A 56745-nucleotide genomic window follows, 5' to 3' on the forward strand; every position below is an offset into this window, starting at 1 on the left:
GCCTATCTCGGTGCCGGCTTTACCATCAAGACCATCAACGACGACTACATCGGCGCCTTGCGCGCGATGGATCCGAAGACCGGCAAGATCGTCTGGGAGGTGAAGAACGGCGCGCCGCTCTGGGGTGGTGTGCTCACCACCGGCGGCAACCTGGTCTTCTGGGGGACGCCGGAGGGCTACCTGAAGGCCGCCGATGCGAAGACCGGCAAGGTGGTGTGGGAGTTCCAGACCGGCTCCGGGGTGGTGGCCCCGCCGGTCACCTGGGAACAGAACGGCACGCAGTACGTGGCGGTGGCCTCGGGCTGGGGCGGTGCCGTGCCGCTGTGGGGCGGCGATGTCGCCAAGCGGGTGAACTACCTGGAGCAGGGCGGTTCGCTGTGGGTCTTCAAGCTGGCGGGCAAGTGATGAAGCCGCGCGCGTCATCGCATTCTTCGCGCCGCCGTGTCTTCCTGCTGCGGGCCGCGGCCTGCAGCGCAGGCCTGGCTGCGGCCGTGCCGGCTCGCGCCGCGCGGGTCGACGAATCGGACGAGGCGGCCACGGCGTTGGGCTACCGGCACGACGCGTCGCAGGTCGACACGAAGAAGTACCCTCAGTACGCAGTGGGCCAGCGCTGTGCGAGCTGTGCCTTCTGGCAAGGTGCCTCGGGCGATGAGTGGAGCGGCTGCTCGATGTTCGGCCGCAAGCACATTGCCGCCGGCGGATGGTGCATCGCCTGGCGCAAGCCTTGACTTTGGGGCTGGCCATCGCTGGATGGTGATCGCGGCCCGTGCCATCGCACGGGCCCGCCGAGCCGCTCAGGCGGTGGCTCGGGTCGCGTCCAGCAGGTGCCAGCCTGGCGTGCAGCCGCGGCGCCCCTGCTTGTCGACCCACAACACCTCCACGCCCCAACGGCGCGCCAGGGAGGTGATGCCGTCGGGGCCGGCCATGAACATGGGTTTGGTCAGCGCATCGGCCAGCGCTGCGCGGCGGGCCGCCACCGTCACCGCGGCCAGTTGCGGAGGTGACCAGCCGGTATTCGGGTCGACGATGTGGTGATGCCGATGGTCGGGCGTGAAATCGCTCGGTGAATCCGCGGAGGTGGCCACACATTGGCCGTTTGGCGCGATCAGGGCGATGGGATGTGGCGCACCCCGCGGATCCGCAACGCCCAGGTGCCAAGGTTGGCCGTTGGCGTTGCCGCCCATCGTGGCCCACTCGCCGGTGTCGATCAAGGCGTGGGCGATGCCATGGCGGTGCAGCACCTCGCGCACCCGGTCGCAGGCGTGGCCCTGCGCGATGCCGTTGAGCGTCACCGACATGCCACGCCGGCTGAACGCCACACGGCCGGGCTCGATGCGCAGGCCCTGCCAGCCGACGCTCGATCGCGTCTGCGCCACCTCGGTGGCGCTCGGTACACGGCCCTCCTGCCGGGCGTGTTCGAACAGTTGCCACAGCGGTTGCACCGTGGCGTCGAACGCGCCGCTGGTGTGTCGCGACACCCACTGAGCCAGCCGCAACACCGTCATCAGCTCGGCCGGCACTCGCTCGAGCCGACCTTCGCGATTCAGGCGCGAGAGGGCGCTGTCCGGGTCGAACAGGCTCATCTGTGCCTCGATCTGGCGAGCCACGCGAACGGCCTCGTCCAGCGCCTGCTCCAGCCGATCCGCCTGGGCGGCGCCTGCGCGCAGGCTCAAGGTGGTGCCGAACCCGATCCAGTCGCGCCGGCGCCAGACCAGGCCCTGCGGCGCGGCGGGGGAGGCCGGCGACAAGCCGGCGCTCAAGGTGGCCAGCAGAAGGGGGCGGCGTTTCATCGGGGTGGCTCCAGGCGCACGGGCGGCGCCGGGCGGATGGGGAAAACCTTGTGGGCTCCGCGTGACTGGGCGATCAGCGGCGCGCAGCGTGAAGCGTCGCGGTGGATGGCCACGCACTCCAGGCATTGGAAGCACTCTTCGTAGTCGATGCGGCCGTCGGTGCCGATGGCCTGGTATTCGCAGCGGTGTCGGCAGGTCTGGCAAGGTGTGCCGCATTCGGCCCGCCGGGCGATCCACGCCCAGCGGCGCAGCCTGCCGCCCAAGGCCAGGGCGGCGCCCAAGGGACAGAGGTAGCGGCAATAGCCTTTGTAGACAACCGCGCTCAAGGCCAGCAGCGCACCCGCCCACAACAGATGGGGCCAGGCCCGCTGAAAGCCGAGTGTGATGGCCGTCTTGAACGGCTCGATCTCCACCAGGGAGTCAGCCCACGGGCTTCCCAACGCGGCGCTGCCGAGCAGCAGGGCCAGCACCCCGTACTTCAGGCGCTTCCAGCGGGCATCCACGCGGCGGTGCGGCCGCCACTGCGGCACGCGAAGCCGGGCCGCGAAGTGGGCCACCAACTCCTGCAGCGCGCCGAAGGGGCACAGCCAGCCGCAGAAAGTGCCGCGGCCCCATACCCACAGGGTGATGGCCACATAGGCCCACAGCACCACGCTGATGGGGTCGAAGAGAAAGAAGGTGAGGCCGTGGCCCGCCCTCAGCGCCTGGATGAGCGCGGTGAGGTTGACGATCGACAGCTGCCCCTGTGCCCACCAGCCCAGGCCCGCGAGCGTGAAGACGAGCCAGGCTGTTCGCCAGCGCGCCAGACGCTGTGCGGAGGCCAACCACCAACCTGGCCGCCCCAGCCATCCCCACAGCCACCATGTGAGCAGGCCCAGCGCCACCAGCAGCATCGCCAGGTCCGCTGCACGGGCTCGCCACATGGCCTGCCACGAGGTGAGGTCCGCCGCCGCGGCCGTGACGTGCGCCGCCGGCAACCGGTACGGCAGCATGAAATCGCGGCTCAGGCGCTCGGGGTAGACGATGCCCTTGTGCCGCGTGACGCGAAAGGCCAGTGTCCAGGGTTGCGCCGGGTCCAGCCCGGCCGCGCCGCTGACCCGAAACACCTTCCACTCGGCCCCGCCCATGCCCGCCGGCAGTCGTGGCGGCGTGTCCAGATCGAGGTCGCGCAGCTCGATCGGCAGCTCGCCCTGGCGCAGGCTCAAACGGTCTGGCACGGCACCTCGAACGAAGTGTTCGCCCACGAAGGTGTCGCTCCCGCGTGCCACGACGATCAAGGCATGGTCGCCCGCATCCAACCGGCTTTTCAGCTGCTGCCAGCCCGCTTCGCCCAACAGGTTTCGACCCAGCGCCGGCAGGCTGACCCACCCCAGCCAGAACTGCATGTGGTCGGCGGTGGCGGGTGTGTCGCTTGGCGGGGTGGCTGGTGCGTCGAAGCCGCTGCCGGCAAAGGCGGCGTCCACGTCGCCGCGACGTATCACCGCGGGCTGCAACAGGCCGCCGTCGATCATGCCGGCCCAATCCATCGGCGTGTAGGTATCGGCGCGCACCTGCCCCACCTGCGCCGGATCTCGGCCCGCGGCATAGCCCAGCTTCGCACGCGCCACCTTCAGCGCCGCGGCCAGCAGGCTCTGGTTGAGGATACGCACCGACGCGGTCGCTTTGGCCACGCCATCGATGTAGACCGCTGCGCTCTCCGCCTGGCCGCCGCGCGCATGGGCGTCGCCGATCTTGATGCCTTGCTGCAGCGACAGCCCGCGGTACTGCTCCACGAAGCGCAGCAGCGGCCCCTCGCCGAGGCCATCGAGGAACACCGGCTCATGCTGAGACAGCACCCGCACTTCCATGAACCGGCCTTGCGCGTCCAGTGCGACCAGCAGGTTCATCGGGGTGCCCGAGAAGCCGGGCACCGGTGCCAAGTCGATCGACTCGAACACGTAGGCCACCAGCACCGTGGCGGTGGCCTCTTGCTTGAAGACCGGCCAGACGGGCAGCGCGGTGTCGCGCTCGCCGAGCATCAACGGGGCTGGAAACAGCGCTTGCAGCGTGTCACGCGTCATCACCCCGGCCTGGGCGGCGCCGAGCGCTCCCCAGGCCAGGCAGGCGATCCAGGCCCATCGCCACAGCGGCAGCACCAGGGATCGGGGGCGGGGTATCGGCATGGCCAGCGTGATGCAACGCACGTGCCGCCCTCAGGCGAGGGGTTCTGTTCCCGACTGCGACGCCTGCCGTGCTGGCGCTGTCGCATCGAACAGCCTGGGTTGTCACTCTGTCTTGATTTGGAACAAGCACCCGCAGGTTTTCCCTGGCGCCGCCGCGGCCAGCCGCCGGCCTGGCCGTGTGGCATGTGGCTTGCACCTCGGCTCACCAAACCTCACCCATTTCAGGAGACACACATGTTGAGGAGACAACGCATCCGGGCCGCGGCCTGGGTCGGGATGGTGATCATCGGTGCGACGGCGGCGGCGGTGGCGCTGGCCCACGGCGATGTGACGCCCCAGGCCGTCGATACCCACGAGTTGCCCTCGCTGGGCGAGCCCTGGAAGGCCGAGAACCCGTTCCGCGCCAACGAGATCGCCGTGCGCATCGGCTCATCGGCGTTCAACCAGAACTGCGCCCGCTGCCACGGCCTGGAGGCCATCTCGGGCGGTATCGCGCCCGACCTTCGACGGCTGGACAACGATTGCGCGGTGATGAAGGACGCGAAGCGGGCCGCTTGTGTGGCCGAGAACGACCAGTACTTCCTCACCACCGTGCGGGGCGGCCGGTCGCGCAACGGCGCCGTCTACATGCCGCCGTTCGAGGGCACCTTGAATCAGGAAGCGATGTGGGCCATCAAGGCGTATCTGGAGACGCGCCGTGAGAAGCCGCTCTGATCCATGCTCGCCCCCGGCGGGGTGGACGCGCCGACGCTGGTGCGGGGCGGCGCTCGGGCTGCCGCTGTGGGCCGCTGCGACTGGCGCACGCGCCCAGCCGGACAGCCACCGGCTGGCCCGCATTCGTGAGCGCGGCAGCCTGATCGTCGGCCTGTACCAGGACATGCCGCCCTTCCATGCCGACGGTCGCGGCATCGACATGGCACTGGGCCAAGCGCTGGCGCAGCAGATGGGCCTGGGGTTTCGGCCCCTGCCTTTCCAGGCCGGCGAAAACATGGGCGATGACCTGCGCAACATGGTGTGGAAGGGGCACTACCTGGGGTGGGGGCCGGCCGACGTGCTGCTGCATGTGCCGCTCGAACGGGCGCTGATGGCGGCCAATCCCCAGGTGCAGGTGGTGGCGCCGTACTACCGCGAGCGGGTGCTCATCGCCTGGGCGGCCGATGCCGCAGCGTCGGTCGAGAGCCTGGCGGATCTGCGCGGGCTGCGCGTGGCCGTTTGCGGCCAATCGCTGGCCGGCTGGCTGCTCGCCGGTGCGGAAGGCGGGGCGCTGCAGGGCAATTTGGTCACGGCGTTTGCCGATGGCGTGGCGGCCGCGCAAAGCCTGCGCGAGGGCCGGGCCGACGCGGTCGCGGGTTTGGCCTCTGAGCTGGAAAGCGTGTTGGCCCACGACGCGCGATTCCGGCTGCAGCCGTTGCCCTCGATCCGCTTCCCGCGCGAGGGCTGGGCGGTGGGTTGCGCGGTTCGTGCCGATGCCGACGACCTGGCCCAAGCGCTGCAGGCCGCTATGCTGGCCTTGCAGTCCGATGGCCGCCTGGCGACTCTCTTCCGTCAATCGAATGTCGACTGGCGGCTTTGACGGCGACTCCAATGCGCACCCGTGCGCTGGACCCTGATGGAACAACATGAACGACAGAGACAAGGCCCGCGCGCAGCCGATGCGCGCACGGGTGGTTGGCCGAGATGCCAGCCGATGGATGGCACCTCGGGCCCTGTCGGGCCCTTCGTCGTTGGTGATCTCCGCGGCCGTCGCGGCGGCGTTCGCGCCCGCGGTCTGCCGGGGTCAGGCGGAGGCGGCGGGGGGGGCGTCGCAGACGGTGGTGGTCACCGGCACGCGCCAGGCCGAATCGGCCTTTGATGTGCCTGCGTCGGTCGACCGCATCGGGGCTGAGCAGATCCGTGACCAGCGGCTGCAGGTCAACATTTCCGAAGTGCTGGCGGCCGTGCCCGGCATGACGGCGCGTGATCGGCAGAACTATGCGCAGGACGTGCAGCTGTCGGTCCGCGGCTTTGGCGCGCGGGCCAGCTTCGGCATCCGAGGCGTGCGCCTGATCGTCGACGGCATTTCCGCCACGCTGCCCGACGGGCAGGGCCAGATCTCCCATGTCGACCTTGCTTCGGCCGAGCGGATCGAGGTGCTGCGGGGCCCGTTTTCGGCGCTGTATGGCAATTCGTCGGGCGGGGTGGTGGACATCGTCACCGAAGACGGCAGCGGCCCGCCCGTGGCATCGGCCAGCGTGGCCGCCGGCAGCGACAGCCTGTGGCGCGCCGGCCTGCAGGTCGCAGGGGGCGCCGGGGCCTGGGGCTACACCGCGAGTGCCAGCCATTTCGAGACGGATGGTTACCGCGACCACAGTTCGGCCGAGCGGGATCTGGGCAACCTCAAGCTCACCTGGCGGCCGGGCGAAGGGCGCAAGCTGACCATCGTGGCCAACAGCATGAGCCTGCCCGAGGCGCAAGACCCCCTCGGCCTGACCCGCGAGCAGTTCGATGCAGACGCGCGTGGGGTGGACGCGGTGGCGCTGAGTTTCAACACCCGCAAGTCGGTGAGCCAGACTCAGCTGGGGGCCAGCTATGAACACAGCTTGGCGCCAGATCAGCGCCTTCAAGCCACGCTCTACGGCGGTCACCGCGACACCGAGCAGTTCCAGGCCATTCCGGTGGCGCCCCAGGGCAGCCCACGCCATCCAGGCGGTGTGATCGATCTCGCGCGGGACTACCACGGCGCTGATCTGCGCTGGTCGCTCGCATCGCCTTCGGCTCCGTTCAGCATGACGGTGGGCCTCAGCTTCGATGCGCTCGACGAGTACCGCCGAGGCTACGAGAACTTCATCGGCGATGTCACCGGTGTGAAGGGTGCGCTTCGGCGTGACGAAGACAACCGCAGCACCGCGTTCGACGGGTATGCGCAGGCCACCTGGCGCCTCGCGCCCGCCTGGCGGATGGATGCCGGGCTTCGGCACAGCACGGTGCGGGTGGAAAGCCGCGACCACTACATCACGGCGGCCAATGGTGACGACAGCGGCCAAACCGACTTCCAGGCCACCACGCCCGTGGCGTCGCTGATGTGGTTGGCCAGCGAGACGCTGCACCTGTACGCCTCGGCAGGGCGGGGCTTCGAGACGCCCACGCTCAACGAGCTGGCCTACCGCAGCGATGGTTCGGCGGGCCTGAACCTCTCGCTGCAGCCCGCGCGCAGCGACAACCTTGAAGTCGGGGCGAAATGGCGATTCGATGGCGGTGCGCAGACGCTCAACCTGGCCATCTTCGGTGTGCGCACCCGCGACGAGATCGTCACCCAGACGAACCAGGGTGGCCGTGCGAGCTTTCAGAATGCTGGCAAGACGCGGCGCGATGGCGTGGAGCTGGGCTGGAGTGGCCGCTGGGGCGGCGACTGGCGCAGCCAGGCTTCGATGACCTACCTGGATGCGCGCTACGACGAGGCGTTTCTGATCTGCGGCGCACCGCCATGCCAGGCCCCGACGATCGAGGTGCCGGCGGGCAACCGCCTGCCTGGCGTTGCCCGCTCGTCCGCTTATGCCAGCCTCCAATGGGCCCCGGCCGAAGGCTGGCGCGGGGGCGCCGAAGTTCGCTACCTGTCTGACGTGCCGGTGAACGACCTCAACACCGATCGCGCAGCGTCGTACACCGTGGCCTCGGCCAGCCTGGGCTACCGCCTGCGCCGTGGCGCCTGGGCCTTCGATGGCTTCGTGCGCGCCGACAACCTTTTCGGCGACCGCTATGCCGGCTCGGTGATCGTCAACGAGGGCAATGGCCGCTTCTTCGAGCCGGCACCCGGGCGCACCTGGCTGGCGGGGCTGAACGTCAGCTACGGCTTTTAGGCCCGTTCCCGCTGCGGGAGGGCGTCGCGATGCCGCGCGTTGATGTCGCGCGGCACCACCCGTCTCGTTGAGGGGTGGCAAGCGCAACCCGTGGCCGTCGCCGTCGTTTCATCGGTGAGCTGCGATTGACCCTCATCGAATAGACGGCTTTCTTGTACGTTTCAATAATTCGTTAGATGATGTGTTTATTCTGTTGAAGCGGCGGTCGCTGGCGTGCGCTTGCGGCGCGCGAACACTTGAAACACCACGGAGACATGACCCATGCCACCTATGAAGACCCTTCAACGGACATTCGCCGCCACGGCCATCGGGCTGCTCGCCGCCGGCGCGGCATTCGCCGCACCCAGCTACCGCATCGAGGTGATCAACAAGGCCAATGGCGTGGCGCCGAAAACGGCCGCCTCGATCAGCGACAACGGCAGTCTGGCGGGCATCGGCACCGAGAGCCAAACAGGAGAAAACGTGTCGTTCCGCTCGCGACGGGGCAAGAAAGTCGAGGCGCTGGCTGAAACGCAGGACATGAACTACCCAGGCAAGCCGCAGGTGAACAACGCCGGTGTGGTGGTCGGGCGCTATCAGGGCGATGGGGGCAACCGCGGCGGCGTGTGGGCGGCCGACGGCACGCTGACCGACGTGGGTTCGATCGTCGGTTGCGACGATTCGCGGGGCGCCTATCCGCAGTCGATCAACGACGCCGGGGCGTACGTGGTCGAAATCGATTGCCCGGTCGGCGGGGTGCCCACCCGGGGCGGGTTCCTGGTTCGCGACGGCGTCGCTGTCAAGGTGCCACCCTCGAACGGCCATGTGACCTTTCCGAGCTTGATCAACAAGCGCGGGCAGGTGGCCGGCGTCACCGACTACCTCACCGTGACGCCGTATGTGTTCACCTGGGAAGAGGGCAAGCCGGTGCGTCAGCTGACGCCGACCGGGCAGGAGATCTATCTCCAGGCGATGAATGACCGGGGCGACGTGGTCGGCATGTCGGTGACGAACCTGGCTTGGCACCCGTTCCTGCACGACGGCAAGGCCATGCGAGAACTGCCGACCTGCGGGCAGCAAGAGGTGTGGCCCGTGGCCATCAGCAACGATGGCTGGATCGCCGGCAACTTCTACGGCCTCGGCGTTTCCAAGGACGCTGCTCTGATTCGCGACGGCCAGTGCGCGGAACTGCAGGCATTGCTCGACGGCAGCGGTGCGGGTTGGTCCGAGCTTTCAGCGGACGACATGAACAACGCCGGCGTGATTGTCGGCCACGGTCGCTTCGAGGGCTATCGGCGCGTCTTCATGGCGACGCCACTGGGCCGGTGACTGTATGAGCCGCTGGTCTATGCAGGCAGGGTGACTCGCTCAACCCTGCTTGCTGTCGAGCAGGCGCAGCTTGCGGTAGATGGTGTTGCGGCTGATGCCGAGCCTGCGTGAGGCGATGGAGATGTTGCCGCCGGCTTCTTCCACCGCGCGCTGGATCGTGCGCAGCTCCATCTCCTGCAGCGTGGCCGGCTCGGTGGCTGCAGGCGTGGCCGGCGCGGCCGAGGCCGCGGGTTCGGCTGCGGCACCCGGCGCTGCGTGGGCGGGCTGGCCGGGGGCTGCGCTCGCCACGCTGGCGCCCGAGGGCAACTCGCGCTGCGCGTCTTCGAGGAAATCGTCCGACAGGTGCGTTCGGTTGATCACCATGTCACTGCCCGCCATCACGGCGGCCGTGCGCAGCACATTGGCGAGCTGCCGGATGTTGCCCGGCCAGCGATAGGCCTTCAGCAGCTCGACCACCTCGTCGTCGAGATCCAGCGGGCGGCTGGGTGATTCGGCGCGCAGGATCTTTCGCACGATGGTCATCAGGTCGCTGCGCTCCCGCAGCGGGGGCAGGCGCACCACCAGGCCGTTCAGGCGGTAGTACAGGTCTTCGCGGAAGGTCTGCGCACTGATCATGTCGCGCAGGTTCCGGTGCGTGGCGCTGACGATGGCCAGATCCACCGGAATCGATTTGGTCGAACCCAGCGGCATCACCTGCCGCTCTTGCAGCACCCGCAGCAGCCGGGCCTGCAGTGCCAGCGGCATATCGCCCACTTCATCGAGGAACAGCGTGCCGCCATTGGCCTGCGCGATCTTGCCGACAGCGCCCTTGCGCCTGGCGCCGGTGAAGGCCCCATCTTCGTAGCCGAACAGTTCAGCCTCGATGAGGCTTTCAGGGATCGAGGCGCAGTTGACCGCGACGAAGGGGTAGCGGGCGCGGTCGGAATCCTGGTGCAAGGCGCGGGCCATCAGCTCTTTGCCGGTGCCGGTTTCCCCCAGCACCATCACCGGAATGTCTCGGTTGAGCACGCGGCGCACCTTGGTGATGGCGGCCTCCATTTGGGCGTCGCCGGTCTGCAGGTAGCGCAGGCCGGAAGGCCCCGGCGAGGCCCCCGGCGTGGCGGGCCGGCTGCCGGCGGCGGCAGCGAAAAAGCCGCCGGTGGCCGCCATGGGCGAGGGGGCGTCGATCACGTCGAGCGCATCGTCGATCGTGGTGCTGCCCAGCGAGTGCCAGGTGGGCCAGTTGAAGGCCGCCCGCATGTGCAGGCGCTGGCCGCCCGGTAACTCCATGGACATCGGCGGCGCCATCGGCGAGCGGAAGTGGTCGACCACCGCGCCGACGGTGAGGCTGAACAAGGTGGCGATGCTGTTCATGCGCAAGGCAGCGCCGCTCATCTGAAGCTGGTCGAGCGCGCTGCGGTTGGCACCCAGCAGCCGACCGTCGCGGCCCACGGCGACGATCCCCTCCATCAGCGTGCCGATGAATTCCGGCCGCGAATGGAAGTGCAGGCGCAGCGCGTGACGGAAGTCGTCCGACAGCCAGTGGTTCTCGATCATCCGGGCCGACATCTTCACAAGGCCCAGCGTGTGCAGGTGGTAGGAGTGCAGGTCACCGGAGACGTCCAGCACGCCCAGCATGTTGCCGCGCGGATCGAAGATGGGCGCGGCCGAGCAGGTAAGGAAGCCGTTGGCGTGCATGTAGTGCTCGCCGGCGTGGACGACCGTGGGCGCCTCGTCGATCAGCGTGGTGCCGATGGCGTTGGTGCCCTTGTTCTGTTCCGACCAATTCGCGCCGGGCGCCAGTGCCACCTTGGAGGCGCGCTGCAAGAAGGCATCGTGGCCCACCGAATGCAGCACCGTGCCCTGGGCGTCGGTGAGCACCACCATGCTCTGGGAGGCCATGGTCTGCTCCAGCAGCAGCTCCATCACCGGCGCGGCATGCAGGTGCAGACGCAGATTGCGCTCGCGGGCCAGGGCGAGGTCCGAGCGGATCAGCGACGCGTGGTCTGGCCGATCGACGCGGGACAGCCCCAGCGCGGCACAACGCTCGTGCGATTGCAGGATGCTCTCGGCGTGCATCGGGTGGCTCAGCGCCGGGGCGGGCGCGACCAGATCTCGGGCCAGGGAGGAGGTGGGCATCGCATGCATCCTTTCGGCCGGTGAAGGCACCCGCGCATCGTAGGCAGAGGTGGGGGGGCTGTCTGTACCGGAATGCCCGTGGCCATTGACGCAGCGCAAGTCGGGCGGTGTGCCAAGTTGACACAAACCGCCGCCGACCTTGCGCGGAGCTGACGCCGGATCGCGCCGGTACACGACTTGTTGCAAGCTGACGCACCGGCACGATGGCCTGGCGCAACGGCCGTCTCGGGCCGGAACAACCGCGCGTGTCAGGCCGGCCGATGGCCCTGTCTAACCCTTGGCTTTCGGCGGCCTGACCGGCCCTTGGGCGCTTGGCACGGATGTTGTGAAGCACAGAGCAGCCGACCGGCTGAGACCCTTCACCCATCCATCCACCGCGAGAGAGACAAGCCATGATCTACGCTGCACCCGGCGCCGCTGGCGCCAAGATCACCTACAAGACCCGCTACGACAACTTCATCGGTGGCCAATGGACGCCGCCGGTCAAGGGCGAGTACTTCAACGTGACCACGCCGACCACCGGCAAGCCCTACACCCAGGCCGCCCGCTCCACGGCGGAAGACATCGAATTGGCGCTGGATGCGGCCCATGCCGCGGCCGACAAGTGGGGCAAGACGGACGCTGCCACCCGCTCGAACATCCTGCTGAAGATCGCCGACCGCATCGAGCAGAACCTGGAGCTGCTGGCCTACGCCGAGACGGTGGACAACGGCAAACCCATCCGCGAGACGCTGAACGCCGACATCCCGCTGACGGTGGACCATTTCCGCTACTTCGCCGGCGCGCTGCGCGCCCAAGAGGGCGGCATCAGCGAGATCGACGAGAACACGATGGCGTACCACATCCACGAGCCGCTGGGCGTGGTGGGCCAGATCATTCCGTGGAACTTCCCGATCCTGATGGCCGCGTGGAAGCTGGCGCCGGCGCTGGCCGCTGGCAACGCGGTGGTGTTGAAGCCGGCCGAGAACACGCCGATCTCGATCCTGGTGCTCACCGAGCTGATCGCCGATCTGCTGCCCGCGGGCGTGCTGAACATCGTCAACGGCTATGGCCGTGAAGCCGGCATGCCGTTGGCCACCAGCAAGCGCATCGCCAAGATCGCGTTCACCGGCTCGACCACCACGGGCCGGGTGATTGCCCAGGCGGCGGCCAACAACCTGATCCCGGCCACGCTGGAGCTGGGCGGCAAGTCGCCCAACATCTTCTTCGCCGACGTGATGGACAAGGACGACGCCTTCCTCGACAAGGCGATCGAAGGCTTGGTGCTGTTCGCGTTCAACCAGGGCGAGGTCTGCACCTGCCCGAGCCGCGCGGTGATCCACGAGAGCATCTACGACAAGTTCATGTCGCGGGTGCTGAAGCGGGTTGCCGCCATCAAGCAGGGCAACCCCCTGGACACCGAGACGATGCTGGGCGCCCAGGCGTCCAAAGAGCAACTTACCAAGATCCTCTCGTACCTCGACCTGGGCAAGCAGGAGGGCGCCGAGCTGCTGTGTGGCGGCAGCCAGGCCAAGCTGGGCGGTGATCTCGATGGCGGCTTCTACGTGCAGCCCACGCTGTTCAAGGGCCACAACAAGATGCGCATCTTCCAGGAGGAGATCTTCGGCCCGGTGCTGGCCGTTACCACCTTCAAGGACGAGGCCGAGGCGCTGGCCATCGCCAACGACACGCTCTATGGCCTGGGCGCCGGCGTGTGGAGCCGCAACGGCAACGTGGCTTACCGCATGGGCCGCGCCATCAAGGCGGGCCGGGTGTGGACCAACTGCTACCACGCCTACCCGGCCCACGCCGCCTTCGGCGGCTACAAGGAATCGGGCATCGGCCGCGAGACCCACAAGATGATGCTCGACCACTACCAGCAGACCAAGAACCTGTTGGTCAGCTACAGCGAGAACAAGCTGGGCTTCTTCTGACGGCTTGGGGTCTTGGGTAGAGGGGAGGCGGGCCACCGCTTCCCCTTTTTGGCGTTTTTGCGCAAGGAGATCGACATGGTCGACAAGGTCATCGCCACGCCGGCGGCGGTGGAGCTGATCGAACACCTCAAGGCCAGGCATGGGCCGGGCCTGATGTTTCACCAGAGCGGCGGCTGCTGTGACAACAGCGCCGCCAACTGCTATTTGCTCGGCGAGATCACCACCGGCGCGGGTGACGTGTACCTGGGCGACATCGGCGGCTGCCCGTTCTACATCGGCAAGGCGCAGTATCAGTACTGGCGCCACACCCAGCTGATCATCGACGTGATCGAGGGCCACGGCGGCACCTTTTCGCTGGAGGGGCCGGAGGGCAAGGCGTTTCACACCCGATCGCGCGTGTTCACGGCCGAAGAGCTCGCGGAGCTGGATGCCTAGGGGGGCTGAGGAGGCGGAAGGGGGGGCCGAAAGGGGCTGAGGACGCCCTGGGAAGACGGCTTCGAGCGGGGGCGCCGGGGCTCGGACGGTCCGGGCCGGCCCTGACAGTGCAATCCCCTGGGAAGGGTAGGGTGGGCGGCGCCTAGAATCATTGTGCAGATGCACAACACCCACTGTGCTGCGGCGCACAAGGAGCTTGAACCCGATGTCTTCCCACCGCCGGCCCTCGCCTGACGCGGCCTCCAACGAGGCCGTCACGCCGCGGGTCCTCAAGAAGTACCCGAACCGCCGGCTTTACGACACCAGCGCCAGCACCTACATCACGCTCGCTGATGTCAAGCAGATGGTGCTCGATGGCATCGAATTCGAGGTTCGCGACGCCAAGACGGGCGAAGAGCTCACCCGCAGCATCCTGCTGCAGATCATTCTGGAAGAGGAAACCGGCGGCGTGCCGATGTTCACCTCGCGCATGCTGGCCCAGATCATCCGCTTTTACGGCCACGCCATGCAGGGCATGATGGGCTCGTACCTGGAGAAGAACCTGCAGACCTTCGTCGAGATGCAGGGTCGCCTGGCCGATCAGGCCCGTGGCCTGTACGACCCGAAGGCCTTCACCCCCGAGATGTGGGCGCAGTTCATGAGCGGCCAAGCCCCGATGATGCAGGGCTTGATGGGCAACTACCTCGAACAGTCGAAGAACCTGTTCGTGCAGATGCAAGAGCAGATGCAGAAGCAGGCTGGCGGCCTGTTCCCCACCTTCCCGGGCATGCCCGCGGGCGACAAAAAGCCTTGATCGACCGCCGCGCGCTCACTCGGCGTGCTGCTTGACCCGGAACACGCCCACCGCCGCCTCCAACGAGCGGGCCTGTTCGGCCATGTCCTTGGCCACGGCGGCGGTTTCTTCCACCAGCGCGGTGTTCTGCTGGGTGGCCACGTCAAGATCGGCGACCGTGCGGTTCACCAGGCCGATGCCGGCGCTCTGCTCGGCGGCCGCGTTGGTGATCTCCTGGATCATCAGGCTCACACGGTTCACGCTGGTGACGATCTCGTCCATCGTGGCGCCCGCGTCTCGTACCAGCCGGCTGCCCGCCTCGACCTTGTCGACGCTGGTGCCGATCAGCGTCTTGATCTCGCGGGCAGCTTCGGCACTGCGTTGCGCCAGCATGCGCACTTCGCCCGCCACCACGGCGAAGCCGCGGCCCTGTTCGCCGGCGCGCGCCGCCTCCACCGCAGCGTTCAGCGCGAGGATGTTGGTTTGGAAGGCGATGCCATCGATGACGCCGATGATGTCGCCAATCTTGCGCGACGCGGCGTTGATGTCGTCCATCGTGGCGATCACTCGTGACACCGCTTCGCCACCCTTGGCGGCCACCCCGCTGGCCCCGGTGGCCACCTCATTGGCCTGACGGGCCGACTCTGTGCTCTGGGTCACCGTGGTGGTGATCTGCTCCATGCTGCTGGCCGCCTGTTGCAGGCTGGCCGAGCCCTGCTCGGTGCGGGTGCTCAGATCCATGTTGCCGGCGGCGATCTGCGCACTGGTGTTCGAAATCTCGCGTGCCGCGGCCTGCACATTGCCCACGACCGTGGCCACCTTGTCGAGGAAGGTGTTGAAGTGGTGGCTGACCTGGCCGAACTCGGCGGTGGCGGGCGGCAGGCGCCGAGAGAGATCGCCGTCGTCGCTGTTCAGGTTGATCACCGCCCGCAGCATGCGCGCCAGCGGCACCATGATCGAGGCGATCACCACGTAAGCCATCACCGCCAGCAGCGTCAGCGAGCCGCCGATCACCGCCACTGTGACGATCTGCGCCTGCTGCAGTCGGGCGGCGGTCTCGGCCTCCAGCTGCTGCGACAAGGATTCGATCGCGTCGCCCGACTGGGCCAGCGCCGCTTCCGCAGTGTCGAATTCCTTCAGGAAGGCGCTCATGACCGGCGCAGTGTCCGCGGGCGAGTCCTTGAGCGTCGCGAGGGTCTTGCGGGCCGCATCGATGTAGCGCTGGACGGCCGGTTCGGCCGATGCGACGGCCTCGTGGGTGGGCTTGGGCAAGTCGGCATCCAGCGCGGACTTGAAGGAGTCGACCATCGCCTTGCCGCTTTCGTCCAACTCCTTGGCGGCCTCGGCGAGCGCGGCGGCGTTGTTCGTGATGGCCGCGACCTGGGCGCCGAAGACCGTGGCGCGGATGCTGTCGTGCATCATGTCGGCGTTCATCGACGCCCGCACGGCCGCCGTCGTGGCCGCGAGCCGCTCGCTCGCATCGAGCCCGGTCCGGCAGTCGTACCAGGCGATGCCCGCCACCGACAGGGTGGCGACGGCGCTCAGGCCGACGAGGCCGATGAGGCGGTTCTTGATGCTGACGGTCTTCATTCGATCGCTCCCTGGTTCGCCATGCTGTCGTTCACGCTCAAGTACAGCCGGCCTTCTCTCCCGCAGGAATGGGCAGCCGGCCGCCAGTGAACGCAGCAACCGGAACTTCGGCGCCCGAACGACCCAGCTGGAGGGTGCGGGGCCTCTCTTTCGCTGTCGGGTGACCCTGCTGTCAGCGAATCGGCCAAATACTGCGCACCCTATTCGGGAAGCCTGCCCCACCTGACGACCAGTGGCCAACTGCCTGAGCAGAGTCGGCCAGGCGGGTTTGCGACAATCGACGGTTGATTGCAGAGACCGCCGCACCGGGCGAAGCTGCCATGCCGACCATCGGGTTCGTGAGTCTGGGCTTCCCCAAGGCATCCGGATCGATACCTCCTCACGCAGGCTCTTGAGGCACGAGCAGTCACTCACTGTCTCAGGTGCACGGGCCGAACGCCAGACGGGGCACGCATGTACAGGCCCAACGCACGCCGCCAGGCGCCATGCAATGGGTGATCGATGCTGCTGCGATTCCGTTGGAACCTTGCTCGCTTGATATGCAAACAGCCGCTATCTCTGACACTGCGTTGCACCATTTGCGCGAACGCGTGGCAAGGTCCGCGTTGCGCGAAGGACGGACGGACTCGGCCTACGCTGGTCTGAGGCTCTACCGGTTCTCGACATCTGCGTCGCATCGCAAGCGCCAGGTCCTTGTGCCTGGCCTCGTGGTGGTGCTGCAAGGGAGCAAGAAAGTCATCCTTGCAGAGCAGACCTTGCACTACGACCCCACACATTGCCTCGTGCTTGGGGGGGAAACGATATGTCGCGGCACCGTGGTGTCTGCCAGTGCTGCTGAGCCGTACTTGGCCATCCACCTCGACTTGCCGCCGGAGTTGTTGGCAAAGTCCCTCGCCGCGCTCTCGCAGTGGCAAGACGCTCCAGAGCGAAGTCCGCAGCGCGAGGAAGTCTTCGTCACCGCTGTTGACGCGGCGATTCTGAACTGCCTTGACCGTCTGCTGGTAGCCGCAGGGGTCGAGAAGGATCGGCGGACCATCGCGCCGTTGATCGTCGAAGAGATCGTGCTGCGCCTGCTGAGTCTGGACACAGCGGCCGCTTTGCGCCGGGTTTCGGTTGCGCCGGGCTCAGCTGCACGCATTCGCCAGTCGATGCAACACATCCACGCTGATCATCGCAGCCATTTGACGGTGGAGGGCCTGGCGCGGCAAGTTGCGATGAGTCCTTCGCACTACGCTCACCTGTTCCGTGAGTTCGCCGGCGTCAGCCCCATGCGCTTCGTGCGCGATGTGCGGCTGGATGCTGGGCGCGAGTTGCTGCTCAGTGGGATGCGGGTCGGGGTGACTGCCAGCGAAGTCGGCTTCGAAAGCGTCGCGCACTTCTCCCGAGAGTTCAAGCGCCGGTTCGAAGTGTCGCCCGCCGAGTACGTGCGGCGCATGCGCGACTTCAGCAGCGGCGGTCATGAAGATCGCAGTGACAGGCATGGCCTCACTTGAAGGCGCTGCCTACGATGCGCCCATGACATCCACCTACCTCTTCATCAGTTTCGACGCACGCCCCGAAGCCGCCCGCGACTTTGCAGCGCTGCTTGACCAGGTGCGTCAGCAGCTCCCGAACGTTCCCGGTTGTCGTGGGGCACGCGTCTTTGCCCATGCGGAGATGCCACAACGGTTCTGCGTCCTCGAAGAATGGGACTCAACGGCGTCACACCAGGCCCACATCGACCGTGTGGTGGCGTCTGGGGAATGGGAGCATATTCGAGCCCATTTGTCAGTTGATCCGACGAGCTTCTATCTTCACGATACCCATTCGGGCTGACGACGCGGCTAATTCGCTTTGCGTTCAGCGGGTGCTGGCCGATGACCGACAATGGCGGCATGGCTGCAGACACTTCTACCACCAGCGCTTCGAGCGTTCCGACCGTTGCGTTCGTTTCGCTCGGCTGACCGAGACGCACCCTTTCCAAACTCGCCGTGTGACTGTGAATTGCCGTGGATGCGGGGGCACTGGGCCCTTGGTGAAGTCTCACGTGATACCCGAAGCGTTCTGGCGCGATCTGCGAGAAGATCAGCAGACGCTACTGATGGTGTCCTCGTCGAGCTGGCCGATTAATTCGCGGGTTGGCGTGTACGACAGCGGCATCCTCTGTGCTGATTGCGAACAACGTCTGAATATGGCAGACACCTATGGTGCCGAGACCTTGCTCACCAAGTTCTCAAGTCGATTCCATGAATACCGCGATCAAGCCCGAGGTCTGGTTGGCTACGAAGCGGTCGACGTCGATCGCGATCTGCTACTCCAGTTCCTGGTTTCTGTGCTGTGGCGTGCCTCAGTCAGCTCGCATGACTTCTTTCGCCGCGTAGAACTTGGTCCGTGGGAGGACCGGGCGAAGGAGGTCACCTTTGGCAATGTGAAGGCGCGTTCTGTTGGCTTCGACGCGGTATTGCGCATTTGGGCGCGAGCAGGCCGTGCGCACACGCCGGCGCCAGTCCTCGATCCCGATCACCAGCGATGGGATGGGGTTCGGGCGTACACCTTGTACCTTGGGAGGTTGATGGCAGTCGTGAAGGTGGACAGCCTTCCATTCACCCAGCCTTTCGTCGCGGTATCGGTGGCAGGCACTGAACCTCTTCGCGCTGTTCTGAGCGAGTTCGAGCGCGCCAAGGAATTCAATCTCATGGTGAAAATGGCTCGCCAGTCAGAGGAGATTCGTCGAATGACGCGCGAGCAACGTGCAGAACTCATGAAGCGCGGAGCGTCGCCATCAAAGCGTTGAGTCGTCCCGCTCAAGGCCTTCTCCGCCCTCAGATGGAACGATGAATACTGGATTACGGCCAATCGTCGCGAATGCCTTCCAGGTCGGCGGGCGAAAGGCCTTTCGTTGTCTTGTCAATCGATGGCTCGCGCAAGTGGGGGGGTGAGTGACACAAATGAGCCTTCGACCCGTTTGTGAGATATGCAGCCGGTCTTCCCAGGTCGGCGCCTTGGACTGTGAGTCTTGTGGGGTCACGTTTCCGATTTCAGAGATCCAAGACCAACTCCCCGAAGTGAGGCTCCCTATCGGGGCCGATCAGCCGCCGCGCCTGCACGCCGGTCTCGGTGCGTTTTTGCGCGACGGACGATTGGGTGACGTCCAAGTTGGGATGGCGAAAAGCGAGGTTCTGAATGCTGCGGGTTTGCCGGCCGAATTCGGCCGGGGCGAGTCGCTCGGCGACGCAGCGGTCTGGATCAACGGGCGAACGACGTTCTGGTTCAGTGGATCGACCCTCGAGCGAATTGGCATCTACTTTGTCCTCGAATACCTGAGCAATCCGGCGATCGAGTACGACCCCGACTTTCCTGATCGCTCGGTTCCGAAGGGGATGCTGGAGGACTACATGCGGCGATTCGGAATCGACTTCGTGGTCGAAGCCGAATCCATCACGACGTCCGGTGGGGTCAGCATAGGCTTCAGTGGTGATGGCATGGTCTGCAGCATGGTCGTGCCACCTGTGCCGATGCCTCGCGGCAGGCGGCGTCGATAGGTCGAACGGCGACGGGCTGGAGTTCATCACGTCGATAGCAGCTGACCGCTCCCGGAGTCAGTCAGAGCTTTGGGCAGCCGACTACAATGTCAGATTGGCCGTGGATATGGTTCCACTGCGAGAAAGCCCAATGGAATCAAAGACTTATCAGGCCGGCGATCAAACCAAGGCCCCCACGATTGGCTTCGTCAGTCTTGGCTGCCCCAAGGCGCTGACCGACTCGGAATTGATCCTCACCCAGCTCTCGGCCGAGGGCTACAAGACCTCGAAGACCTACCAGGGTGCCGATCTGGTGATCGTCAACACCTGTGGCTTCATCGATGATGCGGTGAAGGAGAGCCTGGACACGATCGGCGAGGCGCTGGCGGAGAACGGCAAGGTCATCGTCACCGGCTGCCTGGGCGCCAAGCAGGCCGACAGCGGTGAGAACCTGGTCAAGCAGATCCATCCCAAGGTGCTGGCAGTGACCGGGCCTCACGCGACGCAAGAGGTCATGGACGCCGTGCACGTGCACGTGCCCAAGCCGCACGACCCCTTCGTGGACCTCGTGCCGGCAGCCGGCATCAAGTTGACGCCCAAGCACTACGCCTACCTGAAGATCAGCGAGGGCTGCAACCACCGCTGCACGTTCTGCATCATTCCCAGCATGCGGGGCGATCTGGTGTCGCGGCCGGTGGGGGATGTGCTGAAGGAGGCGCGCGCCTTGTTCGAAGGCGGGGTCAAGGAGCTGCTCGTCGTCAGCCAGGACACGTCGGCCTATGGCGTGGACGTGAAGTACCGGACGGGCTTCTGGGACGGCAAGCCCGTGAAGACGCGCATGCTGGACCTGGTGGCCCAACTTGGCGAGCTGGCCAAGCAGCATGGCGCCTGGGTGCGGCTGCACTATGTGTACCCCTATCCGCACGTGGACGAGATCATCCCGTTGATGGCCGAAGGGCTGGTGCTGCCGTACCTGGACGTGCCGTTCCAGCATTCGCACCCCGATGTGCTCAAGCGCATGAAGCGGCCGGCCAGCGGCGAGCGCAATCTGGAGCGCATCCAGAAGTGGCGCGAGATGTGCCCTGAGCTCGTCATTCGCTCGACCTTCATCGCCGGCTTCCCTGGCGAAACGGAAGAAGAGTTCGGCCACTTGCTGCAGTTCCTCAACGAGGCGCAGATCGACCGCGCTGGCTGCTTCGCCTACTCGCCGGTGACGGGGGCGACAGCCAACGAGTTGCCCGGCGCCTTGCCCGACGAGCTGCGCGAGGAGCGCCGGGCCCGTTTCATGGCGGTGGCCGAGCAGGTGTCTGTCAGCCGGCTGCGTCGCCGCGTGGGGGCGACGATGCAGGTGCTGGTCGACCGGGCGCCCGCCCTCGGGCGCAAGGGCGGGGTGGGGCGCTCGTATGCCGATGCCCCCGAGATCGATGGCACCGTGCGCCTACTGCCGCCCGCCAAGGCCTCGACCCAGCTTCGCGTGGGCGAGTTTGCCAAGGCGCGCATCGTGGCTGCCGAAGGCCATGACCTGGTTGGCGAGCCGTACTGACGATGAGCGAATCCAGCCCAAAGGCCACCGCCACTGAACTGATCCACCATCCCTATCAGCCGCCAGCGGGCTTCGAATCGCCGGCGGTGGGGGTGCACAAGGCGTCGACCGTGTTCTTCCCCAATGTGGCGGCATTGCGCAGCCAGCATTGGCAAGACAAGACCGGCTACACCTACGGCCTGCACGGCACACCCACCACCTTCACGCTGGAGGCTCGCCTGGCCACCTTGGAAGGTGCCCGCCACGTGTTGCTGGCGCCCAGCGGCCTCTCGGCGCTGGCGGTGGTCAACATGACAGCGTTGCAGAGCGGTGACGCGGTGGTGCTGCCCGACAACGTCTACAACCCCAGCAAGGAACTGGCTCGCCACGAGTTGGCAGGCTGGGGCATCGCTCACCGCCTGTATGACGCGATGAACCCAGAATCGCTGCGCGCCGTGCTGGGCTCCGACGTGAAGCTGGTGTGGCTCGAGGCGCCGGGCTCGGTGACGCTGGAGTTTCCCGATCTGCCCGCCTTGGTGAAGGTGGTGCGCGAGGCGGCGCCACAGGCGCTGATCGCCTTCGACAGCACCTGGAGTGCGGGCCTGGCCTTTTGCGCCTTCGATCTCGGTGTGGATGTGACCATCCACGCGCTGACGAAGTACCCCTCGGGGGGCGGTGACATGCTGATGGGCTCCATCGCCTGCCGCGACGATGGCCTGTACCGTCGGCTCACGATGACCCACAGCCGCATGGGCCTGGGAGTGGGCGCCAATGACGCCGAGGCGGTCCTGCGTGCGCTGCCCACGCTGCCGCTGCGTTATGCCGCGCAGGATGCATCGGCACGGCGCATTGCCGAGTGGGCCTTGACCCAGTCACCGCTGATCCGACGCGTGCTGCACCCGGCGCTGCCGGGCTCGCCGGGGCACGCCCATTGGGCGGCCCTATCGAAGGCCGCCGCCGGCCTGCTGACGCTGGAGTTCGACCCGGCGGTGACGTCCGACCAGGTCGATGCTTGGGTGGATGGCTTGTCTCTGTTTCGCATCGGCTGGAGCTGGGGCGGGCCGATCAGCCTGGCGGTGCCTTACGACTCGGCGCGCCTGCGTCAGCTGGGCAGCCCGTATGAAGGCTTGATCGTTCGGCTTTGCATCGGGCTCGAAGACACCGAAGACCTGATCGCCGATCTGCAGCGAGGTCTTGATCAACTGCGCCGTGGGCGGTGATGCATCGAGGTCGGCGCGGCGGGATTGACGCCACCGGTGCCCTCGGTTGCAATCGCCGTCTCACGTCGACGTGAATCTGGAAGCGGTGCCCGGTTGTCGAGGGCATCGCGCGTCGCTGGCATGGCCAGCACGACCATCTCAACCGTGCGGGTGCCCCTGAGGGCGTCGCCTGCCGCACACGATGACAACTGTGTTGGTGGCCCTTTGGGGCTGGCTGAGTGCTGCCGCCGCGCTCGTGGGCGCGGCGAATCGGCCTTTTCGGCGCCGCGAGGCAGGCTGGCTGATCGGCCTGGCGGTGGTGGGACCCGCTGCGGCGAGCACCGGACTGAATCTCTCGGATGAAGAGCGGGCATGGGTGGCTCAGCATCCCGTCGTACGGGTGGCGATCAGCGCCGACCACGGCCCGTTCACCTACGAGGAGGCTGGTGAGCCGAGGGGGCTGTCGATCGACTACCTCAAGCGCCTGCAGCAACTGACCGGTATCGAGTTTCGCCATGACGGGCCCGCTCCGCTCCAGGTGAGCCTGCAGCGCCTGGCCCGAGGTGAGGCAGACATGATGATGTCGCTCAGCGACACCGCCGAGCAGCGAGAGCACCTTGGCTTCACGCGCCCGTATGTGTCGGTGCCGGCGATGCTTCTGCGTCGCCGTGGCGCGGCCGGCACTCAGGTGGAGGACGAGTTGCGGCCCGGGGAGACGGTGGCGGTCAGCGCGGGCAACGCGTTGATGCGGTTCATGCAGGAGCGCTATCCCTCCAACCCGATCGAGACACGCCCCAACGACCGGGCGCTGTTGCTGGCCCTGGCCTCTGGCGAGGTCGATGCGGCGGTGATGGACTTGGCGGCGGCCACCCACCTGATGCGAACCCAGGGCATCGGCAACGTGAACTTTGCGGCCGACGTGGGCTTTGCATACGACCTTGGCGTGGCCTACCGACGCGATTGGCCCGTGCTCGGGCGCATCCTCGACAAGGCACTCGCTCGCATCGAGATGCCGGAGCGCCAGGCACTGGCCGACCGGTGGTTCGTGTCGCCCGGTGATTCAGCGGCGGACCGCCAATGGATGCGCTGGGCCACCGGCACGGTGGTCGTCTTGATCGCCGGCCTGTCCGTGGTGCTGGGATTGAACCTCGTGCTGCGGCGGCAGGTGGCGCAGCGGACCGCTCAGTTGCAGGCCGAGCTGGCCGAGCGGCTGCGCCTGCAGGGGGCGGACCAGGCCAGGGCGCTGGCTGAAGAAGCCAATGCGGCCAAGGTACGGTTTCTCTCGCAGGCCAGCCATGAGCTGCGCAACCCGCTGAACGCCGTGAACGGTTTTGCCCAGTTGATGGCCGCTGATCCGCAACGGCCGCTGGACGACACCCAGCGTGGGCGGCTTCAGCACATCCAGCATGCGGTGCAGCGGCTGCTGGTGCTCATCGACGACATGATGAGCTTCTCGCGGCTGGAGAGCGGCCATTTCACGCTGACGGTTCGTGCGACCGCGCTGGAAGAGGTGTTGCCGCACTGCCTGGCGCAAGTCGAGCCGGCCGCCCGCGCCAAGTCGCTCGAATTGCGCTGTGCGGTCGAGCAGCCGGCCGACGTGAAGGTGATGGCCGATCCTTTGCGGCTCGAGCAAGTGCTGCACAACCTGCTGTCCAACGCCGTCAAGTACAACCGAGAGGGCGGTTGGATCGAGGTGCGAACCGTGCCAGCGCGCGACGGCACCGTCCGGCTCGAAGTGGCCGATGGCGGGTGGGGCCTGACGCCGGAGCAGCAGCGGCAACTGTTCCAGCCTTTCAATCGCCTGGGCCGCACCGATCAGGAAGGCACCGGCATCGGGCTGGTGATCTGCAAGCAACTGGTCGAGCGCATGGGCGGCGTCATCGATGTCGACAGCGACCCGGCTCGCGGCACGGTATTTGGGGTCAACCTGGCCTCGGCGCCGAGTTGAGCGCCCCTGCGTTGGCGCTCAGGCGAATCGGCCGTGGCGGGCGAAACGGTCGGTGGCGTTCACCAGGGCCGCGGCAATGCCCGGCTCATACGACGAGTGGCCGGCGTCCGGCTCAATGCTCAACTCGACGCCCGGCCACGTGTCGGCCAGCGCATGGGCGTAGCGCACCGGGCAGATCACGTCATAGCGCCCGTGCACGATGAAGCCTGGCAGGTGCCGAATCCGGTCCATCCGTTGCAGCAGTTGATTCGGGGTCAGGAAGGCCTTGTGGCGGAAGTAGTGGGCCTCCAGCCGGCCCACCCCCAGCGCCACCGCATCTTCGGTGAAGGCGTCGGCGGTGGCGGGGCTGGGCAGCAGATGCAGGCACGATCCCTCGTATCGGCTCCACGCGCGTGCTGCCGGTCCATAAACGGCTGGATCGTCTGATTCCATCCGCCGGCTGTAGGCGCCCAGCAAGTCGCCTCTCTCGGCTTCCGGGATGTGACCGGCGAAAGCTTCCCACTCGCGCGGGAAGAAATAGCGCACGCCGTGCAGCCACCAGTCGATCTCCTCATCGCTGACGAGCCAAATGCCGCGCAGTATGAGGCCCAGGCAACGTTCAGGGTGGGCTTGGGCATAGGCCAGCGACAGTGTCGAACCCCAGGACCCGCCGAACACCAGCCAGCGCTCGACGCCGAGCATCTCGCGCAGGCGTTCGATGTCTTCGATCAGCAGATCGGTCGTGTTCTCGCGCGTTTCGCCCAGCGGCGTGGATTGCCCCGAGCCTCGCTGATCAAACAACACGACGTGGTATCGGCTCGGGTCGAAGAAGCGGCGGCTCTTCGGCGAGATGCCCGCGCCGGGGCCCCCGTGGAGAAACAGGGCCGGGATGCCCGAGGCGTGGCCGCAAGTTTCCCAATAGATGGAGTGCAGCGGGCTGACCTGCAGGCGGCCCGATCGCAGCGGCGCAATCTCGGGATACAGCACCTCTTCGAGCGTCTTCATGTCAAACGGCCTTTCGATGGAGAGTGCCGGCGCCACACGCCGACCTGACGGCCATTCTGAACAATCTCTGGCCGAAGAAGCGTCGGCAATGTCATGGGCAGACCGAAGGAGGCTCGGCGGCGGACACGGTGGCTGATGCGCGCCGCTCAGTCCTTCGGACCTGATGAGACTTTGTGTCTCATCAGCCTGCCCTTTTACTGAAAGGGCAGATGATCAGCTGGCGCTGCTCAGTCCTTCGGACCTGATGAGACTTTGTGTCTCATCAGCCTGCCCTTTTCTCGGTCCCAGTCGCGTTTTTTCTCGGTTTCGCGCTTGTCGTGCTGGGCCTTGCCCTTGGCCAGGGCGATTTCGGCTTTGACGCGGCCGGCCTTGTAGTGCAGGTTGAGGGGCACGAGGGTGAAGCCGCGCTGTTCGACCTTGCCAATGAGGCGCCGGATCTCGTCCTTGCTCATCAGCAGCTTCTTGGTCCGGTCGGCCTCGGGGTGCACGTGGGTGGAAGCGCTGCGCAGGGCGTTGATGCGGCAGCCGATGAGGTACAGCTCACCATTGCGGATGACCACGTAGCCATCGGTCAGCTGAACTTGGCCGGCGCGGATGGCCTTGACCTCCCAGCCTTCCAACACCATGCCGGCTTCGTACTGTTCTTCGATGTGGTATTCGAACCGCGCGCGGCGGTTCTCGGCGATCAGGGCGGACATGTTTGTGGTGTGTGGGCGCCGAGACAGGAAATGCCGACGCCTAGAATCGTCGGATTGTATGAAGCATGTGAAGAAGTCCGTCTTGCTGTGGTACTCGGCCGCCGAGATGTACAGGCTCGTGACCGATGTCCAGAATTACCCGGACTTTCTTCCGTGGTGCGAAAAGGCCGAAGTGCTGGAGCAGCACGGCGACGGCATGACCGCACGCATCAGCCTGGCCTACGCCGGCGTACGCCACGCATTCACCACGCGCAACGTGCATGCGGCCGATCGTCAGGTGCTGGTTCAGTTGGTGGATGGGCCGTTCTCGCTGCTGGAAGGCGCCTGGGATTTCGTCCCGCTCGGCCGGCCCGGCGCAGATGCCGACGCTTGTCGCATTGAATTTGACCTTCGTTACGCATTTTCCAGCCGGCCCCTGGAGGCCGTGCTGAGCCCGGTGTTTGACCGGGTGGCTAACACGTTCGTCGACTCGTTCGTCAAGCGCGCGGAGCAGATTTATGGCGAACGTTGAATCGGATCGGGCCGGCCAGCCCGAGGTGGCGGGCGGCATGGCCATCCAGGTTTGCTACAGCCCGAGGCCGCGTGAGCTGGACACCGTGTCGGTGAGCCTGCCGCACGGCAGCACTGTGGCCGATGCGCTTCGGGCCAGCGGGTTGTTGCAGCGCCATGGGCTGGTGCTGGATGAGCATCTCGTCACCGGCGTCTGGACAAAGCTGCGGCCCCTGGATGCGGCTTTGCGCGATCACGACCGGGTCGAGATCTACCGCGCGTTGACCGTCGATCCCAAAGAGGCGCGGCGCCAGCGCTACCGCAAACAGCCGCCAGCGCGCCGCTGAGAGCGGCTGGCCCGAGCCGATCGGCACTCCGCCCGCCGCCTCGGGCGGGCCTGCGGCACGGACCGCAGGGCGCTTGTCAGGCGAGGCTCAGTTGCCGTTGCAGGCCGAGTCGGCCACGGCGCGGGTGCGGGCGATTTCGGCGGCGCGGCCTGAATCGTCGAGGATCTCGCGCTCGCCCTTGTCATTCATGCGGCCGACGCGCTGGCCGCTTTCCAGCGCCGCCAGCTGGTTGCGGGCGCGCTGGCAGGTCTCCATGCGCGCCTGATTGCGTTTGGCGGTCTCCGCGTCCTTCTTGGCCTTTTCGGCCGCAGCCTGGTCGGCCTGCATCTTGTTCTTCTTGGCCTCGAGCGTCGGGTCGACGCGAGGCGCGCTGTCCGCGGCGGAAGCCGCCTCACTGGCCGACAGCGCGGGCGCCGGCGCCCGGGCGCCATGCGGGCGCTGCAGGATGTCCTTCTCGGGCACGTCCACCGGCGGCGCCCGGTCGCTGACCTGGACGCGACCATCCTTGTCGCGCCATTTCCAAATGCCTTGGGCGAGTGCTGAGGTGTGGACCAGCGCCACGGCCAGTGCCAGCCAACCAAGGCGTCCGAACGACGATGTGATGCTTTTCATGAGGTGGCCACGGGGCCCTGCGCCACAGGGCGGCAGGGTGTATTGCGACGGTCTCTCAGTGTACGGCGGGCAGCTCTGCCGAACAGAAACCGTGTGCATCCGTATAATCCGCTTTTGCGTCTGGAGCTTTCCCCATGCGCCTTCTAGGCAAAGCGCTCACCTTCGACGACGTCTTGTTGGTGCCGGCGTATTCCCAGGTCTTGCCACGCGACACTTCGCTGGCCACCCGCGTTTCACGCAACATCATTCTGAACCTGCCGCTCGTGTCCGCCGCGATGGACACGGTAACGGAGGCGCGCCTGGCGATCGCCATCGCGCAAGAAGGCGGGATGGGCATCGTCCACAAAAACCTGTCACCCAAGCAGCAGGCAGCCGAAGTGGCGCGGGTCAAGCGCTATGAATCGGGCCTGTTGAAGGATCCGATCACCATCGCCCCGGGTGCCCGCGTGCGCGATGTGATCGAGCTGTCTCGCCAGCACGGCATTTCCGGTTTCCCGGTGCTGGAAGACGGCAAGGTGGTGGGCATCGTCACCGGGCGCGATCTGCGCTTCGAGACTCGGCTGGATGCGCCGGTCCGCGAGATCATGACACCGCGCGATCGGCTGATCATCGTGAAAGAAGGCGCCTCGCTCGCAGAGGCCAAGGCGCTGATGCACCAGCACAAGCTGGAGCGGGTGCTGGTCGTGAACGACGCCTTCGAATTGCGCGGCCTGTTCACTGTGAAGGACATCACCAAGCAGACCACCTTCCCCAACGCGGCGCGTGACCCCAACGGCAAGCTGCGCGTGGGCGCGGCGGTCGGCGTGGGCGAGGGCACCGAAGAGCGGGTCGAGCTGCTCGTCAAGGCTGGCGTTGACGCGTTGGTCGTCGACACGGCCCACGGCCACTCTCACGGCGTGCTCGAGCGGGTGCGCTGGGTCAAGAAAAACTTCCCCCAGGTCGACGTCATTGGCGGCAACATCGCCACCGGCGCCGCGGCGCTGGCGCTGGTTGAAGCCGGTGCGGACGGCGTCAAGGTCGGCATCGGCCCGGGCTCGATCTGCACCACCCGCATCGTGGCCGGCGTGGGTGTGCCGCAGATCACCGCCATCGACAACGTGGCCACGGCGCTCAAGGGCACCGGGGTGCCGCTGATTGCCGACGGTGGCATTCGCTACTCCGGCGACATCGCCAAGGCGATCGCCGCTGGCGCCAGCACCGTGATGATGGGCGGCATGTTCGCCGGCACCGAAGAGGCGCCGGGCGAAGTCATCCTCTACCAGGGCCGCAGCTACAAGAGCTACCGTGGGATGGGTTCGATCGGTGCGATGAAGGCCGGCTCGGCGGACCGCTATTTCCAGGAAAACGACGAGACCACCAACCCGAACGCCGACAAGCTGGTGCCCGAGGGCATCGAAGGCCGGGTGCCTTACAAGGGCTCGATGGTGTCGATCATTTTCCAGATGGCCGGCGGTTTGAGGGCGTCGATGGGCTACTGTGGCTGCGCCACGATCGACGAGATGCGCGAACGCGCCGAGTTCGTCGAGATCACCTCGGCGGGCATTCGCGAAAGCCATGTGCACGATGTGCAGATCACCAAGGAAGCACCGAACTACCGATTGGAGTGATTTGATCCCAAGCCCAGCGCCCGGCCCAGACGCCGGGCGCGGTCTTTTTGCGACGCCGGATTCGAACGATGACAGCTCCCACCCGCCGCAGCCGTGAAGCCGCGATGCCGTTCATCATGTTGACGGTGCTGATCGACATGGTGGCGATCGGCCTCATCATTCCGGTGCTGCCTCACCTGGTCGGTACCTTCACCGACAACGCCACCGATAAGACGTTGTGGTTCGGCGTCGTGGCATTCGCCTTCGGTTTCGCGAACTTCTTCGGCTCGCCGATTCTGGGCGCGCTGTCTGATCGCTACGGGCGGCGGCCGGTGCTGTTGATCGGTTTCACCGGCCTGGCGCTGAGCTTCTTCGTGACTGCGATGGCGTCGGCGTTGTGGGTGCTGATCGTGGTGCGGCTGTTCAGCGGCGCGATGCAGTCCAACATCGCGGTGGCCAACGCCTACGTGGCGGATATTTCGGCACCGCATGAGCGCGCCAAACGCTTCGGCATGCTGGGCGCCATGTTCGGCATCGGCTTCATCCTCGGCCCGGCGGCCGGTGGCTTGCTGGGCGGCATGGATCTTCATCTGCCGTTCTACGTGGCCGGCTGCCTCGCGCTCGTCAATGGCGTCTACGGTGTGCTGGTGCTGCCTGAGTCGCTGCCGCCCGAACGGCGGCGCCCGTTCGAGTGGAAGCGCGCCAACCCGGTCAGCTCGCTGTCGGGCCTGTCACAACTCCAGGGCGTGGGCCTGCTGGTGTGGGTGATCGGGCTGTCGGGGCTGGCCCAGTTCACCTTGCACATGACCTGGGTGCTCTACACCGAGCTCAAGTTTGGCTGGGGGCCATTCGAGACGGGCTGGTCGCTTTTCGCGGTGGGGGTCATGTCGGCCCTGGTGCAGGGCCTGCTGCTGGGCCGACTGCTCAAGCGCTTTTCGGCGCGCCGTCTGGCGGTGATGGGCTTGCTGTCGTCTGCGTTGGCATTCCTGGCCTGGGGGGCCGCCAGCCAGGGCTGGATGATGTATGCGGTGATCGTGGCCAACGTGCTGGGCTTCGCCGGCGCGGCGTCTATTCAGAGCATCGTCTCCAATGCCGCCGATGCCCGCCACCAAGGCCAGACCATGGGCGCCGTGGCGGGCCTGAACAGCCTGATGGCGGTGATCGCGCCCGTGGTCGGCCCGTCGTTGCTGGCGGCCGTATCGCATCTTCCCCAAGGCGATTGGCGCATCGGGGCACCTTACTACTTCTGCGCGATCCTGCAGGCACTGGCGACCCTGCTGGCGATCCGCCATTTCCGCACTCACCAGGCCGCGCCGTCGGCCGTCACTGCTTCACCGGAAACCACGCCTGCCGCACCATGATGCACGACAAGATCCTGATCCTCGACTTCGGCTCCCAGGTCACACAACTGATTGCGCGCCGCGTTCGCGAGGCGCACGTCTATTGCGAAATCCACCCGAACGATGTGAGCGACGCGTTCATTCGCGAGTTCGCGCCGAAGGGCATCATCCTGTCAGGCAGTCACGCCAGCACCTATGAAGCCGAAGACCTGCGCGCGCCGCAGGCGGTGTGGGATCTCGGCGTGCCGGTGCTCGGCATCTGCTACGGCATGCAGACCATGGCGGCGCAGTTGGGCGGGAAGGTTGAAAGCGGCAAGACGCGCGAGTTTGGCTACGCCGAGGTGAGGGCGCACGGCCACACGGCGCTGCTCGATGGCATCGAAGACTTCCGCACCCCGGAAGGCCACGGCATGTTGAAGGTGTGGATGAGCCACGGCGACAAGGTCACGGAAATGCCGCCGGGCTTCAAGTTGATGGCCAGCACGCCGGCCTGCCCCATTGCCGGCATTGCCGACGAGGCGCGCCGCTACTACGCCGTGCAGTTCCACCCCGAAGTGACGCACACCGTTCAGGGCCGGGCGCTGCTCGAGCGCTTCGTGCTGCAGATCGCCGGCGCGAAGCCCGATTGGGTGATGAAGGACCACATCGCCGAGGCCGTCGAGGCCATTCGCAGGCAGGTGGGTGATGAGGAGGTGATCCTCGGCTTGTCTGGAGGTGTCGATTCTTCGGTGGCGGCAGCGTTGATTCACCGCGCAATCGGTGACCAACTGACCTGCGTCTTCGTGGACCATGGCCTGCTGCGTCTGAATGAAGGCGACATGGTGATGGAGATGTTCGCGGGCAAGCTGCACGCCCGCGTCATCCGCGTGGATGCGAGCGAGCTGTTCATGCGCGAGCTGTCTGGCGTGACCGACCCGGAGGCCAAGCGCAAGATCATCGGCAAGCTGTTCGTCGACGTCTTCAAGGCTGAAGCCGACAAGCTGAAGGCCGGCGAGGGCGGCCACAAGGGCGCCACCTTCCTGGCGCAGGGCACGATCTATCCGGACGTCATCGAATCCGGCGGCGCCAAGACAAAAAAGGCGACGACCATCAAGAGCCACCACAACGTGGGCGGCTTGCCTGAGCAACTCGGCTTGAAACTGCTGGAGCCGCTGCGCGATCTGTTCAAGGACGAAGTGCGTGAGCTGGGTGTGGCGCTCGGCCTGCCACCGGAGATGGTGTATCGCCACCCCTTCCCGGGCCCTGGCCTGGGCGTGCGCATCCTGGGCGACGTCAAGCGCGAGTACGCCGATCTGTTGCGGCGCGCCGATGCCATCTTCATCGAAGAGCTGCGGCAGTGGAAGGACGATGCGACGGGCAAGAGCTGGTACGACCTGACCAGTCAGGCCTTTGCCGTCTTCCTGCCGGTCAAGAGCGTGGGCGTGATGGGCGATGGCCGCACCTACGACTACGTGGTGGCCCTGCGCGCCGTCCAGACCAGCGATTTCATGACCGCCGACTGGGCCGAGCTGCCGTACGGTCTGCTCAAGAAGGTTTCGGGTCGCATCATCAACGAGGTACGCGGCATCAATCGCGTCACCTACGATGTGTCGAGCAAGCCGCCCGCGACGATCGAGTGGGAGTGAGCGGGAGTCTGTCGTTTGGCTGATCACATGATGCCCCTGGATCCGCCTGCGCCGACGACCGGGGCGGACCGCCTGTTCTTCGCCGTCCTGCCTGACGACTATGCGTCGAGCCAGGCGGATCGGTTCCGCCAACGTTTTTGCCAGCAGCAAGGCGTGGCGGGTACCCCGGTTCGGCCTGAGCACCTGCACGTGACGCTGTGCCCGCTCGGCCCCCAGGCCGACGTCTCGGCGGCCACGCTGGCGATGGCGGCGCAGGTGGCGGCCGCGTTGCGCATGCCGCCCTTCGAGGTGGAGTTCGATGCCGTGACCTGCCTCCGGCGCACGCCACCGGGCGGGGTTGCTCTGGCCTCGGTGGGGGAGAGCGGATTGCGCCCCTTGCTGGCGTTTCAGCAAACGCTGGCGGCCGCGATGGCACGTGGCGGGCTCGGCGAATCGGCGGAACAGATCGCGCCGTTGCACATGACGCTGGTTCAAGAGCCGACCTTCGTCGAACAGCAGTTCATCCGCCCCATCGCTTGGACGGTGCGAGAGCTGGTGCTGATCCACAGTGCGGTGGGGCAAATGCGCCCCGTGACCTTGGGCCGATGGCCTTTGTACGGCGCGGTTCGGGCGCCAGCGCTGGAACCGGAGGGGATGTCGTGACCGATGCGCTGGTGACCCCGGCCGATGAATACGCGATGCGGCTCGCGCTGGACCAGGCGCACAACGCCTGGCTGTCGGGTGAGGTGCCGGTGGGCGCCGTCATCATGCGTCAAGGGCAGGTGATCGCGACCGGCTACAACCGCCCGATCACCACGCACGACCCGACGGCACATGCCGAGCTGGTGGCCTTGCGGCATGCGTCGCAACTGCTCGAAAACTACCGCCTGCCCGAGTGCGAGCTGTATGTGACGCTCGAGCCTTGCGCCATGTGTGCGATGGCGCTGATGCATGCGCGGCTCAAGCGGGTGGTATTTGGTGCCGTCGACCCGAAGACGGGTGCGGCCGGCTCGGTGCTGAATCTGTTCGCCGAGGCCAGGCTGAACCACCACACCCAGGTGCAGGGCGGCGTGATGGCCAAGGCCTGCGGCGACATCCTGCGAGAGTTCTTTGCCGAGCGACGAGCGCAGCAGAAGGCCGAGCGGTTGGCGGCGCTTGAGGCGCGCGAGGAACCGGGCGACCTGCCTTCTGATGCGCCCATCCCGACGGGGATGGTCATTGAGCTGCCCCCCGACGACGCGTCGCCACCCTCCAACCTGTGACCTCCCTGCATGACCAGTCTGACCCTGTACACGCCGTCCGGCGTATTGCTCAAGGCCGCTCCGGCGCGCATGGCTGCCAAACGGCTGTCCGCCCTGGGCTTCGATGTTTCGATCGATGAAGCAGCCTTCTCCAAGCAGCAGCGTTTTGGCGGCGACGATGACACGCGGCTGGAGGCCATTCACCGCGTGGCCACGTCGGCCCCCTCGATCGCGATGGCCACGCGCGGCGGCTATGGCCTGACACGGCTGCTGGATCGGCTGGATTGGAAAAAGCTCAAGCGCAGCGTCGATCGCGGCACGCGTTGGGTGGGCTACAGCGACTTGACGGCGCTCCAAATGGGGCTGCTGGCCCACACGGGTGCGCCGAGTTGGTGCGGCCCGCTGGCCGCCGATGACTTCGGCCGAGAAGCGTTGGATGACGTCACGCCTGACTGCTTCTGCGAGGCGATGAGTGGCGAGCTGGAGGCCATCGGCTTTCGCACGGAGGTCGGGTTCGATGGGCTGCAGGCCAAGGGGGTGCTCTGGGGGGGCAACCTCACGGTGCTGACCTCGCTGCTCGGAACGCCGCACTGGCCGCAGGTGAAGGGTGGCATCCTGTTCGTGGAGGACGTGAACGAGCATCCCTACCGGGTCGAGCGGATGCTGCTGCAGTTGCACCAAGCGGGCGTCTTGGCACGGCAAAAGGCGGTGGTGCTCGGCGCCATCAGCGATTGGAAGCCGTCGCCCATGGACCGTGGCTACGACATGAAGGCGATGGTGGCGCAGGTGCGCTCGGTCACCAAGACGCCGGTGCTGACCGGGCTGCCGTTCGGGCATGTGTCCACCAAGGTCACCATGCCGTTCGGACGGCCCGTCACGCTGCTGGTCGAGCAGCGTAACGCCCTGCTGGGCTGGTGAGGTCTGACTGGTGAAATTCGCTGCCTGCTCGCAATTTTCTTGAGAATGGCTCGCCGTGAGGCGGGCTTGGGCTTGCGAAAACCCTAACTCGGCCCGGTAACACCCGGGCATAGAATCTGCGAGAGTCGCCTCGCCGCACCCCTGGGCACAAGCCGGGGTTGCCGCGGGCGGTTTTGTTTTTTTGCCATGCAGGTCATGCCTATCCGCGGCGTGACCGGCGATTCTTTGTTTGGAGTATTCCGCATGGGCGGTGTGTTCTCGGCGCTCGGCCGGGCCTTGCCAGGGCGGCTGGTGTGGGTGGGTGCTTTGGCCCTCGTCACGCTGGCCGGTTGTGACAACAGCCCCTGGCCCAAGGGGGCGTCAGAGTCGCAACTCATCTACTCGGCCATGATCGAGAACACGCCTCGGCACCTCGATCCGACGGCGTCCTACTGGTCGAATGACACGCTCGTGACCTACCAGGTGTACGAGCCGCCTTATGGCTACCACTATTTGAAGCGTCCCTTCGAGCTCGTGCCGAAGGCCGCTGAGAAGGTGGTGACGCCGCAGTACTTTGACAAGAACGGCAACCGCTTGCCCGATGACGCGCCGGGTGAGCAGGTGGCCGAGAGCGTGTACGAGGTGCCTATCAAGCGGGGCATCATGTTCCAGCCGCACCCCGCGTTCGCCAAAGACGAGCAGGGCCAGTACCGCTATCACCACATGAAGCCCGGTGAAGTGGGCGAGCGCCGTTCGCCGCTCGAATTCGAGCAAGGCACGCGCGAGCTGGTGGCCGATGACTTCGTCTACGCCCTCAAGCGTCACGCCACCACGCGCATCACCACGCCGATCTTCGGCATCTTCTCTGAATACGTCATCGGCCTGAAGGAATACGGCGAGATGATCAAGAAGGAAGATGCCAAGCTGCGCCAGGGCACCGACCCGGCTAGCCTGGACAAGCCCTTCCTGGACTTCCGCAAGTGGCCGCTCGCAGGCGCGACGGCGCCCGAGAAGCATCTGCTGCGCATCCGCCTGCATGGCAAGTACCCGCAGTGGAAGTACTGGATGCAGATGACGTTCATGGCCCCGGTGCCGTGGGAGGCCGATGCCTTCTATGCCCAGCCGGGCATGGCCGCCAACAGCCTGACGCTGGACAACTGGCCCGTGGGTACCGGGCCGTTCATGGTGGCCGAGTTCGTCAAGGACCGGCGCATCGTGATGAAGCGCAACCCGAACTACCGCGGTGAGCCGTACCCCTGCGAAGGGATGCCGGAAGACAAGGCCAAGGGCCTGCTGGAAGACTGCGGCAAGAAGACCCCGTTCATCGACGGCATCGTCGCCACCGTGGAGCGCGAGGCCACGCCGCAGAAGAACAAGTTCCGCGACGGCTACTACGACATGGAGGTCTTCGAGCGCACCGACACGGGCATCCAGTACCTCGTCGAAGCGAACGATTCCGACGAGGTGGCGGAGGTCTACCGCAAGAAGGGTTTCACCTTCCCGAAGTATGGCGACGTCAACAGCTACTTCATCGCCTTCAACATGATCGACCCGGTGATCGGCTGGGGCGACAACGAGGCACAGCGCGAGCGCAATCGCAAGCTGCGCCAGGCCATCACCATCGCGATCGATTGGGAAGAGTACTCGAAGGTCTTCCCCAAGAAGGCCGGTGAGACGGCGATGAGCTTGCTGCCTGAGGGCATCCCGGGCTCGCGCGAAGGCACGCCCGAGGGCGTCAACCCGGTCACCCACAAGGTGGTCAACGGCAAGTACGTCCGCCGCTCCATCGAGGACGCCCAGAAGCTGATGGAAGAGGCCGGCTACCCGGGTGGCCGCGACGTGAAGAGCGGCAAGCCACTGGTCATCAACTACGACTTCTACGCACCGCCGACGCCGGAGCGCAAGCCGGAGATCGACTGGGTGGTCAAGCAGTTTGCCAAGCTGGGCATCCAGCTCGAAGTGCGGGCCACCGACAACAACCAGTTCCAGGACAAGGTTCGCAAGGGCAAGCACCAGGTGTTCTGGCTGGGCTGGAACGCCGACTATCCTGACGCTGAGAACTTCCTGTTCCTGTTCTACGGGCCGAACTCGAAGAGCATTTCGGACGGCGAGAACACCGCGAACTATCAGAACCCCGAGTTCGACAAGCTGTTCACCCAGCTGAAGATGATGGACGAAGGGCCGGCCAAGCAGGAAATCATCGACAAGATGATGGAACTGCTGCGACGTGACGCGCCGCTGAGTTTCGGGTTCTATCCGTACGCCTCCGCGGCGGTGCAGAAGTGGGTGACGAACTCGAAGCCCGCCATTCTCGTGCGCGACCACGGCCGCTATTTGCGCCTGAACAGCACGGAGCGGACGGCCAGCCTGGCCGAATGGAACCGCCCAGTGTGGTGGCCGCTGGCACTGCTTGTGGCGGTGATCGCCGCGGGCGTCATGGTCGCCCGCAACAGTCTGCGCCGTCGCGAACGCATGAATGCGCGCGGCGAAATTCTGGTCTGACTTGGGTAAAGGCCGAGCCTAGAACATGCTTTCCTACACCTTGCGCCGACTTTTCTACGGCGTGCTGATCCTGCTGGGCGTCAACCTGGCGACCTTTTTCCTGTTCTTCACCGTCAACACGCCGGACGACATGGCCCGGTTGAATATTGGCGGCAAGCGCGTCACCCAAGAGCTGATCGAGAAGTGGAAGACCGAGCGCGGCTATGACAAGCCGCTGTACTGGAACGAGAAGAAGGACGGTGCGGATCGACTCACCGAGACCATCTTCTGGGAACGTTCGGTCTCGCTGTTCACCTTGAATTTCGGTCGCGCAGATGCCGAGAGCGGCGGTGACCTGGGCCACGAGGTGGCCACGCGCATGTGGGTCAGCGTCCAACTGGCCTTGCCCATCTTCTTGCTGCAGGTGATCGCCAGCACCAGTTTCGCGTTGCTGCTGGTGATGTTCAGGCACACGAAGCTCGATTTATGGGGCGTGGTCTTGTGCGTGCTGATGCTGTCGATCTCGAGCCTGTTCTACATCATCGTCGGCCAGTACCTCTTCTCGCGGGTGCTGAAGCTCGTGCCGATCTCTGGCTTTGCGCAGGGCCTGGACTTGGTCCGCTTCCTGATTCTGCCGGTGATGCTGTCGGCGCTCGCGCGCCTGGGCACCGAGGCCCGCCTGTACCGCGCGATGTTCCTGGAAGAAATTGGCAAGGACTACGTTCGCACCGCGCGCGCCAAGGGCTTGAGCGAGTACGTGGTGCTGTTCCGTCATGTACTGCGTAACGCGATGATCCCGATCATCACCAGCATGGGCGGCTATCTGCCTTACGTGTTCATGGGCAGCCTGGTGTTCGAGAGCTTCTTTGGCATCCCCGGATTGGGCGCCTATGTGATCGAAGCGATCGGCAAGCAGGACTTCGCCATTGTCCGCACGATGGTGTTCGTTGGCTCGCTGCTGTACATCGCCACCTACATCCTGATCGACATCGCCTACTCCTGGGTCGACCCCCGGGTGCGCCTGGCTTGATGCGGTCGGCAGAAGAACGTCTGGAGTCTCGGTGATGCCGAAGTTTGTGATGTTGTGGACGGACGTGGCCGTGTGGCTGCTGATCGTCGCCATGGTGGCTTATGGCTGGACGGTGAAGCGCAAGCCGAACCTCGCCGCCAATTGGGGCAAGGTCTTCCGCAATGCCCCGGCCTTGTCCTCGTCGCTCGTGTTGCTGGCGTGCCTGCTGGTGACCTTGGCCGACAGCGTGCACTTCCGTCCGGTGCTGCCACCGGCTGCCGGTGCGCCAGCGGGCAGTGTGGTGTACGACGCTCGCGTGCAATCGCTGCTCGATGCGGCGATGCGCAGCGTGGTGGAGTCGCGTGAATCGACCTACTCGCGTCCCTTGGCTTACGTGGGGTTCACGAAAGAGTCGATGGAGGTCCAGGGCAAGGTCGAGCGGGTGGCGCCGAGGCTGAAGTTCGGCGGTGCGCACCTGAGTGAACCCGACAAGCAGTGGGCCGGCGATGTGTCGCAGCGCGTCGTGGTGGGGCTGGTCGGCGGCGGCATCGTCGCATTGCTGCTGTCCGCTCTGATGATCGCGATGGTGGCTCGCGCGCGGGCTGAGGCCTGGTCCGTGGCCTTTCAGAAGATCCGCCAGGGCCAGACGCCTGTTCCTTGGATGGCGGCATGCTGGACGCTCGTTGGCATCGGCTTGTCGGTGGGCGTGGTGATTTCGCTGATGGGGCACTACCACGTGTTCGGCACCGACATCACTGGCAATGATGTGCTGTACCAGACCTTGAAGAGCATCCGCACCGCCTTCGTCATCGGCACGCTGGCCACGCTGGCCACACTGCCTCTGGCCGTGGTGCTCGGCATCATGGGGGGCTACCTCAAGGGCTGGGTCGATGAGCTGATCCAGTACCTGTACACGGTGTTGTCGTCGATTCCGAACATCCTGCTGATCGCCGCGTGTGTGCTAATGGTTCAAGTGTTCCTTGACAAGCACCCCGAGCTGTTCGAGACCGGCGTCGAGCGTTCGGATCTCAAGCTTTTCCTGCTGTGCGCTGTGCTCGGCTTGACCGGCTGGGCCAGCCTGTGCCGCCTGCTGCGCGCCGAGACACTGAAGCTGCGCGAACTCGAGTTCGTGCAGGCTGCCAATGCCTTTGGCGTGGGGCATGCACGCATCATGATGCGGCACATCTTCCCGAATGTGGTGCACCTGATCCTCATCGTCACGGTGCTCGACTTCTCGGCGCTGATCCTCTATGAGGCCGTGCTCTCGTATGTCGGTGTGGGCGTCGATCCGTCCATGAACAGCTTCGGCGGCATGATCAACTTCGCGCGCAACGAGATGAGTCGCGACCCCGTTGTGTGGTGGCCTTTCGCCGCGGCATTTGTCTTCATGGTCACGCTGGTGCTGTCGGCCAACCTGTTCGCCGACGGCGTGCGCGACGCGTTCGACCCGCGGGCCCGTGTGTTCCGCCCCCGTCCCGTGACCCATCAAAAGAAGCCGGCCTGAGGGACAACGCGACATGTTGGAAATCAAGAACATCAAGGTCGAGCTGGACGCGGAGTCCGGTCTCGTGCGCGCCATTGACGGCATGCGGCTGACGCTGCAGCGCGGTGAGACGTTTGCGCTGGTTGGCGAGTCAGGTTGCGGCAAGAGCATGACGGCACTTGCGCTGATGCGCCTGCTGCCTGAGAACGGCTACATCGCTTCGGGCGACGTGTTGGTCGATCAGGAAGATGTGCTCGCGCTGCCGGAATCGCAAATGCGTGCGGTGCGTGGTGGACGCATCGGCATGATCTTCCAGGAGCCGTCGACCAGCCTGAACCCGGTCATGAAGATCGGCGACCAGATTGTCGAAGCCATCGAGGCGCACACGCCCTTGCGTGGTGAGGCCGCTCGCGCCAAGGCACTGGATTGGCTGCGCAAGGTCGGCATTCCAGAGCCCGAGCGCCGCATCGACGATTACCCGTTCCGCATGAGTGGCGGCCAGAAGCAGCGCGTGATGATCGCGATGACGCTGGCGGGCGAGCCCGACTACATCATTGCCGACGAGCCGACGACAGCGCTTGATGTGACCATCCAGGCGCAAGTGCTCGATCTGCTCAAGCAGCTGCAGGCAGAACATGGCCTGGGGTTGCTGTTGATCACCCACGACCTCGCCGTTGTGTCGGGCATGGCGCATCGGGTGGCGCTGATGTACGCCGGCCAGATCATCGAGGTGGCCACCGCCGAAGAGTTCTTCTCGTCGCCGAAGCACCCCTACGCCAAGGCCTTGCTGCGAGCTCTTCCCGATGCGGCCCGCCGTGGTCAGTCGCTGGCTGCCATCCCGGGCACCGTGCCGCCGCTGACGCAGCAGTTCATGGGTTGCCGCTTCGAGCCGCGCTGCTACTGTACCGAGCCTGCTTGCAAGACCACGCTGCCCGAACTGAACACGCTGGCCGGCACTCGCTCGGTGCGCTGCTTGCGCTATGTGCCTGGGCACAACGCCGAGGCCACCGAGGCGATCATCAACATCGTGCCCGCCGCGGCGTCGGCGCAAGCCGCGCCCGCAGCGGCCGACGCTTCGCGGCAGCCATTGCTGCAGGTGGACCAACTGCGGGTTCGCTTCCCGATTCGAAAGGGCCTGCTGCAGCGGGTGCATGGCTACTTCGATGCCGTCGATGGCGTCTCGTACAAGGTCATGCCGGGCCAAACGCTCGCGCTCGTGGGGGAATCCGGCTGTGGCAAGACGACGACCGGCAAAGCCATCGTTCAATTGCTTCGCCATCAGGCCACCTTCGAGGGCCAGGCTTTGCTTCATGGGCAGAACCTGTTCGATCTCGAAGGCGAAGCGCTTCAGAAAGCGCGACGCGACATCCAGATCATTTTCCAGGATCCGTTCGCTTCCCTGAATCCGCGGATGCGGGTCTTCGACATCCTGGAAGAAGGGCTCCTGTCCCTTCAACCCGATCTGGACGCCGCGGGCCGTCGAGACCGCCTGAAACGCTTGGCCGATCAAGTGGGCCTGCGCCAGGATGCGCTCGACCGCTATCCGCACGAGTTCTCCGGCGGCCAGCGTCAGCGCATCGCGATTGCCCGGGCATTGGCGGTGCAACCCAAGCTGATCGTGTGCGATGAGCCCACCTCCGCACTCGACGTTTCGGTACAGGCTCAGATCCTCAATCTGCTGCGCGACCTTCAACGTGAGTTGGGCGTCTCCTACCTGTTCATCACCCACAACATCGGGGTGGTCGAGTACATCGCCGACGAAGTCGCCGTCATGCGGGCTGGGCGCATCGTGGAGCAGGGCAGTTGCGACGATGTCCTGAGCCGCCCGCGGGATGCCTACACCAAGAAGCTGATTGCGTCGGTGCCGAGGTTGGCGACGATGGCTGCTTGAGGTCGATGCGGGTTAACGCCAATACCTGACTGACGAGTTGTTGATGCAGCAACGGCCCGGCGCGGGAGTGTCCGGGCCGATTTTTATGACGCGTGCCGCGCCGCATTGATTGACTAGACAACTCCGTGTGTGCGGTGAAATGTGCTGCGTAAACACAACAAACGCCGCCGCAAACACCGTCGTAGAGGGTTTCCCGCTAGCGGGGCCCCAAGTTGGGTCAGTGACAATCCGTTCACATGTTTTCGACGCGGGTACATCTCGGCTTCACAAGACCGGCATGTGACTTGCTTCGTGGCAGGGTCTATCGATCAACCTTCCCTTACTCAGGAGTGGTACGTATGTTCCAGAAAACAAAGCTCAGCACGAGCTTGCTGCTCGCCTTTGGCGGCGGGCTGCTCTTCGCGTCTGGCGCGGCTTCCGCGCAGGAACGCGTCGAGATCACAGGCTCGCGCATCAAGACGGTCCAGACCGAGGGCACGTCCCCGGTCGTGGTGCTGGGCAAGGAAGCGATTGCGCTGGAAGGTGTTCGCAACGCCGAGCAACTGCTGAACAACCTGCCCCAGGTCTTTGCTGACCAGGGCGGCAGCGTGTCGAACGGTGCCACCGGTACCGCGACGGTCAACCTGCGCAACTTCGGCGCGGACCGTACGCTGGTTCTGATCAACGGTCGCCGCATGCCCGCTGGCAGCCCGCGTTCGCTGGCATCGGACTTGAACCAGATTCCAGTCTCGTTGATCAAGAAAGTCGAAATTCTGACGGGCGGTGCCTCGGCCATTTATGGCTCGGACGCTGTGGCCGGTGTGGTGAACTTCATCCTCGACGACAAGTTCGAGGGCGTTCAGATCGACCTGAACCACGAGTTCTTCAACCACTCGCAGCACACCAGCAAGGGTGTCAAGGATGCCAACGAAGCCCGCGGCTTCAAGCTGCCGGGTGACAAGGCTGCCGACGGCAAGGTCACCGACTTCAGCTTGACCCTGGGTGGCAACTTCGCCGATGGCAAGGGCAACGCCACCTTCTTCGTCTCGCACAAGCTGGAAGACGCTCTGCTGCAATCCGAGCGTGATTTCTCCAACTGCGCACTGAACGCTGGCGACACGTGGTCCTGCGGTGGTTCGGGTACCAGCTACCCGGGCCGCTTCTTGCACGCCGGTACCGGTGCCAGCTACACGGTTGCTGATGCCAACGGTGGCGTTCGCGAGTGGGGTATTCCGAGCGACTTCTTCAACTTCGCCCCGATCAACTATTTCCAGCGTCCGTCGGATCGCTATTCGGCCTACGCCACGGCCCACTACGACCTTGACGACACCGCCCGCGTCTATGGCGAGTTCGGCTTTCACGACGATCACACCGTGGCGCAGATCGCGCCGAGCGGCGCCTTCGGTGTGCCGCTGTCGATCAAGTATGAGAACCCGCTGCTGTCCGATGCATGGCGTGCTCAGTTGAACGATGCGAACGCGGCCATCACGGACGAAAACGGCGTTCCCCTGGGGCTCACCTTCAACAAGGCCGGGGACACCGCTGACATCTATCTGTTCCGTCGAAACATCGAAGGCGGTGGTCGTCAGGACGACATCCGTCACACCTCTTATCGTGGTGTGATCGGCGTCAAGGGCGATATCAACGAAACCTGGAGCTACGACTTGTCTGCCCTGGTGGGCAAGGTCGTCTACCAAGAGACCTACAAGAACGACTTCTCCAATGCGCGTCTGGCGCGCTCTCTGGATGTCGTGGACGACGGCAACGGCAATGCGGTTTGCCGGTCAGTGGTTGATGGCACGGATCCGAACTGCGTGCCCTACAACGTTTGGACGCTGGGCGGTGTGACCCCCGGCGCGCTGGCGTACCTGCAGACCCCGGGCTTCCAGAAGGGCTTCACGTCCACGGAAGTGATCTCCGCGTCGGTGAACGGCGATCTGACGGGCTATGGCGTCAAGACGCCGTGGGCCAAGAGTGGCTTGGGCGTGGCAGTCGGTGTGGAGCATCGCACCGAAGAAATGGACCTGAGCACTGACTCGGCCTTCACCACCGGTGATCTGGCTGGCCAAGGCGGCCCGACCATTGGTGTCGGTGGCGGCTACAAGGTGTGGGATGTCTTCACCGAGCTGCGTATGCCGTTGGTGGAAAAGGCACCGTTCGCTGAGCTGCTTGCCGTGAACGCCAGCTACCGCTACTCGGACTACAGCACTGACAAGACGACCAGCACCTGGGGTCTCGGCCTCGAGTGGGCGCCCATCAGCGCGATGAAGGTCCGTGCCAGCGCCCAGCGTGCGTCGCGTGCAGCGAACATCGTTGAGCTGTTCTCCACGGCTGCGATCGGCCTGTATGACAACGACGGCGATCCCTGCGCCGGCGCTACGCCTTCAGCGTCTGCCGCGGAGTGCGCTCGCACGGGCGTGACCGCGGCACAGTACGGGCACATCCTTGACAGCCCGGCTGGCCAGTACAACGCGATCTTCGGCGGCAACACCCAGTTGAAGCCGGAGACCTCGAACAGCTGGACCTTGGGTGTCGTGATCAACCCGATCAAGGACATGAACCTGACGTTCGACTACTTCCACATGAAGGTGAAGGACGTCATCGGGAATCTGCCTGCCACGACGACACTGACCCAGTGCTTGAACACGGGTGACGCGGCATTCTGCGATCTGATCCATCGCGATTCGTTGGGAACCTTGTGGGCGACGAACGATGCCTACATCAAGGCCAACAACCTCAACCTGGGGATGCGCGCCACGGAAGGTCTGGACATTGGTGCCGATTACCAGTTGAAGCTGGATGCGATGGGCCGTGTGGACTTCACCTTCAAGGGCACCTGGCTGAACAGCTTCGAGCAAGAGGACGCGCCTGGCCTGGGTAGCTACGACTGCGCTGGATACTATGGCGCGACGTGCGGTACTCCGCTGCCCCAGTGGCGCCATTCGCTGCGCACCACCTGGCGTTCGCCGTGGAATGTGGACCTGTCGCTCAACTGGCGTCACATTGACTCTGTCGATATCGATGCCAGCAGCTCCGACGAGCACCTGGCCGGTGCCTACTCGGACGTCGTGAAGACCTTGAAGGCCGTGAACTACTTCGACCTGGGCGCCAGCTACAAGGTCACGAAGAACGTCACGCTGTCGGCTGCGATCAACAACGTGCTGGACACCGATCCGCCGCTGCGTACGCAAGGCTCGGGCTTCACCAATGGCAACACCTATCCGCAGGTGTATGACGCGCTGGGTCGCCGCGTGTCGCTGACGGTCAACGCGAAGTTCTGATCGACAAACTGATCGACGAACCGGCGTGAGCCGGTTCATGTCGAACACTCCAAAAGGGCGCCGTCGAGGCGCCCTTTTTCGTTGCGTCCTCGCGTGCTGCTCAAGGGAGGCCGAGATCGGCCTGCATGGCGCGCTTGGGATGGCAAACCCTTGGTCGCGCCAACGTGTACTCATCGATCCATGCGGTGCAACGGATGGAAGCGGCGGCGTTGGCCTCGCGGAGGCAGACACGCCACGTTCGACATCGCTGTGGCGATTCGAACCGTCGGCGGCTTGCCTAATAGGACACGCTGGCCAGCCTCATGAACAGGGTCTGGTACGCGGGGCGGCAGAAGGTCTCGACGAGTTGCGACAGGCCGGCCGATGCGGCTGCGCGCTTGCGCTCTGCGTCAGGAACGAAGTCGCTGAGGTGGCCGGGTCTGGACTTTGAGTGGTGTCGCGACACCGACGAGATGCGCTGCCGAACCGGGTCATCCAGCGGCAGCCCGAAATGCGGTGCCAGTTGCGCGACCACGGCGTCGGGCAAGGAGAGGTAGGGAAGCAGCAAGCTGCGATTCGCGGGGAGCATCCCGGCCGCGCGCAGGAAGGCTGCGATGAACAGTGCGATTCTTTCGTCCGGGCCTTTGGCCTGCAGGTTGCCCTGCACGGCATTCGAAAAGAGCGCCGCATGATCGTCGTGAAGCCAGCGGGGACGACTCTGCTGCAGTGAAACCGCAACCTCCAACGGATCGCGAACACACAGGGCCAGTGGCGTTTGGGGAAACGCCTCGACGATCAGGTCAGCGAACAGCGTGTTCCAGCTCGATAGCTTCAGCACGTAGCGGCGCCCGGCGTGGGCGGAGAAGCGGGCGCCCAAGGATCGAAGCGCGGCCACTCGCGAGGCACGATCGCCTGCATGCGGTGGGACGAGCAATTCATTGATGGCGAGCGGCTCCGAGTACACCACGGTGTCAGGGTGCTGCTTCAGCATCTGCGACACCAGTGTCGATCCGCAGCGCGCCACGTGAAAAATCACGCCAGCCGGGGCGGCCTGTTCGCCGACGCGATCAAGCTGCCCCAGCGGGGTATGCACCACCCAGGGCGTGCGGGCCAGACGCTGGACCGTCTCGTGAAGAAATGGCTCTTGGAGTTCACCGGGTGCGATGTCGGCCATCGCGAGGTGAAGTCCGGTGCCATCAAGTGCCGATCGAACGGGCAGGCCCGGGCTGGATTCTCTGCTGGACATCGCGGCGGCGCGGTTCAGCGCATGTCAGCCACAACGATGGCATCGACCGCCAACAACTGCTGAAGCACGGCGTGCATCTCCGCCTCATCGACAAATGGGAAGCGTGCGAGCAGGTCCTCCATCGAGAAGAGTCGCTGCTGCAGCAGCCAGGCGACGGCCGGGTAGGTGGCTCCCACTTCAACGTGCTTGCCGTCGATCTCCACTCCGAACCCATCAGTGCGGCGAATGATGTCGCCGCGCTTCGCCGTTGAGAAGTACTGCGCTCGTTGGCGGGACGGCAATTCGAAGCCTGGTGCTTGCGAGGCCAAGGACCGTTGGTGATTGCGGACCTCGATCTGGAAGCTCGGTGAGGTCATCAAGCGATCCAGATGGCGTGCCAAACCAGCCAGGTGCGCGGCCATCGCTTCGGTGTCGCGCGGGTCCGGCAGGTCGGCGCGGAAGGCGCTTTCCGCTGCAGCCGCTGACTCCAGAAGCTTGAAGAGCGACAGGCCGGTCGCGGGCTTGACCCAGAAGGTGACGTGCAGCGACGCTTCGGCGCCCGTGATGGCATCGTGGTACTGGCCCCGTGGCAGGTAGAGGATGTCTCCCGGCCGCATCAGCACTTCTGTCATCAGCCTGCCGCGCGATGCAACGAGCCACTTCTCGGCCTCGTCACCTGGGGGAGTCGGCGTCGTCGGGTTGTCGGCGCGGGCTTCGTAGATCCTCCACAGCTTTTCGCCCTCGGTTTGCAGGGCAAAGACGTCGTGAAGGTCGTAGTGGGTATTGAAGGCCTGGATCTTCTGGAAAGAGCAATACGCGTTGGCGCCGGCTCCCGCTCCGAACTCGCGCTGCAGCATGTGAACAAGAGCTGCCACGGGCGCGCTCGCGCGCTGGATCTGGTTGGCCACCAGGCTGGCCCCAAAGCCGAGCAGGGCCTTGACCTTGCGCGGATTGGCCGGTGCCTTGGCGCCGGGTGAAGGGTCCGTGGCGTCGCAGTAGTTCTCGCGAAGCGCCAGACGGTTCTGATAGAAGACCTTCAGCGTGTCTTCATTCCAGAATGACGTGAGGTTCAGGATGTCGTTGAAGCTTTGCCACGGCATCGGATTGCCGCGACTGGGGCCGTTCGCCGCGATGTGCAGCGGTTTGCGGCCGTAGTAGTGCGTCCTGAACTCGGCCGGGTCGAACGGTGCGATGAACTCTGCGAAGGTCGGCATAGGGCTCGGGGATCATAGCCTGCCGATCTGCACGTCATGCCGCTGCGCCGGTGGCCTGCAGTGCTTCAGTTGCCGTAGCCTTCGGGCGGGCCGGAGATGGCGTTCATGGCTGTCGACATCGCCGTCAGCATGGTCCGCTCGGCTTCAGACAGCGCGGGATGCCAGATGTCGAAGATCAGGATGACTCGCAACTTGTCGCTGTCATTCCAGGCTTCGTGTTCGATGGTGTCGTCGAAGACCCACGCTTGTCCAGGCACCCATGGCCGTGTCTGATTGCCTACGCGAAATCCGCAGCCTTCGGGGACGATCAAGGGCAGGTGCACCAGCAGCCGAGCGTTGCTGACACCGGTGTGGGGCGGGATGCGTGTCTTGGGCTTGAGCAGGGAGAACAGGGCCACAGGCGTGCGGCCTGGTTGGTCCGGCTGTGGTGCTCGCGCCAACAATTCCATCGTTCGTGGGCAGCGGCTGGCACCTGGCTCGTGGCGCACGCCGTCTTTGATCAGGTGGTACGCGCTCCACCGAGGCGAGTGGTTGAGCTCGACCCACTGGTTCAGGGGCAGGTCCTTGTCATAGTGGATGTAGGGCGTGAATCCTTCGTCGGTGTCGAGCACCTTCAGAAACTCTTGCCGGATGTCCTCGGTGCCGGCCTCCAAGTCGGCGATCCAGGGGAACATTCGTCGGTCATCGAAGAACTCGATCGCGGGTACATGTGGCAGGTAGTACTGAGCCGGCTTCGCGTCGAAACGCTGGCGCCGGCCCAGCATGATGTCCAACGACAGCTTGAACCGATCGAGGTCAGCGCCCTGGAGCTTGGCATACGCCGGTGCCAGGGCCTGATCCAGTTGCTCAGCCATGTGCTGGCTTTGCCGGTCTCTGTAAGACTTGGCGTGGGCCAGCATCGGCCGAAGGTCGGGCCGCAGCCTGTCGGGAGGGGGGGCGACCATGCACGCCGCCGTGTAAGCGCGTGCCGCCTCACGCGTCCGGCCTTGCCGCTCGAACAACTGCCCTCGCATCAGCAGTGCGAGCAGGTCGCTGGCGTCGACCGTGAGGGCTTCGAAGAGAGCTTGCTCTTCGCCAGCATCGTCCTTCAGGTGCTTGCAGATGCGAGCCACATTGATCCACGGCGTGGGATCGTCTCGCGTCAGCTGGGCGGCGCGCGTGTAGAGCTCGCGGGCGCCGGCCAGGTCTCCCCGCTGATGCGCATCGAAGCCCGAAGCGAGCAGGGCGCGGGGATGGTCCGGCTTCAGTTGAAGCACCTCTCGCCAACTGATCAGGGCCTCGGCCAGGCGGCCCTGGCGCTCGGCGGCCAGTGCGCGCGATTCGTGATCGGCCAGTTGAGCGAGAAGTGACGGAGAAACAGACATCGACAGCACCATCGCCCAACTGAGGGCGCAGGGCGATCATTTTCGGCTGCCGATGATGTGGCGTCGATGCGGCAGACCCTCGGGAGGGTTGCCGCCGATGCGCAGACGTGGGTCGCGCGTTACTTCGGCGCCATCCGGATGGCACCGTCGAGGCGAATGACTTCGCCATTGAGCATGTCGTTGGTGACGATCTGGTGCACCAGTTTGGCGTAGTCTTCGGGCTTGCCGAGGCGGCTGGGGAAGGGGACGCTCGCTGCCAGTGCGTCTTGCACTTCCTTGGGCATCGAGAACAGCATCGGGGTGCCGAAGATGCCCGGGGCGATGGTCATGTTGCGGATGCCGTTGCGCGCCAGGTCGCGTGCAATCGGCAGTGTCATTCCCACCACACCGCCCTTGCTCGCGGCATAGGCGGCTTGGCCAATCTGGCCGTCGTAGGCGGCGACGCTGGCGGTGCTGATCATCACGCCGCGCTCGCCGGTGGCTTCCGGCTCGTTCTTGCACATCGCTTCGGCCGCGAGGCGGATCATGTTGAAGCTGCCCACCAGGTTCACCATGATCACCTTGGTGTAGGTGTCCAAGGGGTGAGCGCCGTCCTTGCCGACGGTCTTGATGGCCGGGGCGATGCCCGCGCAGTTCACCAGGCCCATGAGCTTGCCCAAGCCGGTCGCCGCCGCCACCACGGCGCGGCCGTCGGCCTCCTGGCTGACGTCGCAGCGCACGAAGACACCACCCAGTTCCTTCGCCAGAGCCTCGCCCTTGTCGACCTGCAGGTCGGCGATCACCACCTTGCCGCCGTGGGCCGCCAGCATGCGCGCCGTGCCTTCGCCGAGGCCTGAAGCACCCCCCGTGACGATGAAGACCTTGCCCGAAATGTCCATGGTTGCTCCTTCTCGTAGGCCGAGGTGAGGTACCTCGGTTGACGTTGACGTAAACGTCAATTGTGCGCTGAAATTGCCGCAGCCCCAAAAGCGAAACGGCCGACACGCTTTCGCGCGCCGGCCGTCTTCAGGAGCGAGCTGCTCGCCCGATGTGCCGTCAAGCCTCCAGCGCGCCCAGCACCCGGGCGGTGATTTCTTCGACCGAGCCCACGCCAGCCACCTTGCGGTACTTCGGTGCCTGCGCTTCGCCGGTAGCGGCCCACTGGCCGTAGTAGTCGACCAGCGGGCGGGTCTGCGCTGAATAGACGTCCAGCCGCTTGCGGACGGTCTCTTCCTTGTCGTCGTCCCGCTGGACCAGGTCTTCGCCGGTCACGTCGTCCTTGCCAGGAACTTTCGGCGGGTTGAACTTGACGTGGTAGGTGCGGCCCGAGGCCGGGTGCGAACGGCGGCCGCTCATGCGTTCGATGATGGCGTCGAAGGGCACGTCGATTTCGAGCACCAGGTCGAGTTTGACGCCGGCGGTCTTCATCGCCTCGGCCTGGGGGATGGTGCGGGGGAAACCATCAAACAGGAAGCCCTTGGCGCAATCGGGCTGCGCAATGCGTTCCTTCACGAGCCCAATGATGATGTCGTCGCTGACGAGACCGCCGGACTTCATCACCGCATCGGCCTGCTGGCCCAGCGGCGTGCCGGCCTTCACAGCCGCGCGAAGCATGTCGCCGGTGGAGATTTGGGGAATGCCGTACTTCTGGCAGATGAATGCCGCCTGGGTGCCTTTTCCGGCACCCGGGGCGCCCAACAGGATCAGTCGCATGGTGGTTGTCTCAGTATGGAAGATGATTCTGTAGCGCCGCTCGTGGACGGCGGCTGTGCGCTCGGGCAGCACAGGCGCGGCTCGGGCAAGGGTGGCCCGGCACTGATTCGGGGCAGGATAGCATGTGTCAACCTGCATCAGGCTGACAACCCGGGATGATCCGGGCGGCCATTGTCAGGGCATTGTCAGGCCGATGCGACGCCCGGCCACAAGGCGCGAACGCGCTCCAGGTCCTCTGGCGTGTCGACGCCTGCCGCGGGCGCTTGAGCCGCGACGTGCACGGCAATGCGCTCGCCGTGCCACAGCACCCGCAGCTGCTCCAACGACTCCAACTGCTCGATGGGCGCCGGTGACAATGCCGGAAAGCGGCGCAGAAACCCAGCGCGGTAGGCGTACAAGCCGATGTGTCGCAGCGCCTGTCCCGGCTGCAGGGCTGGGGCCCCCGCAGACGAGCCGTCGCGCCACCACGGAAGAGGCGCCCGGCTGAAGTAGAGGGCTCGGCCAGCCTGATCGCAGACCACCTTCACCACATTGGGGTTCGCGAACTCAGCGGCATCGGTCAACGCATGGGCCGCGGTTGCCACGGCGCAGTCGGGCCGGTCGGACAGCAGTTGCGCACACGCGCTGACGAGGGTCGGGTCGATCAGCGGCTCGTCGCCTTGCACGTTGACGACCACATCGCCGCCATCGAGCCCCAGCTGCTCACAGGCCTCGGCGAGCCGGTCGCTGCCGCTCACATGGTCCCGACGTGTCATCAGTGCCTTGACACCGTGCGCTTCGCATGCCTGAACGGTCGCCATGTCATCGGCGGCCACCCAAACCCCTCGCGCTCCCGCCCGCGCGACGCGCTCGGCCACGCGCACGACCATCGGCTTGCCGCCGATGTCGGCCAATGGCTTGTTCGGCAGGCGCGTCGAGGCCAGCCGAGCCGGGATCAGTACCGAGAAGCTCATCACTCCTCCTCGGCGGCCAGGTGGCGAGCTTCGTTCTCCAGCATCACGGGAATGCCGTCGCGCACCGGGAAGGCCAGGCGATCGGCGGGGCAGATCAGCTCGGTCGGACGCGAGGCCTCGTCGCGGTGCAGTTGCAGCGGCCCTTTGCACACCGGGCACACCAGCATCTCGGTCAGGCGATGGTCCATGTTGATCGTTGTCTTTGTCAGGCAGGATGGGCAGTTCGAGGCAGCCGCTGGCGCAGCGCCTGGGCGAATGCCGGGGGGAGAGCGAAGTCTAGCGCCACCACCCACACCCTCGTGGCTCCGACTGCTTCGGGCCGCAGCTTCACGGCATCTTTCTCGGTGATGAACACGTCGGGGGTGTCCGTGGGCCAGGGGGGCGGGGTCAAGCGGGCGTGGTCGGGCAGGGGCAGTCGGTCGATCGTCAGCCCTGCTTCCTCCAGCATCCTGAAGAAGCGCTCGGGATCGCCCGTGCCCGCGGCGGCCAGCACGCGGCGGCCTGCCCAGTCAGACAACGGGTGCACGGCTTGAGGCTGCTGACCTTTCCACCACGGCCCCAATGCCACGGCACCAGCCAACTGGCGCCGCACCACATGGCCGGGCAGCGGGGTGCTGGGTTCTGCCGCGTTGTAGACCACCAGCATGTGCGGCGCGGCCGAATCCGGCACGGGTTGACGCAGCGGACCAGCGGGCAAGGTCAGCCCGTTGCCCGCACCGCGGCCGTCGAACACAACCACCTCCACATCGCGCGGCAGGCGGTGGTGCTGCAGACCATCGTCCGACACGATCACGTCGACCTGCGGGTGACGTTCGAGCAGGTGACGCGCACCGGCGAGGCGGTCTCGCCCGACGACCACCGGGGCTCCGGTTCGGCGGTGGATCAGCAGGGGCTCGTCTCCGCAGTCGCTGGCCTCGGAGTGCTCGTCCAGCTCGACCAGGGCGGCCTCGTTGGTTCGGCCGTAGCCGCGCGACACCACACCGGGCCGCCAACCGTCTCGCCGGAGCAGCTCGATCAGCGCGATGACGGTGGGCGTCTTCCCTGCGCCACCCACCACGAGATTGCCGACGACGATGACCGGCCGGCCCACAGAGGCCGGGCGCTGCCGCAGCTGGCTTTGCCGGTGCAGCGCCGCGAGGCCTTGGAACAACACGGCCAGCGGCCGAAGAGCGTGCATCCAGCCGCTGACTTGCGGGCGCCACCAGTGCTGTTGCAGCCGCTGCGACCAGCCACTCGATGACGCTGCCAGCGGGGGTGAAGCTACGGCGCGCTGCTCGCGTCCACGCGCCTCAGAGTCGGCCATGGATGGAAGACCCCGGCCTTTTCAACGGCTGCGCAGCCGCTTCACTGGCCCCCAGCCGCCGCAGCCGATGAGTTCTGCGCGGCGAAGGTCACCCGGGGCAGGCCGGCACGCCGGGCAGCGTCCAGCACGTTGATCACGGACTGGTGCGCAGCGGTCGCGTCGGCGGAGATGATGAGGAACGGATCCTGGCGTTGCTGGGCTGCGGCGCGCATCGCGGCGGCCAGCAATTCGACGCTGCGGCCCTCAACGGCCTGCTTGTCGATCGAGTAGCGGCCATCAGCCGACACGGCGACGATGATTTCCGAGGGCCGGTCGCGTGCCTGATCGGCATCGGACACCGGCAACGTCAACTGAAGCTCGGTGAACTTCGAGTAGGTCGTCGACAGCATCAGGAAGATGAGGATCACCAGCAGCACATCAATGAACGGGATCAAATTGATCTCCGGTTCATCGTTGCGATCGCCGCGGAAGTTCATCGCTTCGACCCCTGGTGGCGCTCAGGCGGGTGACGATCCATGCGGAGCAACTGGTGCACCACGCGCTCGGCGCCTTGTTCCATGTCGTGCAGGTAGTCGTTGACGCGGCCGCGGAAGAAGCGGTGGCACATCAACGAAGGGATTGCGACCATCAGGCCGAACGCCGTGTTGTACAGCGCCACCGAGATGCCGTGGGCCAGTTGTGCCGGGTTGGCGCCCGAACTGCCGGGCGCCTGCGAGCCGAAGATCTCGATCATGCCGATGACGGTGCCAAGCAGGCCCAGCAGCGGTGCAGCCGAGGCGATGGTCGCCAATGCGTTCAGGTAGCGCTCAAGCTTGTGTGCGGCGCTGCGGCCGGCGGCCTCGAACGAGTCGCGCAGCAAGGTCTCGCTGCAACGCGGATCCTGGGCCATGGTGCGAATGCCGGTGGCCAGCAGCATGCCCATCACCGAGTTGGCGGCCAGCTTGCCCAGCACGTCGCCCGATGGGACGCCTTGCCGCAGCACCTGCAGCACCTCATCCACCAACCCGGCTGGCGCCACTTGACGGCGACGCAGCGCCATGGAGCGTTCGACAACCAGGGCCAGAGCGGCCACGGAACACAGGAGCAGCGGCCAGATCGGCCAGCCGGCGGCTTGTATGATCGACAGCAAGAATGCCTCTGGCGCAAGGCCCGCAACTTAAGACGCGCGATTATGAACTGATCGCTCGGCTTATCGAGGCGTCACACCGATGTCATCTTTCCACAGCGCCTGTGGAAAACACTGTGTGAAAGCGGGGCGCAACCTTCACAAAGCGTGCAACGGCGCGGGTTCCCGCCACGTTGCTTAAAAATGTGGCGCCCTGCGCCAGCGAACAACCTGATGCAATCCAGTTCGACTTCCGGTGTCCAGGTCTGGGGTGTGGCGGGTCTGCTGCTGGCCGTCTCCGATGCATTGGCCGCCCGCTTCTCGTCGGTGGCGGTGCGTGGTGAACTGTCGGGCTTCAGCCGCGCCAGCAGTGGCCACTGCTACTTCACCCTGAAAGACGCCCAAGGTGGCAATGCGGGTCTGCGTTGCGCCATGTTCCGCCGCGCGGCGATGCTGATGGCCTTCAACCCACAGGATGGGCAGCAGGTCGAGCTTCGAGGCCGGCTCGCCGTGTACGAGGCGCGCGGCGAGCTGCAGATGGTGGTCGAGTCGATGCAGCGCGTCGGCGCCGGCGCGCTGTATGAAGAGTTCTTGCGCCTGAAAGCCCGGCTCGAAGCCGAGGGCCTGTTCGATGCGGTGCGAAAGCGCCCGTTGCCCGCCTATCCACGCAGGCTGGTGGTCGTCACGTCGGCCAGCGGCGCGGCGATCCATGACGTGCTCACCACGCTGGCGCGGCGCGCTCCGCATGTCCACGTGGTGCTGGTGCCCACGCTCGTCCAGGGGGCCCAAGCGCCCGAAGCCATCGTGCGTGCGCTGGCCCTGGCGAATGCCGTCGACGAGGCCGACGCCATCTTGCTGTGCCGCGGCGGCGGCTCGCTCGAAGACCTGTGGTCGTTCAATGACGAGCGGGTGGTCCGAGCGGTGCGGGCGTCGGGCCTGCCGGTCGTTTGCGGTGTCGGCCACGAAACCGATGTGACGCTGGCGGATCTCGCCGCCGACCTGCGTGCACCCACGCCCACCGCTGCCGCCGAACTGGCGGCCCCGGAGCGTGCGGCGTTGCTCCAGGGGCTGGGGCTGCGCGCCGAACTGCTCGAGCGCCGGGTGCAGCGCCGCCTGGACGGAGCAGCGCAGATGCTCGACACGCTGGCACTGCGGCTGCACCGGCCCGCTCAACGCCTTCGCATCGAACAAGGGCGGCTCGAGACGCTGGCCCAGCGCCACCACGCGGCGCTGTCGCGTGCCCTTGAGCGCCAAAGGTTGGCATTGGGCCACCGGGCCCAGCGCGTGGCGCAGGCGGGCGGGGCGATGCGCGCTCGCCACGCCGATCGGCTGCAGGCCCAGGCGGCACGGCTGGCGGCGCTGGACCCGCGGCGCGTGCTCGCGCGCGGGTACGCCTGGGTCGAGAACGACGATGGTCAGGCGATCGTGTCCGCCCATTCCCTGCTGCCTGGGCAATCGATGCGGGCGGTATGGGCCGACGGCCGGGCGACGGCGCGGGTCACCGAGGTCGAGGTCGAGCCCGGGAGCCCTCCGCCCAGCAAGAAGCGGCGCACACCGTAGGGTGAAGCCTGCGACGGGCTCAAGCGGGCCCGCTCGCTGCCTACAATGCCCGCGGCCCCTCTATCACTGGCCCGCGCTGCTCGCTGAGGCGGCGCGCCCACCTCGAAAGGAACAAGCATGGAACACACCCTGCCGCCGCTGCCCTTTGGCCTGGACGACCTCGCCCCGCACATGAGCCGCGAGACGCTCGAGTACCACCATGGCAAGCACCACAACGCCTATGTGGTGAACCTGAACAACCTGCAGAAGGGCACCGAGTTCGAGTCGATGTCGCTCGAGGACATCGTCAAGAAGTCCAGCGGTGGCGTCTACAACAACGCGGCCCAGATCTGGAACCACACCTTCTTCTGGAACTGCCTGAAGAAGGGCGGCGGCGGTGAGCCCAGCGGCGCGCTGGCCGACGCCATCAAGGCCAAGTGGGGCTCGTACGACGCGTTCAAGGAGGCCTTCACCAAGAGCGCCGTCGGCAACTTCGGCTCTGGCTGGACCTGGCTGGTCAAGAAGGCCGACGGTTCGGTCGACATCGTCAACATGGGCGCCGCCGGCACCCCGCTGACGACCGGCGACAAGGCCCTGCTGACCGTCGACGTGTGGGAGCACGCCTACTACATCGACTTCCGCAACCTGCGCCCGAAGTTCGTCGAGACCTTCTTGAATTCGCTGGTCAACTGGTCGTTCGCCGAGAAGAACTTCGCCTGACCGCGGCGCCTGTGGCGCCATCCTGGAAAGCCGGCCTGGTGCCGGCTTTTTCTTTTGCTACGCTCGCCAGCAGAAAGAGGGATACCAAGAGGCCAACGACATGCGAATCCTGCTGGTGGAAGATGACGCCGCGCTGAGCCTGGGTGTGGCCCGCGGCCTGGAACGCGAAGGCTGGCAGGTCGACGTGCTGCACGACGGCGAGCAGGCCCTTTCCGAAGGCGTGATGGGGCAGTACGACCTGGGCATCCTGGATCTGGGCTTGCCGCGCCGAGATGGCATGGAGGTATTGCGCCACTGGCGTGCCAAGGGCGCGCGCATGCCCGTCTTGCTGCTGACGGCCCGCGATGAGCTGAGCGACCGTGTGCAAGGCCTGGACGCCGGCGCCGACGATTACCTCGTCAAGCCCTTCGACCTGCCCGAGTTGCTGGCACGCATACGGGCTTTGAAACGGCGCTCGCAAGGGCGCATCGATGAGCACCTGCAGCTGGGCGAGTTGCGGCTCGATCTCGTCCACCGCGAGCTCACCCACTGTGGCCAGCGCATCGCGCTCAGCCCGCGGGAACTGGCCCTCACCGAGATGCTGATGCAAAAGCCTGGCCGGGTGGTGCCCAAGGATTCGATCGTTGCGGGCATGTCCAGCTGGGAGGCCGACTTCAGCGAGAACTCGGTCGAGGTGTACGTGCACCGCCTGCGCAAGCGGTTCGCGGCGCTGGGCGTCGTGATCCGCACCGTCAGGGGTTTCGGCTATCTGATGGAGCTGGCTCCCCCCAACGGCGCGGCGGATACGGATGAGTCGAGCTGAGGCCGCCACCCATGGCCCCAGCGTCCGCCGGGCGCTGCTTCGGCCGTTGTTGTGGAGCTGGGGCATCGGCCTGTTCGCGGCGGTGATCGGCGCCTACCTGCTGGCGCGCACGAGCGCGAACCTCGCATTCGATCGGGGCTTGCAGGACGAGGTCAGCGCCCTGGCGGCGAAAGTCACCTGGTCTGATCGCGGTCCGCTGCTCGATCTTTCGCGCCAGGCGATGGAGTTGGTCACCTGGGACCGCGACGACCGCAACGGCTATGTGATGGTCGATGTCGACGGCAATCCGCTGGCCGGCGATTCCCACGTGCCGGTGCCAAGTGCGTCGCTGCGCAAGTCCAGCTTTACCCAGCCGCGGCTTTTTGATGGCGAGATGGAGGGCGAGCCGGTGCGCGGTGCCGTGTTTTCCATCAGCTCGCCGATGCTCGACCGCTCGGTGGCGGTGATCGTCGTCGAGACCAAGAACAAGCGCACCGTGCTGATGCGCGACTTGCAGCTGTCCATCGTGCTGCCCGCGCTGGCGCTGGGCACGGTCACCTTTGTGATGATCGGCTGGGGCATTCGGCGGGGGTTGCAGCCGCTGCGTGATGTGGCGACGGATGTGGCGCGTCGGGACAGCCAGGATTGGCGGCCGCTGCCCCTGCAGCACGTGCCGCGCGAAGCCGTGCCTCTCATCGAGCGCATCAACAGCCTGCTGGCCGACGTGGAGCAGTCCATCCAGCTGCAGCGCCGCTTCGTGGCCGACGCGGCACACCAACTGCGCACACCGGTGGCGGGCATCCGGGTGCTGGCGCAAAGCCTGGCGCAAGAGCTTGAAGCGGCACCACCGGGCGG

At 65.8% G+C, this 56745-nt stretch carries 50 protein-coding genes (2 of these 50 only partly in view); 33 read left to right on the forward strand and 17 right to left on the reverse strand.

Going from position 1 to position 56745, the window contains the following annotated elements; genetic code table 11:
* A protein-coding gene (locus AACH06_RS18300) for a PQQ-dependent methanol/ethanol family dehydrogenase (protein WP_341427198.1) crosses the window boundary here: on the forward strand, positions 1-405 show its final stretch. It extends 1347 nt beyond the left edge of the window; the window shows 405 of its 1752 coding nt (coding positions 1348-1752); its start codon lies beyond the left edge, outside the window; its stop codon occupies positions 403-405.
* Positions 405-728, forward strand: a complete 324-nt coding sequence (locus tag AACH06_RS18305; protein WP_341427199.1) for a high-potential iron-sulfur protein — start codon at positions 405-407, stop codon at positions 726-728. The genes AACH06_RS18300 and AACH06_RS18305 overlap by 1 nt, the downstream gene beginning before the upstream one ends.
* 66 nt (positions 729-794) lie before the next feature.
* On the opposite strand, the gene AACH06_RS18310 is transcribed toward AACH06_RS18305, so the two are convergent.
* Together AACH06_RS18310 and AACH06_RS18315 are read right to left on the reverse strand one after the other, a co-directional pair.
* The gene (locus AACH06_RS18310; RefSeq protein ID WP_341427200.1) at positions 795-1790 is read right to left on the reverse strand and encodes an FAD:protein FMN transferase; all 996 of its coding nucleotides are present in this window, start codon (positions 1788-1790) and stop codon (positions 795-797) included.
* A complete protein-coding gene (locus tag AACH06_RS18315) occupies positions 1787-3952 on the reverse strand; it encodes a 4Fe-4S binding protein (protein ID WP_341427201.1) in 2166 nt (721 codons plus the stop codon). The genes AACH06_RS18310 and AACH06_RS18315 overlap by 4 nt, the downstream gene beginning before the upstream one ends.
* A 234-nt stretch (positions 3953-4186) precedes the next feature.
* On the opposite strand from AACH06_RS18315, the gene pedF reads away from it, so the two are divergent.
* From pedF to AACH06_RS18335, 4 genes are all read left to right on the forward strand, one after another.
* Positions 4187-4666: a cytochrome c-550 PedF gene (gene pedF / locus AACH06_RS18320; RefSeq protein WP_423222050.1), complete on the forward strand. Its 480-nt coding sequence runs from the start codon at positions 4187-4189 to the stop codon at positions 4664-4666.
* A complete protein-coding gene (locus AACH06_RS18325; RefSeq protein ID WP_341427202.1) occupies positions 4650-5525 on the forward strand; it encodes a substrate-binding periplasmic protein in 876 nt (291 codons plus the stop codon). The genes pedF and AACH06_RS18325 overlap by 17 nt, the downstream gene beginning before the upstream one ends.
* A 118-nt stretch (positions 5526-5643) precedes the next feature.
* Positions 5644-7788 carry a TonB-dependent receptor family protein gene (locus AACH06_RS18330; protein ID WP_423222058.1) on the forward strand — a complete coding sequence of 715 codons (2145 nt, stop codon included), beginning with the start codon at positions 5644-5646 and terminating at the stop codon, positions 7786-7788.
* Between the two features lie 270 nt (positions 7789-8058).
* On the forward strand, positions 8059-9096 hold the full coding sequence (locus AACH06_RS18335) for a hypothetical protein (protein ID WP_341427204.1): 1038 nt from the start codon (positions 8059-8061) through the stop codon (positions 9094-9096).
* A gap of 39 nt (positions 9097-9135) precedes the next feature.
* Here AACH06_RS18335 and AACH06_RS18340 read toward each other — a convergent pair whose 3' ends face one another.
* Positions 9136-11214: a sigma-54-dependent Fis family transcriptional regulator gene (locus AACH06_RS18340; protein ID WP_423222051.1), complete on the reverse strand. Its 2079-nt coding sequence runs from the start codon at positions 11212-11214 to the stop codon at positions 9136-9138.
* 392 nt (positions 11215-11606) lie between these two features.
* Between AACH06_RS18340 and exaC the strand changes: the two genes are divergently transcribed.
* From exaC to phaR, 3 genes are all read left to right on the forward strand, one after another.
* On the forward strand, positions 11607-13127 hold the full coding sequence (exaC, locus tag AACH06_RS18345) for an acetaldehyde dehydrogenase ExaC (protein WP_341427205.1): 1521 nt from the start codon (positions 11607-11609) through the stop codon (positions 13125-13127).
* Between the two features lie 75 nt (positions 13128-13202).
* Positions 13203-13562 (forward strand): DUF779 domain-containing protein, encoded by a 360-nt coding sequence (locus tag AACH06_RS18350; protein WP_341427206.1) that lies wholly within the window; start codon positions 13203-13205, stop codon positions 13560-13562.
* Positions 13563-13767: 205 nt separating this feature from the next.
* Positions 13768-14355 (forward strand): polyhydroxyalkanoate synthesis repressor PhaR, encoded by a 588-nt coding sequence (gene phaR, locus AACH06_RS18355; protein WP_341427207.1) that lies wholly within the window; start codon positions 13768-13770, stop codon positions 14353-14355.
* A gap of 15 nt (positions 14356-14370) precedes the next feature.
* Here phaR and AACH06_RS18360 read toward each other — a convergent pair whose 3' ends face one another.
* Positions 14371-15924 (reverse strand): methyl-accepting chemotaxis protein, encoded by a 1554-nt coding sequence (locus AACH06_RS18360; RefSeq protein WP_341427208.1) that lies wholly within the window; start codon positions 15922-15924, stop codon positions 14371-14373.
* A 485-nt stretch (positions 15925-16409) separates the two neighbouring features.
* Between AACH06_RS18360 and AACH06_RS18365 the strand changes: the two genes are divergently transcribed.
* The 7 genes from AACH06_RS18365 to AACH06_RS18395 all read left to right on the forward strand — a co-directional run bounded on the left by AACH06_RS18365 (position 16410) and on the right by AACH06_RS18395 (position 24093).
* Positions 16410-17417 carry an AraC family transcriptional regulator gene (locus tag AACH06_RS18365; RefSeq protein ID WP_341427209.1) on the forward strand — a complete coding sequence of 336 codons (1008 nt, stop codon included), beginning with the start codon at positions 16410-16412 and terminating at the stop codon, positions 17415-17417.
* Positions 17383-17739, forward strand: a complete 357-nt coding sequence (locus AACH06_RS18370; protein WP_341427210.1) for an antibiotic biosynthesis monooxygenase family protein — start codon at positions 17383-17385, stop codon at positions 17737-17739. The genes AACH06_RS18365 and AACH06_RS18370 overlap by 35 nt, the downstream gene beginning before the upstream one ends.
* 211 nt (positions 17740-17950) lie before the next feature.
* Positions 17951-18697 (forward strand): hypothetical protein, encoded by a 747-nt coding sequence (locus AACH06_RS18375; protein ID WP_341427211.1) that lies wholly within the window; start codon positions 17951-17953, stop codon positions 18695-18697.
* 271 nt (positions 18698-18968) lie between these two features.
* The gene (locus AACH06_RS18380) at positions 18969-19445 is read left to right on the forward strand and encodes a hypothetical protein (RefSeq protein WP_341427212.1); all 477 of its coding nucleotides are present in this window, start codon (positions 18969-18971) and stop codon (positions 19443-19445) included.
* A gap of 130 nt (positions 19446-19575) precedes the next feature.
* Positions 19576-20967: a 30S ribosomal protein S12 methylthiotransferase RimO gene (gene rimO / locus AACH06_RS18385; RefSeq protein ID WP_341427213.1), complete on the forward strand. Its 1392-nt coding sequence runs from the start codon at positions 19576-19578 to the stop codon at positions 20965-20967.
* A gap of 2 nt (positions 20968-20969) precedes the next feature.
* Positions 20970-22166, forward strand: a complete 1197-nt coding sequence (locus AACH06_RS18390; RefSeq protein ID WP_341427214.1) for a PLP-dependent transferase — start codon at positions 20970-20972, stop codon at positions 22164-22166.
* Positions 22167-22347: 181 nt separating this feature from the next.
* Complete coding sequence (locus tag AACH06_RS18395) at positions 22348-24093, forward strand: ATP-binding protein (RefSeq protein WP_341427215.1); 1746 nt, start codon at positions 22348-22350, stop codon at positions 24091-24093.
* Between the two features lie 18 nt (positions 24094-24111).
* Here AACH06_RS18395 and pip read toward each other — a convergent pair whose 3' ends face one another.
* A complete protein-coding gene (gene pip / locus AACH06_RS18400) occupies positions 24112-25077 on the reverse strand; it encodes a prolyl aminopeptidase (RefSeq protein WP_341427216.1) in 966 nt (321 codons plus the stop codon).
* A gap of 227 nt (positions 25078-25304) precedes the next feature.
* Positions 25305-25775 carry an SsrA-binding protein SmpB gene (smpB, locus tag AACH06_RS18405; RefSeq protein ID WP_341427217.1) on the reverse strand — a complete coding sequence of 157 codons (471 nt, stop codon included), beginning with the start codon at positions 25773-25775 and terminating at the stop codon, positions 25305-25307.
* A 58-nt stretch (positions 25776-25833) separates the two neighbouring features.
* Here smpB and AACH06_RS18410 point away from each other — a divergent pair, with 58 nt between their 5' ends.
* Together AACH06_RS18410 and AACH06_RS18415 are read left to right on the forward strand one after the other, a co-directional pair.
* Positions 25834-26286, forward strand: coding sequence for a type II toxin-antitoxin system RatA family toxin (locus AACH06_RS18410; RefSeq protein WP_341427218.1), 453 nt, complete (start codon positions 25834-25836; stop codon positions 26284-26286).
* A complete protein-coding gene (locus AACH06_RS18415) occupies positions 26273-26611 on the forward strand; it encodes an RnfH family protein (RefSeq protein WP_341427219.1) in 339 nt (112 codons plus the stop codon). The genes AACH06_RS18410 and AACH06_RS18415 overlap by 14 nt, the downstream gene beginning before the upstream one ends.
* Before the next feature lie 87 nt (positions 26612-26698).
* On the opposite strand, the gene AACH06_RS18420 is transcribed toward AACH06_RS18415, so the two are convergent.
* Positions 26699-27223 carry a DUF4124 domain-containing protein gene (locus AACH06_RS18420; protein ID WP_341427220.1) on the reverse strand — a complete coding sequence of 175 codons (525 nt, stop codon included), beginning with the start codon at positions 27221-27223 and terminating at the stop codon, positions 26699-26701.
* A 134-nt stretch (positions 27224-27357) separates the two neighbouring features.
* Between AACH06_RS18420 and guaB the strand changes: the two genes are divergently transcribed.
* The 11 genes from guaB (at position 27358) to AACH06_RS18475 (ending at position 44015) form a co-directional block, all read left to right on the forward strand.
* Entirely contained in the window at positions 27358-28830 is a 1473-nt protein-coding gene (guaB, locus tag AACH06_RS18425) for an IMP dehydrogenase (protein WP_341427221.1), read from the forward strand.
* Between the two features lie 68 nt (positions 28831-28898).
* Positions 28899-30170 carry an MFS transporter gene (locus AACH06_RS18430; RefSeq protein ID WP_341427222.1) on the forward strand — a complete coding sequence of 424 codons (1272 nt, stop codon included), beginning with the start codon at positions 28899-28901 and terminating at the stop codon, positions 30168-30170.
* Positions 30170-31774: a glutamine-hydrolyzing GMP synthase gene (guaA, locus tag AACH06_RS18435; RefSeq protein ID WP_341427336.1), complete on the forward strand. Its 1605-nt coding sequence runs from the start codon at positions 30170-30172 to the stop codon at positions 31772-31774. Before AACH06_RS18430 ends, guaA begins: the two co-directional genes overlap by 1 nt.
* A gap of 27 nt (positions 31775-31801) precedes the next feature.
* Positions 31802-32416, forward strand: a complete 615-nt coding sequence (locus AACH06_RS18440; protein WP_341427223.1) for a 2'-5' RNA ligase family protein — start codon at positions 31802-31804, stop codon at positions 32414-32416.
* Positions 32417-32451: 35 nt separating this feature from the next.
* Positions 32452-33015: a tRNA adenosine(34) deaminase TadA gene (tadA, locus tag AACH06_RS18445; RefSeq protein WP_423222059.1), complete on the forward strand. Its 564-nt coding sequence runs from the start codon at positions 32452-32454 to the stop codon at positions 33013-33015.
* A gap of 9 nt (positions 33016-33024) precedes the next feature.
* Positions 33025-33912 (forward strand): LD-carboxypeptidase, encoded by an 888-nt coding sequence (locus tag AACH06_RS18450; RefSeq protein ID WP_341427225.1) that lies wholly within the window; start codon positions 33025-33027, stop codon positions 33910-33912.
* A 186-nt stretch (positions 33913-34098) separates the two neighbouring features.
* Positions 34099-36393 (forward strand): ABC transporter substrate-binding protein, encoded by a 2295-nt coding sequence (locus AACH06_RS18455; RefSeq protein ID WP_423222052.1) that lies wholly within the window; start codon positions 34099-34101, stop codon positions 36391-36393.
* Between the two features lie 25 nt (positions 36394-36418).
* Positions 36419-37402, forward strand: a complete 984-nt coding sequence (locus AACH06_RS18460) for an ABC transporter permease (RefSeq protein ID WP_341427226.1) — start codon at positions 36419-36421, stop codon at positions 37400-37402.
* A gap of 34 nt (positions 37403-37436) precedes the next feature.
* A complete protein-coding gene (locus tag AACH06_RS18465) occupies positions 37437-38885 on the forward strand; it encodes an ABC transporter permease (RefSeq protein WP_341427227.1) in 1449 nt (482 codons plus the stop codon).
* A 13-nt stretch (positions 38886-38898) separates the two neighbouring features.
* Complete coding sequence (locus tag AACH06_RS18470) at positions 38899-40755, forward strand: ABC transporter ATP-binding protein (RefSeq protein ID WP_341427228.1); 1857 nt, start codon at positions 38899-38901, stop codon at positions 40753-40755.
* 338 nt (positions 40756-41093) lie between these two features.
* Entirely contained in the window at positions 41094-44015 is a 2922-nt protein-coding gene (locus AACH06_RS18475) for a TonB-dependent receptor domain-containing protein (RefSeq protein ID WP_341427229.1), read from the forward strand.
* A gap of 277 nt (positions 44016-44292) precedes the next feature.
* Here the strand turns inward: AACH06_RS18475 and AACH06_RS18480 are convergent, their stop codons facing one another.
* The 10 genes from AACH06_RS18480 to AACH06_RS18525 form a co-directional block, all read right to left on the reverse strand.
* The gene (locus AACH06_RS18480; RefSeq protein ID WP_341427230.1) at positions 44293-45168 is read right to left on the reverse strand and encodes a hypothetical protein; all 876 of its coding nucleotides are present in this window, start codon (positions 45166-45168) and stop codon (positions 44293-44295) included.
* 86 nt (positions 45169-45254) lie between these two features.
* On the reverse strand, positions 45255-46433 hold the full coding sequence (locus AACH06_RS18485) for a JmjC domain-containing protein (RefSeq protein ID WP_341427231.1): 1179 nt from the start codon (positions 46431-46433) through the stop codon (positions 45255-45257).
* A 65-nt stretch (positions 46434-46498) separates the two neighbouring features.
* On the reverse strand, positions 46499-47797 hold the full coding sequence (locus AACH06_RS18490; protein WP_341427232.1) for an aspartyl/asparaginyl beta-hydroxylase domain-containing protein: 1299 nt from the start codon (positions 47795-47797) through the stop codon (positions 46499-46501).
* A gap of 119 nt (positions 47798-47916) precedes the next feature.
* Entirely contained in the window at positions 47917-48675 is a 759-nt protein-coding gene (locus tag AACH06_RS18495) for a 3-hydroxyacyl-CoA dehydrogenase (RefSeq protein ID WP_341427233.1), read from the reverse strand.
* Positions 48676-48832: 157 nt separating this feature from the next.
* Positions 48833-49489, reverse strand: coding sequence for an adenylate kinase (adk, locus tag AACH06_RS18500; RefSeq protein ID WP_341427234.1), 657 nt, complete (start codon positions 49487-49489; stop codon positions 48833-48835).
* A gap of 185 nt (positions 49490-49674) precedes the next feature.
* A complete protein-coding gene (gene kdsB, locus AACH06_RS18505; protein ID WP_341427235.1) occupies positions 49675-50442 on the reverse strand; it encodes a 3-deoxy-manno-octulosonate cytidylyltransferase in 768 nt (255 codons plus the stop codon).
* The gene (locus AACH06_RS18510) at positions 50442-50630 is read right to left on the reverse strand and encodes a Trm112 family protein (protein ID WP_341427236.1); all 189 of its coding nucleotides are present in this window, start codon (positions 50628-50630) and stop codon (positions 50442-50444) included. Before AACH06_RS18510 ends, kdsB begins: the two co-directional genes overlap by 1 nt.
* Positions 50631-50647: 17 nt before the next feature.
* On the reverse strand, positions 50648-51619 hold the full coding sequence (gene lpxK / locus AACH06_RS18515; RefSeq protein WP_423222060.1) for a tetraacyldisaccharide 4'-kinase: 972 nt from the start codon (positions 51617-51619) through the stop codon (positions 50648-50650).
* 167 nt (positions 51620-51786) lie between these two features.
* Positions 51787-52221: an ExbD/TolR family protein gene (locus tag AACH06_RS18520; protein WP_341427238.1), complete on the reverse strand. Its 435-nt coding sequence runs from the start codon at positions 52219-52221 to the stop codon at positions 51787-51789.
* Positions 52218-52874 (reverse strand): MotA/TolQ/ExbB proton channel family protein, encoded by a 657-nt coding sequence (locus AACH06_RS18525; RefSeq protein ID WP_341427239.1) that lies wholly within the window; start codon positions 52872-52874, stop codon positions 52218-52220. Before AACH06_RS18525 ends, AACH06_RS18520 begins: the two co-directional genes overlap by 4 nt.
* A 210-nt stretch (positions 52875-53084) precedes the next feature.
* Between AACH06_RS18525 and xseA the strand changes: the two genes are divergently transcribed.
* The 4 genes from xseA to AACH06_RS18545 form a co-directional block, all read left to right on the forward strand.
* On the forward strand, positions 53085-54410 hold the full coding sequence (xseA, locus tag AACH06_RS18530) for an exodeoxyribonuclease VII large subunit (protein ID WP_341427240.1): 1326 nt from the start codon (positions 53085-53087) through the stop codon (positions 54408-54410).
* A 117-nt stretch (positions 54411-54527) separates the two neighbouring features.
* Positions 54528-55109, forward strand: coding sequence for a superoxide dismutase (locus AACH06_RS18535; protein ID WP_341427241.1), 582 nt, complete (start codon positions 54528-54530; stop codon positions 55107-55109).
* Between the two features lie 100 nt (positions 55110-55209).
* Positions 55210-55911, forward strand: coding sequence for a response regulator (locus tag AACH06_RS18540; protein ID WP_341427242.1), 702 nt, complete (start codon positions 55210-55212; stop codon positions 55909-55911).
* Positions 55898-56745, forward strand: the 5' portion of a protein-coding gene (locus AACH06_RS18545) for a sensor histidine kinase (protein WP_341427243.1). 586 nt of this gene lie beyond the right edge of the window; 848 of the gene's 1434 nt are visible here — the first part of the coding sequence; its start codon is at positions 55898-55900; the stop codon falls past the right edge of the window. The genes AACH06_RS18540 and AACH06_RS18545 overlap by 14 nt, the downstream gene beginning before the upstream one ends.

The sequence above is a fragment of the Ideonella lacteola genome (genome assembly GCF_038066555.1).
GTDB classification, from domain to species: domain Bacteria; phylum Pseudomonadota; class Gammaproteobacteria; order Burkholderiales; family Burkholderiaceae_C; genus Ideonella; species Ideonella lacteola.

What these genes read in the sequence shown, in the direction of transcription:
- AACH06_RS18305 (WP_341427199.1), top strand. Translation starts at nt 405, where the DNA reads ATGAAGCCGCGCGCGTCATCGCATTCTTCGCGCCGCCGTGTCTTCCTG.
- AACH06_RS18310 (WP_341427200.1), bottom strand. Translation starts at nt 1,790, where the DNA reads ATGAAACGCCGCCCCCTTCTGCTGGCCACCTTGAGCGCCGGCTTGTCG.
- AACH06_RS18315 (WP_341427201.1), bottom strand. Translation starts at nt 3,952, where the DNA reads ATGCCGATACCCCGCCCCCGATCCCTGGTGCTGCCGCTGTGGCGATGG.
- pedF (WP_423222050.1), top strand. Translation starts at nt 4,187, where the DNA reads ATGTTGAGGAGACAACGCATCCGGGCCGCGGCCTGGGTCGGGATGGTG.
- AACH06_RS18330 (WP_423222058.1), top strand. Translation starts at nt 5,644, where the DNA reads ATGGCACCTCGGGCCCTGTCGGGCCCTTCGTCGTTGGTGATCTCCGCG.
- AACH06_RS18335 (WP_341427204.1), top strand. Translation starts at nt 8,059, where the DNA reads ATGAAGACCCTTCAACGGACATTCGCCGCCACGGCCATCGGGCTGCTC.
- AACH06_RS18340 (WP_423222051.1), bottom strand. Translation starts at nt 11,214, where the DNA reads ATGCCCACCTCCTCCCTGGCCCGAGATCTGGTCGCGCCCGCCCCGGCG.
- exaC (WP_341427205.1), top strand. Translation starts at nt 11,607, where the DNA reads ATGATCTACGCTGCACCCGGCGCCGCTGGCGCCAAGATCACCTACAAG.
- AACH06_RS18350 (WP_341427206.1), top strand. Translation starts at nt 13,203, where the DNA reads ATGGTCGACAAGGTCATCGCCACGCCGGCGGCGGTGGAGCTGATCGAA.
- phaR (WP_341427207.1), top strand. Translation starts at nt 13,768, where the DNA reads ATGTCTTCCCACCGCCGGCCCTCGCCTGACGCGGCCTCCAACGAGGCC.
- AACH06_RS18360 (WP_341427208.1), bottom strand. Translation starts at nt 15,924, where the DNA reads ATGAAGACCGTCAGCATCAAGAACCGCCTCATCGGCCTCGTCGGCCTG.
- AACH06_RS18365 (WP_341427209.1), top strand. Translation starts at nt 16,410, where the DNA reads ATGCAATGGGTGATCGATGCTGCTGCGATTCCGTTGGAACCTTGCTCG.
- AACH06_RS18370 (WP_341427210.1), top strand. Translation starts at nt 17,383, where the DNA reads ATGAAGATCGCAGTGACAGGCATGGCCTCACTTGAAGGCGCTGCCTAC.
- rimO (WP_341427213.1), top strand. Translation starts at nt 19,576, where the DNA reads ATGGAATCAAAGACTTATCAGGCCGGCGATCAAACCAAGGCCCCCACG.
- AACH06_RS18390 (WP_341427214.1), top strand. Translation starts at nt 20,970, where the DNA reads ATGAGCGAATCCAGCCCAAAGGCCACCGCCACTGAACTGATCCACCAT.
- AACH06_RS18395 (WP_341427215.1), top strand. Translation starts at nt 22,348, where the DNA reads ATGACAACTGTGTTGGTGGCCCTTTGGGGCTGGCTGAGTGCTGCCGCC.
- pip (WP_341427216.1), bottom strand. Translation starts at nt 25,077, where the DNA reads ATGAAGACGCTCGAAGAGGTGCTGTATCCCGAGATTGCGCCGCTGCGA.
- smpB (WP_341427217.1), bottom strand. Translation starts at nt 25,775, where the DNA reads ATGTCCGCCCTGATCGCCGAGAACCGCCGCGCGCGGTTCGAATACCAC.
- AACH06_RS18410 (WP_341427218.1), top strand. Translation starts at nt 25,834, where the DNA reads ATGAAGCATGTGAAGAAGTCCGTCTTGCTGTGGTACTCGGCCGCCGAG.
- AACH06_RS18415 (WP_341427219.1), top strand. Translation starts at nt 26,273, where the DNA reads ATGGCGAACGTTGAATCGGATCGGGCCGGCCAGCCCGAGGTGGCGGGC.
- AACH06_RS18420 (WP_341427220.1), bottom strand. Translation starts at nt 27,223, where the DNA reads ATGAAAAGCATCACATCGTCGTTCGGACGCCTTGGTTGGCTGGCACTG.
- guaB (WP_341427221.1), top strand. Translation starts at nt 27,358, where the DNA reads ATGCGCCTTCTAGGCAAAGCGCTCACCTTCGACGACGTCTTGTTGGTG.
- AACH06_RS18430 (WP_341427222.1), top strand. Translation starts at nt 28,899, where the DNA reads ATGACAGCTCCCACCCGCCGCAGCCGTGAAGCCGCGATGCCGTTCATC.
- guaA (WP_341427336.1), top strand. Translation starts at nt 30,170, where the DNA reads ATGCACGACAAGATCCTGATCCTCGACTTCGGCTCCCAGGTCACACAA.
- AACH06_RS18440 (WP_341427223.1), top strand. Translation starts at nt 31,802, where the DNA reads ATGATGCCCCTGGATCCGCCTGCGCCGACGACCGGGGCGGACCGCCTG.
- tadA (WP_423222059.1), top strand. Translation starts at nt 32,452, where the DNA reads ATGCGGCTCGCGCTGGACCAGGCGCACAACGCCTGGCTGTCGGGTGAG.
- AACH06_RS18450 (WP_341427225.1), top strand. Translation starts at nt 33,025, where the DNA reads ATGACCAGTCTGACCCTGTACACGCCGTCCGGCGTATTGCTCAAGGCC.
- AACH06_RS18455 (WP_423222052.1), top strand. Translation starts at nt 34,099, where the DNA reads ATGCAGGTCATGCCTATCCGCGGCGTGACCGGCGATTCTTTGTTTGGA.
- AACH06_RS18460 (WP_341427226.1), top strand. Translation starts at nt 36,419, where the DNA reads ATGCTTTCCTACACCTTGCGCCGACTTTTCTACGGCGTGCTGATCCTG.
- AACH06_RS18465 (WP_341427227.1), top strand. Translation starts at nt 37,437, where the DNA reads ATGCCGAAGTTTGTGATGTTGTGGACGGACGTGGCCGTGTGGCTGCTG.
- AACH06_RS18470 (WP_341427228.1), top strand. Translation starts at nt 38,899, where the DNA reads ATGTTGGAAATCAAGAACATCAAGGTCGAGCTGGACGCGGAGTCCGGT.
- AACH06_RS18475 (WP_341427229.1), top strand. Translation starts at nt 41,094, where the DNA reads ATGTTCCAGAAAACAAAGCTCAGCACGAGCTTGCTGCTCGCCTTTGGC.
- AACH06_RS18480 (WP_341427230.1), bottom strand. Translation starts at nt 45,168, where the DNA reads ATGGCCGACATCGCACCCGGTGAACTCCAAGAGCCATTTCTTCACGAG.
- AACH06_RS18485 (WP_341427231.1), bottom strand. Translation starts at nt 46,433, where the DNA reads ATGCCGACCTTCGCAGAGTTCATCGCACCGTTCGACCCGGCCGAGTTC.
- AACH06_RS18490 (WP_341427232.1), bottom strand. Translation starts at nt 47,797, where the DNA reads ATGTCTGTTTCTCCGTCACTTCTCGCTCAACTGGCCGATCACGAATCG.
- AACH06_RS18495 (WP_341427233.1), bottom strand. Translation starts at nt 48,675, where the DNA reads ATGGACATTTCGGGCAAGGTCTTCATCGTCACGGGGGGTGCTTCAGGC.
- adk (WP_341427234.1), bottom strand. Translation starts at nt 49,489, where the DNA reads ATGCGACTGATCCTGTTGGGCGCCCCGGGTGCCGGAAAAGGCACCCAG.
- kdsB (WP_341427235.1), bottom strand. Translation starts at nt 50,442, where the DNA reads ATGAGCTTCTCGGTACTGATCCCGGCTCGGCTGGCCTCGACGCGCCTG.
- AACH06_RS18510 (WP_341427236.1), bottom strand. Translation starts at nt 50,630, where the DNA reads ATGGACCATCGCCTGACCGAGATGCTGGTGTGCCCGGTGTGCAAAGGG.
- lpxK (WP_423222060.1), bottom strand. Translation starts at nt 51,619, where the DNA reads ATGCACGCTCTTCGGCCGCTGGCCGTGTTGTTCCAAGGCCTCGCGGCG.
- AACH06_RS18520 (WP_341427238.1), bottom strand. Translation starts at nt 52,221, where the DNA reads ATGAACTTCCGCGGCGATCGCAACGATGAACCGGAGATCAATTTGATC.
- xseA (WP_341427240.1), top strand. Translation starts at nt 53,085, where the DNA reads ATGCAATCCAGTTCGACTTCCGGTGTCCAGGTCTGGGGTGTGGCGGGT.
- AACH06_RS18535 (WP_341427241.1), top strand. Translation starts at nt 54,528, where the DNA reads ATGGAACACACCCTGCCGCCGCTGCCCTTTGGCCTGGACGACCTCGCC.
- AACH06_RS18540 (WP_341427242.1), top strand. Translation starts at nt 55,210, where the DNA reads ATGCGAATCCTGCTGGTGGAAGATGACGCCGCGCTGAGCCTGGGTGTG.